This window comes from Marisediminicola sp. LYQ134, assembly GCF_046599635.1.
GTDB lineage: Bacteria > Actinomycetota > Actinomycetes > Actinomycetales > Microbacteriaceae > Marisediminicola.
In genome coordinates this window covers 169,755-225,107 of record NZ_JBKIWP010000001.1, presented here as the reverse complement: position 1 = coordinate 225,107, position 55,353 = coordinate 169,755, and the positions used below count along the sequence as shown (strand labels likewise).

Here is a 55,353-nt window from a genome sequence, read left to right as displayed (position 1 = left end):
CACATCGTGCGCGACGCGAGCGAGGTGCGTGAGGGCGATCCGCTCCTCCTCACCCTCTCCCGGGGCGCCGTCGAAGCCGCGGTCACGGCCGTGCAGCCCGCACCGGACGCGCCTCGATAGACTCCCCCCGTGGCTGAAACTCCCTCCTCCGACGTCGCCGACCTCACCTACGAGCAGGCCCGCGATGAACTCGTGGCCGTCGTGACCGAGCTCGAGCAGGGATCAGCGACCCTCGAGCAGTCACTCGCCCTCTGGGAACGCGGCGAGGCCCTCGCCACGCGATGCGAGCAGTGGCTCATCGGGGCCAAAGCCAGACTCGACGCCGCGCGCTCGACCGTCGCCGAGTAGTCGATGGCCAAGACCCCCCGCGTCGTCGCCGAACTGGGCCGACCCGAGACCCCCGAAGAGACGGCTGCGCGCAAAGCGGAGAACTCGCGCAAACACCGCGCCAATCAGACCGTCATCAACCTCGTGCTCGCCCTCGCCGCTTCGCTCGCGATCGTGCTCTTGCTCGTGCTCGTCGTCGTGCGCCCCGACCTCCCCGCCCGCGAGCCGGTCGACTACGGCGCGATCGCCGAACAGGCCCAACCAGCCGTCGACGAGCCGCTCGCCGACCCTGATCTCCCCGAGGGCTGGACCGCGAATTCGGCGACCATCGAGGCGACGCCCGACGTGACCGAGTGGTACATCGGCTTCATCACCCCGAGCACCGAGTTCATCGGGTTCCGCCAGGGCGTCGATGCCGACGCGACCTGGGTCTCCAATCAGGTCGACGACCGCAGCTCCACGGGCGAAGTTGAGCTCGGCGGCCTCGACTGGACCATCTTCGACTACCGCGAGCGGCGCGACGTCGGCAACCTCGCGTATTCCATGGTCGCGACATCCGGCGACAGCCGACTCGTGATCTATGGGAGCGCCGACGACACCGAGTTCGCGACCCTCGCGACGGCGCTCGCCGCCGACCTACCGACAGACGATGAGGAGGGCGACGCCCCGTGACCGACGACACCACGACCGAAGACACCACGACCGAAGACACGATGACCGGTGAGCACGAGGCGATCGTCGATCCCGTCGACCTGCCCGCGAAGGTGTGGCGCGAGATGCTGCGAGGCAACGAGCGGTTCGTCTCGGGCAACCCCCGCCACCCGCGGCAAGACGTCGAACGCCGCGAGGCGCTCGCGAGCGAGCAGCGACCGCGAGCCGCGCTCTTCGGGTGCAGCGACTCCCGGCTCGCCGCGGAGATCATCTTCGACAAGGGGATCGGCGACCTCTTCGTCGTGCGCAACGCCGGCCAGATCATCTCCGACAGCGTCGTGGGCTCGCTCGAATACGCCGTGGGTGTCTTGAAGGTTCCGCTCATCGTCGTGCTCGGCCACGATCGCTGCGGAGCAGTGCTCGCCGCGATCGACTCGCAAGGCAGCGAAGCCCCACCCCTGCCCCCGCACATCGACCATCTCATCTCGAAGATCGTTCCCGCGGTGCGTCGCGTCTCGGGGACTCCCGAGGGTGACGTCGACACGACGGCCGTCGACTCCCTCGAGGTCGGCAAGGAGCACTTGCGCAACACCATCGCCGAGCTGCTCGAGTCGTCGGAGTTGATCAGCGACGCGATCGCCGCCGGTACGCTGGCTGTCGTGGGGGCCAACTACCGGCTGCTCGAGGGGCGCGCGATCCCCGACACGACGGTCGGCTCCGTCGACCGAGGCTGACTCCGCGTCTAACGCTGGCCGTGACGCCGCATCCACTCCACCATCCCGCACCGCCGAGCGTGATCAGGCCCGGCACCGCACCGAACCGCAACGAACCGCATCGAAGAGAGAGCACAACGACGTGAGCGAAGCACCCGAGTTCCGTATCGAGCACGACACGATGGGCGAGGTGCGGGTTCCCGCCACCGCCCTCTACAGCGCTCAGACGCAGCGCGCCGTCGAGAACTTCCCGATCTCGGGCACGGGGCTCGAGTCCGCTCAGATCGTGGCCCTCGCCCGCATCAAGCGCGCCGCCGCCCTCGTCAACCGGGAGCTCGGAATCCTCGACGCCCCGATCGCCGACGCGATCGTCTCCGCGGCCGAGACCGTGATCGGGGGGCGACACCACGAGCACTTCCCCGTCGACACCTACCAGACCGGCAGCGGCACCTCCTCGAACATGAACATGAACGAGGTGCTCGCGACCCTCGCGACGACACACCTCGGTTCGACCGTGCACCCCAACGACCACGTCAATGCCTCGCAGTCGTCGAACGACGTCTTTCCGACGTCGGTGCACATCGCCGTGACGGGAGCGCTCCTGAGTGACCTCATCCCCGCGCTCGATCACCTCGCGACCGCGCTCGAGGCGAAGGCGGCTCTGTGGGTCGACGCCGTCAAGGCTGGCCGCACCCACCTCATGGACGCGACGCCCGTGACCCTCGGCCAGGAGTTCGCCGGATACGCGCGGCAGATCCGCCTCGGCATCGAGCGCGTGCAGAGCACGATCCCCCGCGTCGCCGAGGTCCCCCTCGGAGGCACGGCCGTGGGCACGGGCATCAACACTCCCGCGGGGTTCTCGGCGAAGGTCATCGCCGAGCTCGCCGACGACTCGGGACTGCCCATCACCGAGGCGCTTGACCACTTCGAAGCCCAGGGTGCGCGCGACGGCCTCGTCGAGGCATCCGGTGCGCTGCGCGTGATCGCTGTGAGCCTCACCAAGATCTGCAACGACCTGCGGTGGATGGGATCGGGCCCCAACACGGGACTCGGTGAGCTGCGCATCCCCGACCTGCAGCCGGGGTCGTCGATCATGCCGGGCAAGGTCAACCCGGTGGTTCCCGAAGCCGTGCTCATGGTCGCCGCGCGCGTGATCGGCAACGACGCGACGGTCGCGTGGGCCGGGGCATCCGGGTCGTTCGAGCTCAACGTCGCGATCCCCGTCATGGGAACCGCGCTGCTCGAGTCGGTGCGCTTGCTCTCGAACTCCACGCGGGTTCTCGCCGACAAGACCGTCGACGGACTCGAGGCCGACCTCGACCGCGCCCGCGCGCTCGCCGAGTCGTCGCCGTCGATCGTGACGCCGCTCAACCGCGCGATCGGCTACGAGGCTGCGGCCAAGGTCGCCAAGAACGCGGTGGCGAAGAGCATCACGGTGCGCGAGTCGGTCATCGACCTCGGTTTCGTCGAGCGCGGCGAGGTGACCCTCGAGCAGCTCGACAGTGCCCTCGACGTGCTGTCGATGACGCGCCCGCCCGCCGCGGGCTGACCCCCGGGCCGACATCGAGAAGGCCGATCAGGGCGAGCCGACGACCTCGATCGGTGTTCCGTCGAGCGACTGCAGCTCGCGATTGCCGAGAGGCGACGCGAGGTCGATGGGAATGAGGTATCCCCGCGACCGCTCGACGGACGGGTTCGAGTCGCAGTTCGAGACGTTGCCCTCGTTCGAGCCGTCGCCGGGGTCGGACTGACCGAAGAACGCACCGACCTGAACGGCCCCGTCGGCCCCGACCACCACGAGTTGCTGCGGGATGCACCGGTCGTCGCCGCGAACACGCACGACGAGGTCTGCGGTGTCGAGCGCGACGGTGCCGGGGATCGGCTCGACACCGATGAATCCCGGCTCGGTCGCTTGACCCGCGCTGCGGATCTTGCCCGCCTCGAACAGGTAGTCGGAGTTGGAGCCGGTGCGGTCGATCGACTGGAAACCGGTGATCGGCATCTCGACGAGGTCTTCCGGGGGCACGGCGATCGGCCGGAAGACGCGGTCGACGACGTAGGCGCGCGGTTGCATCCCCCACACCCTGTCGACGTCGGAGACAGCCCGATTGTCTTCTCGCGCGAAGTCGATCTGCCCCACCGCCGACGAGACGCCGACGGTCAGAAGGGCGAGCACCCCCACGAGCGACACGACGCGCGTGACCGAATAGGCCGCCGCGCCGGGCTCGGTGGCCCGAGGATCGCTCCTCGTCCACCCGACGAGGAGATACCACTGGCTGCGGGGTGACAGTGTTCCCCAGAGAAACAACACTCCGAGCAACCCTGCCGCCCAGATGAGGAGAGTGTTCACCCCTCGACTCTATGTCGTCTCCCTGACACCATCACCCCGCGAGGGGTCAGGCCAATTCGTTCGACTCGAGCATCTCGGTGACGAGAGCGGCGATGGCCGAACGCTCCGACCGCGTGAGGGTGATGTGGCCGAACAGCGAGTGACCCTTGAGGGTCTCGATGACCGAGGCGACCCCGTCGTGGCGACCGACCCTGAGGTTGTCGCGCTGGGCGACATCGTGCGTCAAGACGACCCGGGAGTTCTGTCCGATGCGGCTCAAGACGGTCAAGAGCACGTTGCGTTCGAGCGACTGGGCCTCGTCGACGATCACGAAGGCGTCGTGGAGCGAACGACCGCGGATGTGCGTGAGAGGAAGCACCTCGAGCAGCCCGCGCTCGATGACCTCGTCGAGCACGTTCGGCGAGACGACCGACCCGAGCGTGTCGAACACCGCTTGCGCCCACGGGTTCATCTTCTCCGCGGCATCGCCGGGGAGGAACCCGAGCTCCTGGCCCCCGACCGCGTAGAGCGGACGGAAGACCATGATCTTGCGGTGCTGCTGCTTCTCGAGCACCGCCTCGAGACCCGCGCACAGGGCGAGGGCCGACTTGCCGGTTCCCGCGCGGCCACCGAGCGACACGATCCCGATCTCCGGGTCGAGCAGCATGTCGATCGCGAGACGCTGCTCCGCCGATCGACCGTGCAATCCGAAGATGTCGCGGTCGCCGCGCACGAGGCGCATCTGCCCGCGGCCCGTGACGCGACCGAGGGCCGAGCCGCGATCGGAGTGGATGACGAGACCGGTGTTGACCGGGACATCCGCGACGAGCCGCGTGCTGATCTTCTCGTCTTCGTAGAGCTGGGCCATCTGCTCGGAGCTCAGGGTGATCTCGTCGGTGCCGACCCACCCGGAGTCGACGGCGAGTTCGGCGCGGTACTCCTCGGCCGCGAGACCGATCGATGCGGCCTTGACTCGAAGCGGCAGGTCTTTCGACACGACCGTGACCGCGAGCCCCTCGTTGGCGAGGTTGAGCGCGACCGCGAGGATGCGCGAGTCGTTGTCTCCGAGCTGCAGCCCCGAGGGGAGCACCGACATGTTGGAGTGGTTGAGCTCGACTCGCAGCGATCCGCCGTCTTCCCCTACGGCGATCGGAAAGTCGAGACGCTCGTGCAGCACGCGCAGCTCGTCGAGGTTGCGGAGGGCCTGCCTGGCGAAGTAACCGATCTCAGGGTCGTGGCGTTTCGATTCGAGTTCGGTGATCACGATCACGGGCAGGACCACCGCGTGTTCGGCGAATCGGAAGACCGCCTTCGGGTCGGACAACAACACCGAAGTGTCGAGGACATAGGTGCGTTCCGCTGTCTCGACGGATCCGTCTCGAGCGGAGACGGTCTTCTGAGTCGGCTGGTTCAACTGGGGCACGAGCACTCCATCCCCGAACGCTTCGCGCTCGGATACTGTCGCACAGACGGCCGTCGAACTTCGCGAAACGAACTTACGTGGCCGTCTCGATCAGGCGCCATACCTGATGTCTCGAAACTACGACCGTGCCGCGACCGCGAGCAATGCGACACGCGCCCTCACAGGTTACGGTCGCGTGAACGACTGTCACTCGGGCGTCGCCGCGTAGTCACCGAGAGCGTCGCGCACGAGGTCGAGGGTCACGGCCGACGTCGACGCGTGAGCACTCAATCGCACGGTTCCGCCGCGCGCCGTCGCTGTCACCCCGTGGTTGAAGAGCGCCGCGGTCAGCGCCGTGAGGCGGTGCTCCGGAGGCGCGAGAACGACGATGCCCGCGCGCTCGGTCGTGGCGCGCGGAGAGACCACCTCGAGACCGACCTCGTCGGCCGCATCGATGAGCTGCGAGACCCTCTCCGCGACCGCGGAGTTGATGGCCGCGACCCCGACGCGCGCGGTCAGCTCGAGGGACGTCGCGAGCGCGGCGGCCGCGAGAGGGTCGGGCATGCCCGTCATGAACGCGCCCGCTCCCCGACGCGGCGGCGGAGGGGCGTCCGCGACGGCGTCCGGTTCGAGCGCGCTCGCGTGCGCCGCGTCGAAACCGGAGAAGACGGGAACGAGGGTTTCGGCCGCCCGATCACTCAGCGCCATGAATCCGGTTCCCCACCCGGCGCGCAACCATTTCTGACCCCCCGAAACCACGATGTCGGCAACAGTCCAGGGGGCGTCGACGACGCCGAAACCCTGCACGGCGTCGACGATGAGCAACCGGTCGCCGACGATCTGCCGGATGCCCTCGAGATCGGCGAGGTATCCGGTGCGATAGTCCACGACACTCACGACGACCGCCCGGCAGTCGGGTGTGAGGATGTCGCGCAGCGCTCCCGGGGTGACGCGACCGTGAGCGGGGTCGAACCACAGCGGCGTCATCGCGGCGAGTGACTCCGACGCGCGCGCCGCGGCGGTCGTCGTGCTCGGGTACTCGCCTCGCGAGACGGCCACCTGACCGGTGAGCCCGAACATCGTGTGCATCATCCCCGAGGAGGTGCTCGGCTGGAAGACCACGTTGCCCCGCGAGAAGCCGGTGGCGTCGGCGACCGCCGACTCGAAACGATCCGTCGCGGCATACAGCGGGTCGATGGCCCCGAACCGAGCGCGGCCGACCACCTCGGACAGCTCCCGCCGCTCGTCGAGCACAGCCCGCCCCGGCGGACCGAGGCTCGCGAAATCGAGGTAGCCGTCGTCTTCGTCGAACTGCCGGATGACGTCGGCGAGCCCCTGGGGGTCGTGCCGCGTCACGCGCCGAACCGGCGGTGCCGCCGAGCGTAGTCGCGCACGGCGCGGAGGAAGTCGACCTCGCGGAGGTCGGGGCCGAGGGCCTCGACGAAGTAGAACTCGCTGTGGGCGCTCTGCCAGAGCATGAAGTCGCTCAACCGCTGCTCCCCCGACGTGCGGATGACGAGGTCGGGGTCGGGCTGGCCCCCCGTGTAAAGGTGGTCGCCGATGAGTTCGGGGGTGAGGATCTCGGCAAGTGTGTCGAGAGCGCCCCCACCGTTCTCGTGGGCCGTGACGATGCTGCGCATGGCATCCGCGATCTCCCGGCGACCGCCGTAGCCGACCGCGAGGTTGATGTGGAGGCCGGTGTTGTCGCGCGTGCGATCGGCGGCGAGGGTCAGCGCCGTCACGAGCGATGGCGGCAGTCCGTCGGTCGAGCCGACGTGCTGCACGCGCCAGTCGCGGAAGTGCGAGAGGTCGTCGGCGAGGGTCGCGATGATGTCGAAGAGCTCGTCGAGTTCCGCGGTGTGGCGGCCTGTGAGGTTGTCTGTCGACAGCAGATAGAGGGTCGCGACCTGCACGTCGAGGTCGTCGCACCACTCGAGGAACTCGCGGAACTTCGCCGCACCCGCGCGGTGACCGTGCGCCGCCGTTTCGAGCAGACGCTGTTTCGCCCATCGCCGGTTGCCGTCGAGGATCATCGCGATGTGTCGAGGCAGGGTCTGTCCGACGAGCCGACGCCTCAACCGGCGCTGGTAGAGCCGGTAGAGGATGCCGCGCCCCAGGGGCATTTCTCGACTGCTCACACGACAACGGTAGTCCACCCCGGCCCGCGCCGATCCGGTGCCCGAGGCGGCCGTCACGAGGGGGCGTCGCGAGGAGACGCCGCCTAAACTGGGGGGATGACGCGCCCTTCCGACGATCGTTTCTCTCGCGGCCGATCGGGCGACTCGCACGTGGATGCCGAACCGGCGAGCGACCTGCCCAATGTTCCCCTGCTCGACGACGCCCTCGACATCGCCGACCGCAAACCGACGTGGCGCGGCTGGATCCACGCGGGCACGTTCCCCCTCGCGATCGTGCTCGGCGCGGTGCTCATCATCGCTGCCGACGGCACCGCCGCCCGCATCAGTTCGAGCGTGTTCGTGGCCTCGTCACTCCTGCTCTTCGGCATCTCGGCGCTCTACCACCGCATCGACTGGAGCCCCGCGACGAAGCGTCTGCTCAAGCGGCTCGACCACGCCAACATCTTCCTGCTCATCGCGGGGTCGTACACCCCCATCACGGTGCTCGCCCTCGAACCCGCCAAATCGACGCTTCTGCTGTGGCTCGTGTGGAGTGGGGCGGGGCTCGGCATCCTCTTCCGCGTCTTCTGGATCGGTGCACCGCGATGGCTCTATGTGCCGCTCTATCTCCTGCTCGGCTACGCCGCGCTCGTGTTCATCGTCGACTTCTTCGATGCCAACGCGGCGATGATGACGTTCATCCTCGTCGGAGGCCTCTGCTACACCGTGGGCGCCGTGATCTACGCCCTCAAGCGACCCAACCCCGTGCCCGGCCACTTCGGGTTCCACGAGATCTTCCACTCGCTCACCCTCGCGGCCTTCCTATGCCACTGGGTCGGGATCTTTCTCGTCGCGACCGATCCGCCGACCTTCGGCTGAGTGGTCGGGCTCGGCATCGGGGTCCGAGCCGGCGGCGGCCTCCTCGGCGTCGAGCCTTTCGCTGATCTCCCCGCGATAGCGCGTGCGCCTCACGCGCCGCGTCATGTCGAGGATGAGGAGAACGGCGATAGCCGCGATCGCGAACATGACGAAGAAGCCGACCACTCCCGGGGTCACGGTGTTGGGGTCGAACTCTTCGGCGTCCTCCGCCGCGGTCGCGAGTGCCCACACGAGCGTCGAGCGCATCATCGGGTGCCTCCGACCAGCGCGTCATCGGCGTCCGCCGTGTCGATCCCGGCGAAGAAGTCGGTCTCGGGAACCGGTGACTCGACCGTCGACGCCGCGAGGAGGTAGTCCTCGAACGGCCAGACCTCCCGCTGCAGGTCGTTGGGCCAGAAGAAGAAGCGGCTGTCGGGAGCGACCTGGCTCGCGTGGGCGCGGAGTGCGTCGTCGCGGGTCTCGAAGAAGTCGCCGCACGGCACCTGGGTCGTCGCATCCGCCGGGCGCTCGTTGACCCTCTCGAGGAATTCGGCGAGCTGCGCGGTGCGCTCCGAGTCGGGCTCGAGCTCGACGAGCCGGTCGTGCATCGCGGTGATGCGCGGCGCGTTGAAGATGCGGTCGAAGTAGACCTTCGACACCGTCCACGCCGCCCCGGCCTCGGGGTACCGCTCGGCATCGGCAGCCGCGTCGATCGCGAACATCGCGACCTCGTGGGTGCGGATGTGGTCGGGGTGGGGGTAGCCCCCCGTCTCGTCGTAGGTGTGCACGACGTGCGGTCGCAAGCGACGGATGATCGCGACGAGCGGGGCCGCGGAGATCTCGAGTGGAATGGTTGCGAAGGAGTTCGCGGGCACCGGTTCGTCGTTCTCGGGGAGCCCCGAGTCGAGGTATCCGAGCCACACGTGATCGATTCCCATCGCGGCGCGCGCCTTCTCCATCTCGATGCGGCGCAGTCCCGCCATATCGCGGTCGGCCATCGCCTTCTCGACGAGCGCTTCGTTCTGGATGTCGCCCCGTTCGCCCCCCGTGCAACTGACCACGGTCACGTCGACGCCGAGGCTGCGGTAGTACGCGTACGTCGCAGCTCCCTTGCTCGACTCGTCGTCGGGATGGGCGTGTACCGCCAGCAGTCGCCGTGTCACGAAACTCCTAGAAAGAGGGCCTAATCTGTCGTCAAAGCCTATCCGCCGCGCGCGGAGCTTTCCTGCGAGAGGGAGCCGTATGAGCGAGACCGTCGACGACGTCCGCGTCGACGACGGACCCGCAGCCCCGGTCGCCCCGGCCCCGGGGATCGCCGAGCGCTACGGCCGAACCCCCGATCGCGCCCGTCGACGTCGCGTGTTCGGCTGGTCTGCCGCGATCGCCTTCGTCGCCGTTCTCGTGGCGTGGGTGTGGTGGGGCGGCCTGAGTGGCACGACATCCCAATTGCAGACCTTCGACACGGGGCACTCGGTCATCGACGAGACCGCCGTGAGCGTCACGTGGCAACTGACCGTGACGCCGGGTGAAGCCGTCTCGTGCGCGCTTCAGGCGCAGAACGAGGCGCACGGGATCGTCGGGTTCAAGATCGTCGACCTGCCGCCGTCGGAACTGCGCACGCGGTCGATCACCGAGGTCGTCGCGACGACGGAGTTGCCCGTGACCGGCTTGATCTACAGCTGCTGGCTGCCCTAAACTGATCGATCGCACCTCAGACCGGCCGATCAGCCGGTCTTTTTCATTCGTATCGCCTCCCCCGGAGGCCGATGTTCCGAGCCCGAGGAGTTCGTATGTCCACCGACTCGACAGAGACCTGGCTGACCCAGGAAGCCTTCGACCGCCGCACCGCAGAACTCGAACACCTCTCGGTCGAGGGGCGAGGCGACATCGCGAAGAAGATCGAGGCGGCGCGTGAAGAGGGCGACCTCAAGGAGAACGGCGGATACCACGCCGCGAAAGAGGAGCAGGGCAAGATCGAGGCGCGCATCCGCGTGCTGACCGAGCTCTTGCGCCACGCGAAGGTCGGCGACGCCCCCGAGAGCGACGGCGTCGTCGGTTCCGGCACGGTCGTGACAGCGACCATCCAGGGCGACGAGAGCGTCTTCCTCCTCGGCAGCCGCGAGATCGTCGACGCCGACACCGATCTCGACGTCTACTCCGAGGGCAGCCCGCTCGGCGAGGCCATCATCGGTCACCGCGTCGGCGACACCGTGACCTACGTGGCCCCGAACGGGCGAGAGATCACCGTCGCGATCTCGAAGGTCGAGCCCTACGTTCCCTGAGCCTGCTCAGTAGTCGACGCGCGGGTCGTAGCCCGCTTCGCGCAAGAGCTCGAGAACACTGCGCACGTGTTCCGGTCCGCGCGTCTCGACGCTCAGCTCGAGTTCGACCTCGCTGATGAGCGCGTTGCGCCCGTGCCGGGTGTGCAACACCTCGACGACGTTCGCATTGGCGTCGGAGACGAGTTCGGCGACCCTCTTGAGCTGACCGGGGCGGTCGGGCAGCATGAGGCGGAGCTTGAGGTAGCGTTCGGATGCCGCGAGACCGCGGGAGATCACGCGCTCCATGACGAGCGGGTCGATGTTCCCTCCGCTCAGCACGACGACGGTCGTGCCGAGGTCGAGCCCCCCGAGCTGACCCGTGAGGATCGCCGCGACGGCCACGGCCCCCGCCGGTTCGACGACGAGCTTCGCCCGCTCGAGAAGCACGAGCAGGGCACGCGCGGTGTCGTCATCCGTGACCGTGACGACGCGGTCGACCGTGGCCGCGACGATCTCGAAGTTGAGTGCGCCCGGTTTGCTCACGGCGATGCCGTCGGCGATCGTCGGCAGCATCGTGATCTCGGTGGGCTTTCCCGCGTCGAGCGACACCGGGTACGCCGCGGCACCCTCGACCTGCACGCCGATGATGCGCACCTCGCGACCGTCGCGCGCCGCACGCTGTTTGAGGGCGCTCGCGACACCGGAGATGAGCCCTCCCCCGCCGATCGGAACGATGACCGTGTCGATCTGGGGCACCTGGTCGAGCATCTCGAGCGCGAGGGTGCCCTGGCCCGCGACGACGTCGGGGTGGTCGAACGGGGGGATGAGAACAGCGCCGAAGGTCTCGGCGAACTCCGCCGCGGCACGCAACGGCTCGGCGACGGTGTGGCCGCGGAGCACGACGTCGGCGCCGTAGTTGCGCGTGGCCTGCAGTTTGGGAAGCGCGACCCCGACGGGCATGAAGATGGTCGCCTTGATGCCGAGCTCGCGCGCCGCGAAGGCGACGCCCTGAGCGTGGTTGCCCGCCGAGGCGGCGACCACTCCGCGCGCCTTCTCGTCGTCGGAGAGCTGCGCGAGTCGGTTGTAAGCGCCGCGGATCTTGTACGACCCGGTGCGCTGCAGGTTCTCGCACTTGAGGTAGACGGGCGACCCGAGCAGTTCGGCGAGAAAGCGCGAACTCTCCATGGGCGTGACGTCGGCGACCCGCGAGACGAGGTCGCGCGCCCTCTCGATCTCGGCGAGCGTCGGACCGGGCATCGGACGCGCCGGGTTCTCGACGGCGCGGTCGTCGCCTCGGGCGTTGTCGGTGAGGGTGGTGTCAGACATTGCGCACGACGTTACCCGCTTGCGCGAAGGAATCCGTGCGCCACGTGCCCTGCACCGTGTAGTTGACCATCACGTTGAGGGTCGCGATGACGGGCACGGCGAAGAGGGCGCCCGGGATGCCGGCGAGGAATCCGCCGGCACCGACCGCGAGAACGACGGCGAGCGGGTGGATCTTCACGGCGGCACCCATGACGAGAGGCTGCAAGACGTGGCCCTCGAGCTGCTGCACGAGCAGCACCCCCGCGAGCATGATGAGTGCGATGACCGGACCCTGGTAGACGAGCGCGACGAAGACCGCGATCGCGCCCGTGAGCACGGCGCCGACGATGGGGATGAACGCCCCGAGGAACACGGCGACCGCGATGGGGATCGCGAGAGGCACCTGCAGGATGAGCGCGACAGCCCCGATGCCGATCGCGTCGACAGCGGCGACGAAGATCTGCACCCGCACGAACGTCGTGAGGGTGAGCCATCCGGCCGCCCCCGAACCGGCGACCGCCGGCCGCGCCCGGCGGGGGAAGAGACGCACGACCCAGCGCCAGATTCCGGCGCCGTCGATGAGGAAGATGAGGGTCGCGAAGAGCACGAGCAGCAGCCCGATGAGCACGTGGCCCGCCGTCGCACCGATCGAGAGCGCGCCGCTCAGGAGAGCCTCACCCTCGGTCTGGATGGCCGCGACCGCGTCGCTCACATACCGATTGATGTCGGCTTGAGACAAGTGGAGGGGCGAGTCGCTGAGCCACGCGGCGAACTCCCGGTATGCCTCCACGCTGCGCGTCTGGAGCGACGGGAAGCCGTTGGTGATCTGCGTGACGACGAGCACGACGAGCCCCGTGATGATGGCGAGGATGCCGAGCTCCGCCACCGTGACCGCGAGCCACTTCGGCCAGCGATGGCGCTGCAGAAACGACACGAACGGCACGAGGAGGGCCGCGAGCAGGATCGCGATCATGAGCGGGATGACGATGAGGCGCAACTGGATGATCAGGAAGACGGCGATCGCTGCAACACCCGAGATCGCGAGGATGCGCCACGACCATGCGCCGGCGATCACCATGCCGGGCGGCACGAGTCCGTCGCGGGCATCTCCGGGACCGCTCGCGGGCGGCGCGGACTGCACGACGGAGGCAGTCTTGCTGCGCCGACCCAGTTTCATGGGGTCATTCTATGACCGGGCTCCCACCGAGACCGGGCGTCCGCTGAACTGCACGAACACGTGCTCTCCGGGCTCGGGACGGAGGGCGACCGCGTGCTGCACTGAGAGGAGCGAGCCATCCTCGAGCCCGACGATCGTGCGCCTGATCGACCCGAGAAAACTCGTGGAGACGACCGTCGCGGCGACCCCCGACGCCGCGAAGGCGACATCCTCGGGGCGTACGAGCGCGACGACCGGCCCGTCGGGCAGAGTCGACTCGACCACGGGGAGGGTGGCGCCGTAGAGCCGCACACCCGCGCGGGTCAGCTCACCGTCGAGTCGATTGCTCAGCCCCACGAAGTCGGCGACGAACGCGCTCGACGGAGCTGAGTAGAGCTCCTCCGGCGATCCGATCTGCTCGATGCGCCCACTCTTCATGACGGCCACCCGGTCCGCGATCGCGAGAGCCTCCTCCTGATCGTGCGTGACGAAGAGCGTCGTGATTCCGAGCTCGAGTTGGATGCGACGGATCTCCTCGCGCAACTGCACGCGAACCTTCGCATCGAGGGCAGACAGCGGTTCGTCGAGTAGAAGCACGCGGGGGCGCGTGACGAGTGCGCGAGCGAGGGCCACCCGCTGTTGCTGCCCACCCGACATCTGGTGGGCGAATCGCGAGCCGAAAGCTCCGAGCCCGACCATCTCGAGCGCCTCGGCCACTCTCGCCCGACGCTGCTCTGCCGGGACCTTGCGCATGCGCAAACCGAATTCCACGTTCTGCGCGGCCGTGAGATGCGGGAAGAGAGAGTACGCCTGGAAAACCATGCCGATGTCGCGGCGATTGGTGGGCACTCGCGCGACATCCGTTCCATCGATGCGTATCTCGCCGCTGTCGACGACATCGAGCCCCGCGAGCGCGCGCAACGCCGTGGTCTTGCCGCACCCCGACGGCCCGAGGAGCGCGACGAACTCCCCCTCGCGCAGATCGAGCGAGATGCCGTCGAGCGCACGAACACCGGAATAGGTCTTGACGACGTCGACGAGTTCGACGCTCGCACTCGTGTCGCCGCTCGATGCGGTTGTGGGCGTCGTCTCTGCCGCCGGTGTCGCGTGGTTGTCGAGAGTGGTCATGAGGTGCTCCGATCCGTGGGGGATGAAGGCGACCCGGCGCCGACGCGCCCGATCACGAGCAGAAGGATGAATGCGAACGCGAGGGCCAGCAGAGCGAAGATCACGGCCGTGAACGGGTCGGCCTTCGAGACGATGAGGAGGGCCGTCTGGAGGTTGACCCTGCTCAGCAGCGACGCGATCGTGAACTCCCCGAGCACCACCGCGATCGTGATGAACGCCGCTGCAAGCAGACCCCGCTTGAGACTCGGCACGATGATGCGAAGCATGACCGTGCCCCACCCTGCACCCGACGCACGCGCCGCCTCGCTCAGAGTCGCGACATCGATCGCGTCGAGATTGGTGCGCAGCGCGCGGTAGGCGAAGGGGAGGACGAGGATGCCGTAGGCGAGCGCGAGAGTCCACACACCACTTCCCGCGAGGCGCGAGATGACCCCGTAGAGCGGCGCGAGCCCGACGACGTGCACGATCGCGGGGATGGAGATCGGAAGCAGACACACGAACTCGAGAAGACGCTTGAGGCGCGGCATCCGCAGGTCGACGAGCACCATCGTGGGAGTCAGCAGCATGAGCACGAGCACCACCGTGACGATCGCGAGTGTCACCGAGTTGCCGAGGCCGACCCACACACCGCGGTAGCTGTTGTCGAGCTGGCCGGTGAAGAGAGCGGTCCAGCGATCGGCACTGTAGCCACCCTCGAGCCCCTTGCGGAGAGTGAACTCGATCATCGCGACGATCGGGATGGCGAAGACCACTCCGACGGCACCGAGGATGCCCCAGCGTGTGACTGCGCTGGGTGCCGGCGAGTGGGTGGTCACCGCTGCCACCTCGACGCTCGGCTCTGCAGGAGGGAGTACAGGGTCATGACGACGGCCATGACGACGATCATCCCGAGGGCGAGTGCCCCCGCGAGGTTCTCTCTCCCGAGAACCGTCTCGCTCGTGAGCGCCGCGCGGATCTGCAGCGGAACGATGCCCGACCCCTGACTCGTGAGGGCCGCGGCCGTGGCGAACGACGAGAACGCGTTGGCGAAGAGCAGCAGGAGACACCCGAAGAACGAGGGCGCGAGCACCGGAAAACCGACGCGCCACCAGAAGGTCGCGCGGGTTCCGCCGAGGGTCGCCGTGGCTTCGGACCAGCTCGGTTTGAGCGCCTCGAGCGCCGGGAGGAAGGTGATGACCATGAGAGGCACCTGGAAGTAGAGGTAGGGCAGAACGAGACCCGGAACCTCGTAGAGCCAGACGCCGTCGGCGAAGATGTCGATGCCGACGTCATCGCGCAGCACACTCGTGACGAACCCCTGGGTGCCGATCGTCGCCACGAAGGCGAACGCGAGCATGACGCCGCCGAACTGCGCGAGCACACCGCTCGCGGCATCGATCACGGAGCGGAGCATTCCGTCCACCCTCGTGCCGATCAGCGCGTAGCAGACGAGGGCCCCGACGACGGCGCCGACCACGGCGGTGAAGGCCGAGAGCCAGATCGAGTTCCAGAACGTCGTGAGGATCACGGGTTCAGCGAGAGCCTCGATGTTGGTGAGGCTCAGTGCGCCCTCGGCGTCGACGAACCCCGTCGCGAGGGCGATGATCGTCGGCACGGCGAGAAACAGCACGACGTAGGCGCCGAACGGCAGCAGCCCGAGGGTTCGGGCTGCTGCCGCAGGAGCCGTTCTACTGGACAGCGGATGCCCACTGCTCGCCGAGGAGCGTCGCGGCTGCGTCGCTCTGGTCGGCGGTCGGCACGACGGTCTCGTCAGGCAGCTCGGGAAGTGCCTCGAAGAGTTCGGTGTCGATCGTTCCGGCCTCGGCCATCGCGTCGGCACGCACGGGACGAGCTCCGCCCGCGAGCCACAGGTTCTGCGCCTCATCGCTGTAGAGGAACTCCTGCCAGAGCCTCGCCGCGGCGGGGTTCGGGGCATCGGCGTTGATCGCCTGGTTGTAGTAGCCCGCGTAGCCCGTTCCGGGGAAGACCACGACCTCCCAGTTGCGCTGGTCTTCGAGCTGGGTGCCGTAGCCGACGTTGAGGTAGTCCCAGTCGAATACGACCGGGGTCTCTCCCGAGGCGATCGTCGCGGGCGTCGGGTCGATCTTCACGAGGTTGCCCGCGTCGTTGAGTTCGCCGAAGAAGTCGATTCCCGTCGAGAAGTCGTCGACCGATCCGCCGGCCTGCACGGATGCGAGGCCGACGGCCGCGAAAGCCGAACCGGCTTGGGTCGGGTCGCCGTTGATGGCGACCTTGCCGCGGTACTCGGCGCCTAGCAGATCGTCGAGCGACTCGGGTGCCGGCACGGAATCGGGGTCGTAGCCCACCGACATGTATCCGCCGTAGTCACCGACCCACAGCCCGTTCTCCTCCTTGAGGGTCTCGGGGATGTCGTCCCAGGTCTGCACCTTGTACGGCGCGAAGTAGTCGGTGCTCGAGAGCGCGACCGCGAGCCCGAGGTCGAAGACGTCGGGAGCGGTGTCCTGGCCGGCGAGGTTCTCTGCCGCTTGGATCTCCTCCGCGCTCGAGGCGTCGGGGCTCGCCTCCGTGATGGTGATCTCCGGGTACTTCTCGGCGAAGAGGTCGAGTATCTCGCCGTAGTTCGCCCAGTCGCGCGGAAGCGCGATGACGTTGAGCGCTCCCTCGGCGATGGCCGCCTCTTCGAGTGCGGCGAGGTCGCCGAAAGCGGAGATGTCGGTCGCGGTCGCGGCGTCGACATCCGACTCTCCACCTTCGGCCGGGGTCGACGCACACCCGGTGAGGGCGATGGCGGCGGCGGCGAGAAGCGCTACGGGGGTAGCGCGGCGTCTCATGTTCATGGTTCCTCCTCGGCCGCCGGTAGCCCGCGCTGTGAGCGGGCAGAGGGTGACCGGGGGTGGCCTGATCGGAAGCTACGGATACCGGTTGAAATACGCCCGTCGTTCTGGTGAACGGCACGCGATGGCGGATTAACTCGAGTTGAACGAGTGTCGGATGTCGTCGATAGAGTCGCGGTGATGACTGACTCGATGTCTGCGGCATCCGCCCGACGCACGGCCCTCGCGGCCCAGGGTTTTGCGCGACCGCGCCCCGCGACGGTCGGAACACGGCAGCTCGCGAGCGCGATCGACCGGCTCGGGCTCGTGCAGCTCGACTCGGTGAACGTGTTCGAGCGAAGCCACTACCTGCCGCTCTTCGCTCGGCTCGGGGCGTTCGACCGGGCGTTGCTCGATCGGCTCACGTTCGCGAAGACTGCGCGCTACACCGAGTACTGGGCGCACGAAGCAGCGCTCATCCCCGTCGACACGTGGCCGCTGTTGCGCTGGAGGATGGACGACCGCCGCGCGAAAGACGACGCTGACGAGTCGTCGTGGTCGCGGGCGAACGGGCCGATGCTCGACTGGCTGCGCGCCGAGATCGCCGACAAGGGGCCGCTCACCGTGCGCGAGGTCGAGCACGACGCGACCGCGCGGCGCGGGCCGTGGTGGGGCTGGTCCGACGTCAAGATCGGCCTCGAGAAGCTGTTCGCGTGGGGAGAGCTCGTGAGCGCGGGGCGGTCACGCTTCGAGCGACGCTATGCGCTGCCCGAGCAAGCGCTGCCTCCCGCCGTGATCGCCGCTCGCGTCGATCGCGCCGACGCGCAGCGGGCCCTCGTCGAGCGGGGGGCACTCGCCCACGGCGTCGGCACGGCCGGCGACCTCGCCGACTACTTCCGGATGCCGGTCGCCGCGACACTCGCCGCCATCCGCGATCTCGTCGACGACGGCATCCTTCTGCCCACCGCCGTCGAAGGGTGGAAGGCCTCCGCCTGGCGACACCGCGACGCCCGCACCCCGCGCCGCGTCGACGCCGTCGCCCTTCTGTCACCGTTCGACCCCGTCGTGTGGGCGCGTCCGCGGGCCGAGCGGCTCTTCGACTTCCACTACCGCATCGAGATCTACACCCCCGCACCCCAGCGCAAGTTCGGCTACTACTCGCTGCCGCTGCTCGTCGACGACGACGTCGTGGGGCGCATCGACCTCAAGAGTGACCGCCAGAACGGGGTGCTGCTCGTGCAGTCGGCGTGGGTCGAAGAGGGCGCACCGGCCGACACGGCTGAGCGGGCAGTGCCGCGGTTGCTCGAGGCAGCCGCGTGGCAAGGGCTCGAGAGGGTCGAGGTCGTGGGGCGCGGGTCACTCGCGCCGGGGCTCGCGGGGGTGCTCGCGTCGAGCGGCGGCGCACGGTAGGTCGCACCTCGATAGTGTCGTGCCGTGACCGACGACGACCAGGACCTCCCCCGCGGGTGGATCGCTCTGCAGCCGCACCACTGGAGTCGGGCATGGCTCGGCTTCAATGCTCCAATGGCGGCGCTGGCCGTGGTGCAGATGCCTTTCGTTGTGTGGCACGGCGGTCGGGCCCTCGGGGGGAGCTATCTCCTCGTGTTCGCCCTCGTCATCCTCACCCTCGTGGTCGTCTTTCTCACCACGACGGTCATCATGAACCGGAGATGGCCGATCGCGGAGATCAACCTCGACACCTCGGAGCTGCGAGCAGGCAGCCGGGTTGTGGGCCTCGCCGACGTCGATCGCGCGATGCTCGCGGCGTGGTCGGTGAAAAAGGTGCGGGCGGTCAAGCTGCGTCTCACCGGAGCCGGGGCGCGGGCGGAGGTGACGGTGCGGAGCCGCCGCGGTGCGCTTCTCGACGACACCGCTACCCGGGTCCTCGCCGAAGCCCTCCGCCGCACTGCCGTCGAATTGCCGAAGGCGAAAGAAGACCCGACCGGCCGGTTCGCCCGCTACAACTTTCCGACGAACATCACGCGCGACGAGGCCGTCGCCATAGCGCTGAACCCTCCGACCGTCGACGACAGGCTGCCTATCCCGTCGTGAATGCGGATCGACGCCGCCTGTTGGCGCCAGCTGCTAGTCGCTAGCTGTTAGGTGCTACGAGATGTTCAGCAACCGCACCGTTCCGACGATAGTGACCGCGAAGAGGCTCGCGATTCCGACGACGAGCAGCGGCACCGCCGCGGCCGCGCCGAGCACGAGCAGCACGAGGCCGAGGAAGGCACACGCGACGGCGATTCCGAGCCAGACGGCCATCTCCTCGCCCCGTCGATAGAGGGTCTGCGCGTTCGACTCGGTCACCGGCGCCGGGTAGTTGAGGCGGTGCGGATGGGTCGACAGCACGGCGACGAGAAGCTGGAGCGCGAGCCAGACACCGAGCAGCACCCAGATCATCGACCGCGGCCCGCTGTTCGTGTCGACACCGCTCGTGTCGGGGCCGATCGTGTCGGGGCCGGACCCGCCGAAATGCACCGGCAGCTCGGCCGGCAACGACGGATACACCGCCGCGACGGCGACCGCGACGACGAGAACCGCGAGGCACCCCGCCCAGCGGAGACCGCGGATGGCGGGCGAGCTCGTGAACGAGCGTCGGGGTCGAGCGGCGGGGGCAGACATCCGCTCCATGCTCTCAAATGTGCTCGCGAGTCTCGACGTCGCGATCGCGGTCGCAAATGGTTCTTATGGCGGGCCGAAACAACCGTTTGCGACCGCGATGCGCGGTATTCGGCGCCCGGCGACGCCGATGCGCGGGTGCGTCACACCGGCAGTTCGTAGATGTGCGTCGGCACGCCCGAGGGTGTGGTGTCGTGCCTCGCGAACGTGAATCCGAGCTTCTGCGCGAGCCCGATCGATGCCGTGTTCTCCGGGTGGATGTTGGCGATCAGCCGCTCGAGCGCCGGCGACGCCCGCGCCCACTCGACCCATGCTGACGCGCCCTCGAAGGCCACCCCTCGGCCCTGCGCGTGACGGCCGAGAACATAGCCGAGCTCGACCTAGTTCCAGTTCGGCCAGAATCGCAGCCCGATGCGCCCCAAGAACTCGCCCGAGGTGCGGTCGACGACGGCGCTCTGGCCGTATCCCCGCTCCTGCCACTCCTCCGCGAACGACGCCGTCTGCAGACGAATCGTTTCGGGGGTGAGGCGGTCGCCGCCGACGTAGCGCGCCACATCCGGGTCGGAGTACAGGGTCGTCATCGCGGGGACATCTGCGATCGTGAGGGGGCGCAGCCGGAGCCGCTCGGTCGTGAGAGTGCGGGCGTCGAGCATGTGCCCAGCTTGCCGCGTCGTGGGCGGCCGCGGCGCACACGGCGCACGATCGCGGTCGCAAATGGCTGTCTCGGGCCATGTTGAACAGCGTTGTGCGACCGCGATGCGTGACGAGCGCAGAACCTCTCGGGCGTCAGAACCCGCGGCCGCTCTCGCGCAGGCGCTCGACACGCTGCTCGATGGGCGGGTGCGTGCTGAACATGCGGTCGATGATGCCCGGCTTGGTGGGGTCGGAGATCCACATGTGCGCCATGGTCGAGTTCTGGCGCTTCATCGGGCGGCCGTAGGCGGCGAGCTTCTCGAGTGCGCTCGCGAGGGCGTCGGGATGACGCGTCGTGAGGGCACCGGTCGCGTCGGCGAGGTACTCGCGCTGGCGGGAGACCGCCGACTGCACGACGCCCGCGACGAGGGGCGCGACGATGATGGCGACGAGACCGACGACGAGGAGGATCGGGTTGCCCCCGCTGTTGCGGTTGCCCCGGGAGAAGAACGTCATGCGCAGCAGGATGTCGGCGATGAGACCGACGGCTACGACGAGGCCGAAGACGATCGTCGTCACGCGGATGTCGTAGTTCTGCACGTGGCCCATCTCGTGGGCCATGACGCCCTCGAGTTCGGCGTCGTCCATGATGTCGAGCAGGCCCGTGGTCGCGGCGACGCTCGCGTGCTGCGGGTCGCGACCCGTGGCGAACGCGTTCGGTGCAGGGTCGTCGACGATGTAGACCTTCGGCATCGGGGTTCCCGTGGTGATCGAGAGGTTCTCGACGATGCGGTAGAGCCGCGGGTTGTCACTCTTCTCGATCTGCCGCGCACCGCTCATGACGACCGCTTGGCTGCCCGCCGCGAAGTACTGGATGATCGCGTAGATCGCTGCCCCCACGAGAACCGCGATCGTGACACCCCACGAGCCGCCCGCGAACAGGTAGCTCGCGACCCACCCGAGCACGCCGATGAGCACGACGAACAGCGCGATGATGAAGACGGTGTTGCGCTTGTTGGCGGCGATGGCGCGATACATTCAGTGCCCTCTGGTCGAGCTGCGGGCGGTGATCAGAACTGCACGCGCGGCGGCTCGGCGATCGCCGCGGCATCCGCGACCTCGAAGAACTCGCGCTCGGAGAAGCCGAGTCCGCGCACGAACAGGGTGTTCGGAAACTGCTTGATCTTGGTGTTGAGTTCGCGCACGCCGCCGTTGTAGAAGCGACGCGACGCCTGGATCTTGTCTTCGGTGTCGACGAGCTCGCCCTGGAGCTGGAGGAAGTTCTGGCTCGCCTGGAGCTGCGGGTAGGCCTCGGCCACGGCGAAGATGCTCTTGAGCGCGGACTGCATGTGGTTCTCAGCGACCGACGCGTCGGCGGGGCTGCCCGCCTGCAGGGTTTCGGCGCGAGCCTTCGTCACCGACTCGAAGACCCCCTTCTCGTGGGCGGCATAACCCTTGACCGCTTCGATGAGGTTCGGCAGCAGATCTGCCCGCCTCTTGAGCTGCACCGTGATGTCGCTCCACGCCTCGTCGACCCGCACGTTCAGGGTCACGAGACCGTTGTAGGTGGTCCACAGGTAGATGCCCGCGATCACGACGAGCAGAACGATGACGCCGACGACGATGAGGATTTCCATGGCGTCAGCATACTGACCGGGTCTCTCCAACTGCTGAAAACCTGTGCCCCGGCGCGGTTTACACGGGGGACACATGCGTGCGGTTGACTGGAGTCCGGCCTCACGGCCGGGAGCAGGAAGGCCGGAAAGCATGGACCTCAACACGATCCGGTCGGTTCGTCAGCCGCGCGAGAGACACGAACTCACGCTCGCCCCGGGAGAAGACTTCCTCGGCGGCGGGTCGTGGCTGTTCTCCGAACCGCAACTCGGGCTCACGGGCCTCGTCGACCTCACCTCCCTCGGCTGGCCACCGATCGAGGTCGACGACGACGTGTTGCGCATCGCCGCGACGTGCACGTTCACCGAGCTCGCCGCGGTCGAGGCGAGGGCAGGGTGGCGCGCGCATCCGCTGCTGCGCCAGTGCTGCACCGCACTTCTCGGATCGTTCAAGGTGTGGAACACGGCGACCGTCGGCGGCAACATCTGCCTCGCGCTCCCCGCCGGCCCGATGACCTCCCTCGCGTCCGCGCTCGACGCGACCGCCGTGATCTGGACCCCCGACGGCGGCGAGCGCCGCTCGCCCGTGCTCGACCTCGTCGTCGACGTGCAGACCACATCGCTCGAGCGGGGCGAACTGCTGAGGTCGATCGAGATCCCGATCGAGCGGATGCGGTCGGCGACCGCCTATCGCAAGATCGCGCTCTCGGCGCTCGGGCGCTCGGGCACCGTGGTGATCGCGCGGCTCGACGCCGACGGCACGTTCGCCGCGACCGTCTCGGGCGGGACGACCCGACCCGTGCAGGTGCGCTTCGACGCCGTGCCGGAGGCATCCGCTCTCGCGGCGGCGATCGAGCAGATCGACTGCTGGTACGACGACCTGCACGGTGCACCCGACTGGCGGCGCGCGATGAGCGTGCTGCTCGCCGAGGAGTGCCGGGTCGAACTGCTCGCGGGCTCGACTGCGGCGAGCGCCGCCACCCACAGTGAGGATCCCCGATGAAGTTCGATGTCAACGGCCGCGAACTCGACGTGACCCCGCGCCCCGGGCAGTGTCTGCGCACACTCCTGCGCGAGCACGAGCACTTCGAGGTGAAGAAGGGCTGCGATGCGGGCGACTGCGGCGCGTGCTCGGTGCTCGTCGACGGCGTGCCCCAGCACTCGTGCATCGTGCCCGCGGTGCGCATGGAGGGCAAGTCCATCACGACGGCAGCGGGCCTCGCACCCGAGGGCGAACTGCACCCCGTGCAGCAGGCGTTCGTCGACGCCGCCGCGTTCCAGTGCGGGTTCTGCACGCCGGGAATGGTCGTGACGGCGTCGACCCTGAGCGAGGAGCAGCTCACCGGCGACGACAGCGCCGACCTCCCCCGCCTCATGAAGGGCAACATCTGCCGGTGCACCGGATACCGCGCGATCGGCGACGCCCTGTGCGGCCGGGCCAACGTCGAGCGCACCCCCGGGCCGGTCTCCGTCGGGCTCTCGGTCGGCGCACCCGCGGGCCCCCGCATCGTGCGCGGCACCGAACCGTTCACCCTCGACTTCACGACCCCCGATCTGGCGCACCTCGCGATCGTGCAGAGCCCCCACGCTCACGCGCGCGTCGTCGCGATCGACACCGCCGCGGCATCCGCTCTCCCGGGCGTGCTCGCGGTGCTCACCCACGAGCACTCCCCCGACGTGCTCTTCTCGACCGGCCGCCATCAGAGCCGCAGCGACGACCCCGACGACACGCGCGTGCTCGACACGGTCGTGCGCTTTCGCGGGCAGCGCGTCGCCGCCGTCGTCGCCGAGAGCGCCGCGATCGCCGACGAGGCCTGCCGACTCGTGCGCGTGGACTACGAGGTGTTGCCGGCGAACTTCGACCCCGAGCTCGCGGATGTCGCGGGCACCCCGCTCGTGCACGGCGACAAGGTCGAGGGTTCCGGGATCGCCGATGCCGGCCGCAACCTCGTGGCCGAGGTGCACGGTGAGCTCGGCGACGTGGACGCCGCGATCGCCACGGCGGCGGCGACGGTCTCGGGCACGTGGCGCACCCAGCGGGTGTCGCACGTCGCGCTCGAAACCCACGCGACACGCGGGTGGATCGACGATGACGGGCGTCTCGTGCTGCGCTCGAGCTCGCAAGTGCCGTTCCTCGTGCGCGACGAGCTGTGCCACATCTTCGGGCTCGAGAAAGACCGGGTGCGCGTCGTCACGGCGCGCGTCGGCGGCGGGTTCGGCGGCAAGCAGGAGTTGCTCACCGAAGACATCGTGACGCTCGCGGTGCTCACGACGGGGCGGCCGGTGCAATACGAGTTCTCGCGCACCGACGAGTTCACGATCGCTCCCCCTCGGCATCCGATGCGCATCAGCGTGGCCCTCGCCGCCGACGCCGCGGGCATCCTCACGGCGATCGACGTCGACATGCTCGCCGACACCGGGGCATACGGCAACCACGGGCCCGGCGTGATGTACCACAGCTGCAACGAGTCGCTCAGCATCTACCGCTGCGCGAACAAGCGGGTCAACACGCGCTCGGTCTACACGAACAACCTGCCCTCGGGCGCCTTCCGCGGCTACGGGCTCGGGCAGATCATCTACGCGGTCGAGTCGGCGATGGACGACCTCGCGCGCGAGCTCGGCATCGACCGGTTCGAGTTGCGACGCCGCAACGTCGTCGTGCCCGGCGACCCTCTCGTCGTGACCAAGCAGGAGGACCACGACGACCTGCTCTACGGGAGCTACGGCCTCGACCAGTGCCTCGACCTCGCCGAGGAGGCACTCGCGCGCGGCAACGGAGTCGAGGCACCCGTCGGCGACACCTGGAGGGTCGGCACGGGCATGGCCGTCGCGATGATCGCGACACTCCCCCCGCGCGGACACTTCGCCGACGTCTCCGTGTCGGTCGACCGCGAGGGCACCTACACCGTCAACGTCGGCACGGCCGAGTTCGGCAACGGCACCACCACAGCCCACGTGCAACTGCTCGCGACCGCGATGTCGACGAGCCCCGACCGCATCCGGGTGAGGCAATCCGACACCGACGTCGTGCCCTACGACACCGGAGCGTTCGGGTCTGCGGGAACCGTCGTCGCGGGCAAAGCCGTGCTCGTCGCGGCGGGGGTGCTGCGGGCGCGGCTCGAGGCGGCCGCGACGTCGGGGGCGGATGCATCCGCTGTTCTCACGGCGCACGGTGTCACGATCGGCGGCGGAGGCACCGTGTCGTTCGGCGAGCTGCTCGGCGGTGACGAGTCGTGGTCGGCGACCGGAAGCGACGACGGCACACCGCGCTCGGTCGCCTTCAACGTGCACGCGTTCCGGGTCGCGGTCGACACCGCGACGGGTGAGGTGCGCATCCTGCAGTCCGTTCAGGCTGCGGACGCCGGGGTCGTCATCAACCCCGAGCAGTTGCGCGGCCAGATCGAGGGCGGCACCGCGCAGGCGATCGGCACGGCGCTCTTCGAAGAGATGCGCCTCGATGGCGAGGGCCGCGTGCTCAACCCCGAGATCCGCAACTACCACGTGCCGCAACTCGTCGACATCCCCGAGACGGAGGTCTCGTTCGCGTCGACCGTCGACTCGCTCGGTCCGGTCGGCGCGAAGTCGATGAGCGAAGCGCCGTACAACCCCGTGGCGCCGGCGCTCGCGAACGCCGTGACGGATGCGATCGGCGTGCGGCCGCACGAACTCCCGATGTCGCGCGACCGGGTGTGGCGGCTGCTGCACGGCGGCGCGTAGCGCGGGGCAGCGGCGCCGCAGGGCCGAGGCGCTGCAGGGCTGGGTTGCGTGTCGCATCGCGGTCGCGAATGGCGATCCCCCACGCGACATTCAGCCATATGCGACCGCGCGAGCGGACCGGGCGGTCTCGCGACCTCCGGGTCACGGCACGCACCAAGGGTCGGGTTGTCGCATCGCGGTCGCGAATGGCCGCTCAGCGCCCGCGATACCCGCAGAATGCGACCGCGCGAGGGCGTCAGGGCGTCAGGGCGTCAGGGTGTCAGGGCATCGCGGCCCGAGGCGCCCCTCCTAGCGACCCGCGTCAGCGTCGCGCGTGGATCGCCCCCGAGCGGGCGCGCAGCTCTGCGCCGCTCGCACCCGATCGCGCCGCGAGCACCTCGGCGAGGATCGACACGGCCGTCTCTTCGGGGGTGCTCGCACCGATGTCGAGCCCGATGGGTGAGTGCAGGCGGGAGAGGTCGTGGATGCCGCGGTCGGCGAGCGCCTCGACGCGCGCCGCGTGCGTGGCCCGGGAGCCCATCGCGCCGATGTAGGCGACGGGGCGCGCGAGGGCGCCGGCGATGAGGTCGACGTCGAACCTGTCGTCGTGGCTGAGGATGCAGACGACCGATCGCTCGTCGAGGTCGACGCGCGCGAGGTAGTCGGTCGGCCATTCGACGACGACCTCCGTCGCTGCGGGAAAGCGCGCGTGTGTCGCGAACGTCGACCGGGGGTCGCACACGGTGACGGCGAAACCGACGGCGGATGCCGCGGCACACAGCGCCACGGAGAACTCGACGGCCCCGAAGATGAGAAACGTCGCGGGGGTCTCGACGGCGTCGGTGAACACGGTGAGCCCGTCGCATCCGTCGGGGGAAGTCACGACCTCCCCGATGCGAGAGGGGTCACCCGAGGTCACGAGTGACACGCGCGCCGAGCGGCCTGCCGCCGCGTCACGCAGCGCCGCGATGATGGGGGCGCTCGCGGCATCCGCGGTCGATACGCGCACGGCGACGATCTCGATCCGGCCCCCGCACGCGAGCCCCACCGCGAACGCGGCGTCGTCGTCGAACCCGAACCCCGCGAACTCGGCGCGCCCCGTCGCGAGCACCCGGTCGCACATCTCGACGAGGGCGCCGTCGACGCAACCGCCCGAGATGCTTCCGGCCACAGCCCCGCTCGACGACACCGCCATCGACGACCCGACGGTGCGGGGGGCGCTCCCGGTGATGCTCACGGCGGTCGCGACGACAACCGCGTGACCGGCGTCGATCTCGCGCAGCACGCGATCGGCGATCTCGAACACGGCTGCCCCTCTCGAACCGGGGCCGACGCACCGGCCCGTCGTCACGAGCCTGACACATGACGCTGGTACCCATGGTGCATGCTCACCATCACCGGGGCCGACGCCATCGTCATCGACGAGAACACCGAGACGACGGGCGACCTCTCCCTCGTCGACGGTGTGGTCGCCGAGTTCGGGCGTGCCGACGTCGACATCTCCGACACACGCATCCCCGATTCCCCAACTCTCGACACCGAAACACTCGACGCCTCGGGCTGCATCGTCACCCCCGGCCTCGTCAACGCCCACCACCACCTGCTGCAGTCGGCGTTCCGCACCCTGCCGGGCACGCGCGGGGTGCCGATGGCCGACTGGCTTCCGACGATGGCCGCCGCCTACAGCGCCGCGGGCGTCGACCCCGAGCTGTGCCACGTCGCGGCGAGCGCGGGGCTCGCCGAGTCGCTGCTCTCGGGCGTGACGACCGTGGCCGACCATCACCTCACGTGGCCCGCCGGGTGCGACAGTGTGGGCATGGCGCGCGCGACCGCAGACGCGGCCCGCGCGCTCGGCGCCCGACTCGTGTTCGTGCGCGGGTCGGCGCGCGACGACCCCGAGGTGGCCGCGGCATCGGCCGAGGCGATCGCAGAGGCGCTCGTCGCCGGAGCCCGTGGCGGCGTGAGCGCCGACGGCATGCTGCAGTTCGCCGTGGGTCCGGCGGGCGTGCACAGCGATTCGGCCGAGACGTTCCGTCTGCTCGGCGAGGTCGCCGAACGCCACGGTCTCCGGCGCCGCACCCAGTCGAACGAGCAAGTGGATGTCGCGATCGCCCTCGAGCGCTTCGGTCGGCGCCCGCTCGACCTCCTCGCCGAGTGGGGGTGGCTCGCCCCCGACGTGACGCTCGCGCACCTGTGCGATGTGACTCCCGCGGAGATCGCGCGGGTCGCGGCATCCGGGGCCTCGGCGACTCACGCGCCCGGGTGCGATGTGCCGATGGGCTGGGGCATCGCCCCCGTGGCCGCACTGCGCGGGGCCGGCATCGCCGTGGGGCTCGGCACGAGCGGCGGCGGCAGCAATGACGCCGGTCACCTGCTCGCCGACGCGCGCCTGGCGATGCAGATCGCTGCGCTCGTCGGCCCTCCCCTCGCCGCACGCGAGGTGCTCGGCATGGCGACCGCGGGTTCGGCCGCGGGGCTCGGGCGACCGGAGCTCGGGCACCTGCGCCCGGGGGCCGCCGCCGATGTGTGCGTGTGGGATGTCTCGGGGGTCGCGGATGCCGGCATCGCCGACCCTGTGGCCGGGTTGCTGTGGGGCTCCCCCGGGCGCCGTCCCCGCCACGTCGTCGTGGGCGGGCGCGTGGTCGTGCGCGACGGCGTGCTCGTGTCGGGTGACGAGCGCGCGATCACGCGACGGATGCGCGAGCGCGTCGGCCGGTAGCCACGGCCGACCGAGACTGAAGCCCGCTACTCGCCGGAGTGGATGCTGAGCGTCTCGACGAGGAGCTGGTCGCCCACGGCGGAGACCCCGTCGACGCCGAGGGCCGTGTTCACGACCATGTTGCGTTCATCCATCGATCCGACGGAGCCCTGGAGGGCGATGCCGCCGCCCGCATAAACCACGCGCACGCGTGAGGTGTCGGTGCTCGGACAGTCGCCGATCGCCGCCGTCACCCGGCCGACCAGGTCGGCCTGAGGGTCGGTGGCACTCGAGGCGGTGCCCGAGATGTTGTTCGTGGCGTTGCTCACGGCATCGTTCATGGTCGAGCCCTCACATTCTGGTGGAAAGAGTCGGTGCGGCTGTCGAGAAGTCCGGTGCGGCACATCCTCCTCCCCTCGGGGCCTCCGAGGAAGAGTCGAGTGCACTAATTGTGAACGAACACCGTGCGAGGCCGTCCGAGGCACCCGGCCCGCCCGATCAGCGCTCCCACGAGGCGAATGCCGTCACGACGCTCTGCACGAGGGTCTCGAAGCTGCGGTCGAGGTCGAAGGGCATGCCGAACCCTCCGCCGGTCTCGAGCGCGACGAACCCGTGGAGTGTCGAGCGGAAGAACCGCGTCGCATCCACCGCGTCGGTGTCGCGCAGGTCGTAGCCTGCGAGCACCGTGAAGATGAGGTCGAGGAGCGCCGCCGACACCGCGAGTTCCTCGTCGCGATCGGCCGCCGGAATCCGCGTCGTGAGCGGGTACTGCCCGGGGTGCTCGAGCGCCCACCGCCGGTAGGCGTGCGCCATGCTGCGGATGGCATCGTCGCGCGCGAGCCCGACGGCCGACCGGGACATCGCCTCGACGAGACCCGTCTTCGCGAGAAGGGTCATGCCGAGCACGAGCCCGGGCATGCCGTCGACGTGTTTGTAGAGCGAGGGAACCCTCACCCCGAGGCTGTCGGCGACGGCCGCGAGGTTGAGCGTCTCGGTCGGGTTGGCGTCGAGCAGTTCTGCCGCCCTGCCGACCACGATCGCGGTGCTCAGCCCCGCCCTAGGCAACGGGAGCCACCCTCGCGAGAAACGGGAGCACCGCGGCGCTCGTGAGCTCGGATTGCTGCGAGTGCGGGTAGTGGCCCGCCTCGGGCACCATCACGACCTCGGCCTTCAGGGTGTCGCCGATCCAGCGCGCCTCGCCCGCCGGGTCGGAGAAGTCGGGGTCGCGCTCGCCCATGATGACGAGCGCGGGCGCGGTGACGGCGGCGAGTCGCGCTTCGGCGGGGTCGTGGTCGGTCTGCCTCGTCGTGAGCGAGAACGCCTTGCCGTATGCCGGCCGACGGATGCTCGCGACGACACGGGCTCGGTAGTCGTCGAAGTCTGCGGGCTTCCTGCCCGCGTAGAGCGTGGGCATGTAGGCCTTCCACGCCGTCGCGACCCACAGCGGGGCCATCATGGCGCGGAACACCGCGAGCATGAACGCGCTCGATTTCGGGTTGCGCACGAACGGACCCACGAGCGCGAGCCCGCTGACCCGATCGGGTTGTTCGGCGGCGACGATGACGGCGGCCCCCGCGGCGAGGGAGTTTGCGACGATCACGGCCGGGCGGCCGAGGTGCGCGAGGAGGGCACTGATGTCGCTCGCGGTCTCAGGGTCGCCGTACGACGAGAACGTCGTGTCGCTGTCGCCGTGACCGCGCAGGTCGGTCGTGACGACCGTGTAGCCGGCGGCGAGGAGTTCGGGGGTGAGGAACCGGTAGGTCGAGCGGAGGTCGCCCATTCCGGGAACGAGGATCACGAGGGGTCCCGAGCCCTGCGTGTCGTAGGCGATGCGGCCTTCGGACACGGACAGGTACTGCGTTGCGGGAGTCGAACCCGCCGGTGTTGTGGTCATGTGGCTAAGTTAGTTAGCCCGATCGCTAATGTCAATACCTCTACGACGCCCGGATGAACGGAATGGCGAGCCGGTTGGTGGAGACCTCCCGGTGGTGGGCCCGCACGAGGCCCCGGATGATCACGACGAGGTGCACGACGCACACGACCACGAAGAGGGTGATCGGGATGCCGAGAGGGTAGAAGCCCGACACGGGCTCGTCGCGCGTGAAGGCGAAGAGCAGCGCGAAGTGCCCTCCGACCGTCAAGACGGTCAGCAGGATGAGCGTGTAGCCCCAGTTGGCGGCCTGGCGCGCATTCTCGGCGGCGAGCGCCCCCTTCTTCTTCGCCGACGGGTAGATCGCGGCCATGACGATCCCCGCGGTGATCACCGAGAGGAACGGGATGCCGATGAACGCGAGGAAGCCGAGCCCGTAGTAGAGCGAGCCGGTCGGCGGCGGCGCGGGGTGAGGCGCGGACGGGGTGGGCTGCGCGGCCGACGGCGGGGTGGACTGCGCTGCGGACTGCGCGGAGGGATCAGGCTGAGAGATCGTCACGGTCCGAGTGTAGGGAGCCACCGCACGCGCGACTAGACGTAGCGCCGCGGAACCGTCCAGTGGCTGCCGAACTCGGCGTCGTACCGCGAGGGGGCGAACGGGCTCTCGCCCCCGGCCGGATAGCTCGTGAGTTCGCCGAACACGACCCGGTCGGGCAGGTCATAGAGGTCGACGCGAACGAAGTCGGTCTCGGCAGACAGGCGCCTCGCGACATCGAGCATCTCGCCGAGGCGGTCGGGTCGCGCCGGTGTCGGATCTGCCCACCGAGGCCCGCCGCTGAGGGGCACGTGGTTCCACTCGGGGTCGAAGAAGTCTTGAGTGCGCGAACCGAAGCGCGCGGCATCCACCTGGATGTAACGGCACCGACCGTGGAACATGAAGAACTTGAGGTCGGGCGGGATGCCGCCGTCGGAACCCTCGAGCAACTCTTCGACGATGACGCGCCGTGGCACTCGACCGTAGGCCCACTCGCGATTGGGCCCCTGCCCGTAGAGCTTGGTGAGCCACACCCGGGCGATGGCCGCGAGGTGACGCCGGTCGGCGGCGCCGGGCGCGACGTGCCGGTACACCCACCCCCACTCGGCTCGCGGAAGCTCGGCGCCTGCGGGTGCCGACGCAGACACGACGATCGCCGCCCCGCTGCCGTGCGTGGGTTTGACGACGAACGCGTCGGGCAGGTCGACGCTCTCGAGGGCGGCCGAGTCGTCGACGATCGCGTAGGCCCGCGGCAGATACGCGGCACCGACGCGCGACGCCACGTAGTCACGCACGGCCGCCTTGTCGGCGAACGTCACGATGAGTTCGCGCCGGTCGCGCAGCATCTTGTAGCGCACCTTCTCGGTGAAGGTGACCGGATGCCGCGTGCGCACGAGTCTCGCGAGGCGCACGAGTCGGCTCCGTTCCCGCACGACACGGGCACGGCGAACCAGGGCGGAGCGGGCCACGACCGCGGCGCTCAGAGGTCGAGAACGAGTCGCGGGCACGCCGCTCGGGAAACGCAGATCATCATCGTGTCTTGCCCGTCTTGCTCGTCGGGGGTGAGCACGGAGTCGCGATGCTCGATCTCGCCGTCGAGCACGGGGGTCTCGCACGTGCCGCACGTGCCGACCCGACACGACGACACCACGAGCACGCCCTGCTCTTCGACGACCTCGAGGATGGTGCGATCGAGCGGAACCTCGAGGGTCATCCCCGAGAGCGCGAGTTCGACCTCGAACGGCTCCTGCCACACGGGTTCGCCGAACTCCTTGGCCTCGAAGTGCTCGATGTGCAGTCTCGACGTCGGCCACTCGGCGCACGCGCTCTCGACAGCCTCGATGAGGCGCGTGGGGCCGCAGCAGTAGAGCACGGTGTCGGCGTCGAGGCCCGCGATGAAGGCCGCGAGGTCGAGGCGGGCCCCCTCGTCGCGGGCGTGCACCCGCACCCGGTCGCCGTATGCGGCGGTGAAATCATCCGCGAAGGCCATCGTCGAGCGTGATCGCCCGGCGAAATCGAGGGTGAAGTCGACACCCGAGGCCGCGGCCGCCGCGGCCATCGAGACGAACGGCGTCACGCCGATCCCGCCCGCGAGGAACGCGACGCGCGCCCCCGGCTTCGACTCGAAGGCGAAGTGGTTGCGCGGTCCGCGGATGCGCACGGGGCTGCCGACGGTGAGAGTGTCATGGATGACGGCGGAGCCACCCCGACCGTCGGTCTCGCGCAACACGGCGACGCGGTAGCGCGCCCGATCGGCGACATCGCCGCACAGGGAGTACTGCCGCACGATCGGGCCGTCGGGGGTCGGCAGCAACACGTCGATGTGCGAACCGGGGGTCCACGCCGGCAGGTCGCGGCCGTTGACCGCGACGAGATCGATCGCGACGATGTCGTTCGCGACCGTCGTCGTCGCCTCGACGACACAGTCGCGTTCGACGTCGCTGAAGAAACTCACTGCGCCTCCTCCATCTCGAGCGCGAGCGCCGGGTCCCAGACGCTGTCGAGGTCGCGCACCGCGAAGTGCTCTTTGACCACGAAGAGGCGGTAGGGCTCGCCGTCGGGCGAGAACCAGCGGTGCGGAGAGCCCCCCACGTAGTAGAGCGAGTCTTCGGGCGCGAGCTCGAAGGTGCCCTGGTCGGCGAGGTCGACGACACAGCGCCCCGAGATCACGTGCAGGAACTCGTCTTCGTCGTGCTGGTGATATTCGCCCGGGTCGGCGTTGCTCGCGGTGAAGAGCATGGGGTGGAAGCGGCGATCGCCCTGAACGAGGAGCCTCGCGTGACCCAGGCTGTATGGCCCCGTGTCTCCCTCGCCCGCGCGCACGAGCGTGGGGGTCGAAGCGACGAGGCCGCGAGCGAGGTCTGCGGCACCCGAGAGCAACTCGAGCTGGCTGCTGCCGAGCGCCCGCGCGATCTTCTCGAGCGACACCATGCTCGGCCTCGTGAGACCGCGCTCGAGCTGGGAGAGGAACGGGTGCGAGAGGTCGGCGAGCGCCGCGAGCTGCACGAGGGTGAGCTGGCGCGAGCGCCGCATCGCCCGGATGTGCTGCCCCAGGAGATGCTCGTGGCTGGGCGACTCGGTGTCCATGGCCTCTGACTATAGGGGGCGGAATCCGGGCCCCGGTGCACGGTGGCGCGAGCATCACCGCACTGCCGGGAGGGAGCTCCCGCCAATTAACGAGGCGGGAATGATCGCGACACACGACCGAAACGAGGCGTGCGTAAATTCGCCGATGTTGAGGCCATCAACATTTTGCACCGCCCGCCCCCGGCGAGGAGATTCGTGATTCTTCCACTCCCCCTCACGCTCTTGCGAGGAGCGACGCTGCCCGACGGGCGCGTCGTCGACGTCGAGATCGAGGCCGACACCGTGACGGCGATTCTGCCCGCGGGTGACGCCGCGCCGACATCCGCCGAGCTCGACCTCACCGGATTCGTGCTGCTCACGGCGACCGCCGACCCGCACTCCCACCTCGACAAGGCCCGCTCGTGGGACGCCATCCGACCCCCGATGGGCGACCTGCTCTCGGCCATCAACTCGTGGCGCGACTACACGGCCACGATGACCGAAGCGGATGTCGCCGGCCGAGCCCGCGCACAAGTGCTCGCGATGCTCCGCCAGGGCACCACCGCGATCCGCTCCCACGTCGACGTGCTGCGTGGAGCCGACCCGCTCCTGTGCGCCCGCGCCCTCGTGAGCGTGCGGAACGAGCTCGCCGACCTCGTCGACCTCGAACTCGTCGTGCTCGCCGGCCCCGAGACCCCCGACGTCCACGTCGAGGCGGCCCTCGACCTCGGGCTCGACCTCGTGGGCGGTGCACCGCATCTCGCCGACGACCCGAGCGCCGACCTCCGCCGCCTCCTCGCGATCGCCGAGCGCCGCGGGTCGGGGGTCGACCTCCACACCGACGAGTCGCTCGACGGCGCCGTGACCCTCGGCGAGTTCGCGGCGATCGTGCGGGGCTGGACCCAGAACGTCTCCGCCGGCCACTGCGTGCGGCTCGGCACCCTCCTCCCGGCCGAGCGCGACGCCGTGATCGCCGAGGTGGTCGCGTCGCGCATCGGAATCATCGCGAACCCCATCACCAACCTCTACCTCCAGGGCTGGGACCACGACTCCTCGGTGCCGCGCGGTCTCACAGCCGTGCGCGAGCTCCTCGACGCGGGGGCCCGATTCGCGGCCGGCGCAGACAACGTGCGCGACCCGTTCAACCCGCTCGGTCGCAGCGACGCCCTCGAAACCGCCATGCTCCTCGTCGCCGCGGGCCACCTCACGATCGACGAAGCGGTGACGGCGGTGAGCGACGGAGCGCGCGAGGTCATGGGCCTGCCCGTGGCGGGGGCGACCGTCGGCGCGAAAGCCGAGTTCCTCGCGGTGCGCGGAACGAGCCTCGCGGATGTCGTCGCCGACGCTCCCGCCGACCGCCACGTCATCCACGCCGGGCGCCTCGTCGCCACCACGACCGTCACGAGTCGAGTCGCCGCCGCGGCCTCCCTCGTATCGCAGACCACCGCCCCCGTGTCGGAGAGATGAGCAGCATGTCCATCGCACCAAGCATCGACCGCCCCAAGACGTCGACCGAACCGCTCCTCGACTTCTCGAACGTCGCCATGAGGTTTCCGAACGGCACCGTCGCCCTCTCGGGTGTCGACCTCACGGTCGGTCGCGGTGAGTTCGTCACCGTCGTCGGGCCGAGCGGATGCGGCAAGAGCACCCTCCTCCGCATCGCGTCGGGCCTCGAGACGGCGAGCGAGGGCGAGGCGATCCTCCGCACCAAGCGTGTCGGCTACGTGTTCCAAGACGCGACGCTCCTCCCCTGGCGCACCGTGCAGCAGAACGTCGAGCTGCTCGCCGAACTCAACAAACAACCGAAGAAGCAGCGGGCCGCGAGCGCGAAGGCGGCCATCGACCTCGTCGGGCTCGCGGGCTTCGAGAAGAACCTCCCGAAGGAGCTCTCGGGCGGCATGAAGATGCGCACGTCGCTCGCGCGATCATTCACCCTCGACCCCGAACTCTTCCTCTTCGACGAACCCTTCGGGGCTCTCGACGAGATCACGCGCGAACGCCTCGGCGACGAACTGCTCCGCATCTTCGCCGAGCAGCAGTTCGCCGGGCTCTTCATCACCCACTCCGTGGCCGAAGCGGTGTACCTCTCCACGAGGGTCGTGGTCATGAGCGGTCGGCCGGGAAAGATCGTCGACACGTTCGAGGTTCCCTTTCCGAACCCTCGCGACCCCGACATCCGCTTCACCCCGGAGTTCGCCGCCCTCTGCGGCGAAGTCTCGCACGCACTGAGAGAAGGTCACTCGTGAGCACAGCAGTGAAATCCGCGGTGTCGAACACCCAGCCCGCGACCGTGAGCGTGGGGGCGAGATCGAGCAGCCTGGCCAAGCGCGTGGGGCCGCCACTCATCGTCTTCGTGCTCATCATGGTCGGCTGGTACATCGTCGCGAGCTACCTCGAGAGTGTGAACCGGTCGTTCCTGCTGCCGCTGCCGCACCGCATCGTGACGGAGTCGTTCTTTCCGACGAACGGGGCGGAAGGCATCGCCCCCGACCTCCTCCGCGCCCTCGCGCTGTCGACCCAGGTCGCTCTCGTCGGGCTCGCGATCTCGATCGTCATCGGAATCGTCTGGGCCGTGCTCATGTCGCAAGCCCGCTGGGTCGAGCGGTCGCTCTTCCCCTACGCCGTCATCCTCCAGTGCATCCCGATCCTCGCCCTCGTTCCCCTCATCGGTGTCACGATCGGCTACAGCTTCGAAGCCCGCATCCTCGTGTGCATTCTCATCTCGCTCTTCCCGATGGTCTCCAACACCCTGTTCGGGTTGCAGTCGGTCGACCGCAGCCAGCGCGAACTCTTCAAACTGCAGAGCGCGAGCCGCTTCACGGTGCTCACCAAACTGCAGTTTCCGAACGCCATGCCCGCGATCTTCGCCGGGATGCGCATCTCGGCGGGGCTCTCGGTCATCGGGGCGATCGTCGGCGACACGTTCTTCCGTCGCGGACAACCCGGTCTCGGCAACCTCATCAGCGTCTACGCCTCGCGCGTGCAGACCGAGGAGCTCTACGCCTCGGTCATCACGGCGGCGCTCCTCGGCGTCGTGATCTTCCTCGTCTTCGGGCTCATCGGCAAACTCGCCGTCGGCCGCTGGTACGAACAGACCACCTAGACCCTCCCTCCCCGCTCCACTCCCCGCCGCAGCATCCGCCTCACCCCGCCCACTCAAGGAGAACCATGCACACACCAGTCCGTCGCACCATCGCGGCCGTCGGCGCTCTCGCCGCCGTCGTCGCCCTCGCCGGTTGCGCATCAGGAGAGGAGGAGGCCGCTCCCCGAGACGACATGGAGATCGGCGCCATCGACCTCTCGGAGAACTGCCCCTCGACCGTCGTCATCCAGACAGACTGGAACCCCGAGTCGGAGCACGGCACGCTCTACGAGCTGCTCGGCGAGGACTACACCGTCGACGCAGACCTCAAGTCGGTCTCGGGGCCGCTCATGGCGAGCGGTGAGTACACCGGTGTCGACGTGGAGATCCGCTCCGGCGGGCCGGCGATCGGCTTCCAGACCGTCGCCGCCCAGATGTATCAGGACACCGACATCACGATCGGATACGCCGGCACCGACGGACAGGTGCAGCAATCGGCCGACCTCCCCACCAAAGCCTTCATCGCCCCGCTCGACATCAACCCGCAGATGATCATGTGGGACCCGGAGACCTACCCCGGTGTCAGCTCGATCGCCGAACTCGGCGAAGAGCTCGGCGACAACGTCGTGCGCTACTTCGACGGCGCCGCCTACATGGAGTACCTCATCGCCGACGGCCAGCTGTCGCGCGAGCAGGTCGACGGCTCGTACGACGGCACCCCGGCGAACTTCGTCGCCGCCGCGGGCGCCGACGGTCAGCAGGGCTTCGCGAGCGCAGAACCGTTCGTCTACGAGAACGAGGTCGAGAGCTGGAACAAGCCCGTCGAGTTCGAACTCATCCACGACGCCGGGTGGACCGCTTACGCCGGCGCCCTCTCGGTGCGCAGTGCCGAGTTCGAAGAGCTCAGCCCGTGCCTCGCCGACATCACGCCGGTGTTCCAGCAGGCGACCGTCGACTTCTACACCGAGCCGGCCGCCGCGACCGAGGTCATCCTCGACCTCGTCGAGCAGTACGACACGGGGTGGGTCTACTCCCAGGAGGTCGCCGACTTCTCGGTGCAGCAGCAGGTCGACCTCGGTCTCGTCGGCAACGCCGACAACGAGACCGTCGGTGACTTCGACCTCGACCGCGTTCAGGGCATCCTCGACACGATGAGCCCCATCGCGACCGACCTCGGCACCCCGCCGGCCGACGGACTCTCCGTCGACGACCTCGTGACCAACGAGTTCATCGACGACTCCATCGGAATGCCGTAACGGCACGGAAGCCACGATCATGACGACACCCCCGGTGACCTCGACCTCCGCCCGCCTCGCGGGCGCGCGGGCCGTCGTCACCGGGGGTGCTCGCGGCATCGGGGCGCACATCGCCGAGAGGTTGAGCGCCGACGGTGCCGACGTGGCGATCCTCGACAGACTCACCGAACGAGGCGAACCCACCGCCGAGCGCATCGGCGGCCGGTTCATCGACGTCGACCTCCTGCATCCGCTCTCGACGATCGCCGCCATGAAGACGGCCATCGCGCACCTCGGCGGCATCGACATCCTCGTCAACAACGCGGGCATCCTGCGCCTCACGCCCCTGCTCGACATCTCGGTCGAAGAGTGGGATCACGTGTTCGACATCAACACGCGGCCCATGCTCGTGACGACCCAGATCGCCGCACGATCGATGATCTCGGCGGGCACCGCGGGCACGATCATCAACATCGCGAGCATGGCGGGCAAGAGCGGCGGTGCGGGGCAAGCGCACTACGCCGCGTCGAAAGCCGCCGTCATCGCCCTCACGCGCGTGTCGGCGCTCGAGCTCGGCGAACACGACATCACCGTCAATTGCGTGTGCCCCGGATACATCCTCACCGAGATGGGCGCGGCCACGAGAACGGATGCCGACGTCGAACGCTGGTCGTCGTTCTCCCCGCTCGGGCGGCTCGGCACCCCCGCCGACGTCTCGGGGGTCGTGGCTTTCCTCGCGTCGAGCGACTCCGACTATCTCACCGGTCACGCGATCGACGTCTCCGGCGGCATGGCCGCCCAGTGACCGAGCCGCTCGCCGCGACACCGCGCCTCTCTCCCCCGCTCCTCTCCACCCAGACCACAACCACCCTCTGCTGTAAGGAATCCGCATGACGGTCGAAGACCTCCACACCGAACTCGTCGAGCTACTCGGGCCTCGCGGCGCGACGGTCGAGATGCGCGCGCGCGAGAAGGCATCCGTCGACGGAGCCAAGATGTCGCCGATCATCACCGAGCTGCTCCCCCTCGGTCTCGCCGACATCGTGGCCTTCCCGACGAGCGCCGAGCAGGTCGCCGAGGTCGTCGCGGCCGCCGTGCGCCACGGCGTGGGCATCACCCCGCGCGGCAAGGGCACCGGCAACTACGGTCAGGGGATCCCCCTTCAGGGCGGCCTCGTGCTCGACCTCTCGAAGGCGCGCGCGATCGTGGAGGTCGGCGACGGCACCATCACGGCCGAGGCGGGCGCCCCGATGATCGCGCTCGAGCAAGCCGCACGCGAGAGCGGACAGGAGTTGTGGATGTATCCGTCCACAGCCCAGTCGAGCCTCGGCGGTTTTCTCTCCGGAGGCTCCGGAGGCACCGGCTCGATCCTGCACGGCGCCAACCACCAGGGATTCGTCGTCGCGCTCGACGTGGTGTTCGGCGGCCCGGAACCGGAACTCGTGCACGTCGAGGGAGACGAAGCCCAGAAGTTCGTGCACAACTACGGCACCGCGGGCATCATCGCGCGCGCGACCGTGCGACTCGACCCCGTGCAGGACTGGGTCGCGTTCTACGCGAGCTTCGACGACTTCTCGGGTGTGCTCGCGACCATCCGCGAGGTCGGCGGCGTGCACCCGACACCGCGACTCGTGTCGGGCGACCTTGCCGAGATCGCCGCGACCCTGCCCGCCGACCCGGCGATCCCCGAGGGCCGCGCGAGCCTCCGCGCGATTCTCGAGAGGTCGACCCTCGACGCCGCCCGCGGACTCGTCGAGGCCGCGGGAGGGGTCGTCGAAGAGGTGCGTGAGGGGCCGACGGCGTGCGTGCGATTGAGCACCCTCTCGTACAACCACCCGATCGAGTGGTTGCAGAAGAGCGCGCCCGGCACCTACTTCCACCTCGAGGTCGGCGGACACGCGCTCGTCGACCGGATCGACGAGGTGCACGCGGTCTACCGCGGCGGGATGCTGCACATCGAATCCCAGCACCGCGGCCCCATCGGCATGCTCGCGGGTGTCTATGAGAGCCCCGAGCAGGTCTACGCGGGCATCGACGCCCTCCGCGAGCTCGGTGTCGGCGTGCACAGCCCGCACCAGTGGTTCGTCGACTTCGAGGTCGAGCGCACCCTCGCGACCGCGCGCGAGACCGACCCCCTCGGGTTGCTCAACCCCGGAAAGCTCGTCGCCGAGGTGACCGCTCCCGGCGCCGGCAAGGTCGCGTCGGGCGAGAGCGCGCCGCGCGCGACCTCGTCGGGAACCCTCGTGCCCGAGTCCGTGTCGAGCGCGTCGTGACGGGCACCGCGTCGCGGCGCCTCGACGAACTCTCGGGCACCGCCGTGACCGAGCGCCTCACCGAGGACTCGATCATCGTGCTCCCCACGGGAGCGATCGAGCATCACGGGCCGCATCTGCCGCTCTCGACCGACGCTCTGCTCGCGGGTGCACTCGCGGGCGCCGCCGTCGATCGGGCCGCCGACGCGGGCCTCGACATCTGGATCCTGCCCACCCTCACCTACACGAAGTCCGACGAGCACCACTGGGCTCCCGGCACGGTGTGGTTGAACTGGGACACCCTCATGGCGACGCTCGTCGACATCGGCAGGTCGATCGCCGCGACCCCCGCCCGCACCCTCGTCTTCATGAACGGGCACGGCGGAAACGGCGCTCTCCTGCAAGTGGCCAATCGCGAGCTGCACCGGCGTTTCGGCCTCAAGACCTTCACGATGCCCGCGGGCATCCAGCGCGCGGGCGCCGGCGGTGACGCGGGAGCGGATGAGGCGGGGCTCGGAATCCACGCCGGCCACGGCGAGACCTCCCTCGTGCTCCACGTGCGCCCCGACCTCGTCGACATGACGCGCGCCGAACGCAACGTGCCCGAGCACATCGGGGCGATGGAGTTCATCGGGTTCAACAACAAGCCCGTGTCGTTCGGTTGGCTCAGCAACGATTTCGGGGCGAGCGGCGTCATCGGCGACCCGACGGCCGCGACGGCGGAGGCGGGTGCCGCGCTCTTCGAGGAATCGGTCGCCCGTTCGGTCGACGCCCTCCTCGAGATCTCCCGGTTCACGTTCGAGGTGCCGCCCTCGGGGCCGACACCGTGACCGATCAGCCGGCGGCCGCGACCGCGGCCGACGACACCCTGCACGCCGACCCTCACGAGATCGCCCGGCACTGGCTGCCGGGCAACGAGCACCCCGATCGCCCGCAGATCACCCTCGTGACGAACGGGCTCGACGGCTACCCGACCGGGCGCACAGTGTTGCTCTCCGAAGTGACCGACACGGGCTTCGCATTCCACACCGACGCGCGCTCGCGCAAAGCCCTCGAGATCGAGGCGGATGCCCGCGTCTGCATCGTCATCGTCTGGCCCGACTTCTACCGGCAGCTCGTCATCCACGGCGAAGCCCGTCGGCAATCCGAGGAGCGCATCGCCGCGGCATATCACCGTCGATCGCCCTACCTCAAGCAGCTCGCGTGGGTAAACGACGCCGACTACGCGCGATTGCCCTACGACGAGAGGGTCGCGCGATGGAGTGACGCGGCTGCGACGCATCCGGAGGGCCCCGTCGAGCCGTCACCGACATGGGTCGGGTTCGACGTCGTGCCCGCGCGCTACCTCTTCTGGGAGTCCTCGCCCGTAACGGCGAGCCGCCGCACGGAGTTCCGGCGCAATGGATCGGGTGCTGACGCGCCCGTTTCGTGGGCGGTCGATCACCTGCCAGGCTGAACGGGTGTCCCGCCCGATCATCCGCGTCTCCGCGGCCCTCATCGTCGACGAGTTCGGCCGCGTGCTGCTCGTGCGCAAACACGGCACCACGATGTTCATGCAACCGGGGGGCAAACCCGAGCCGGGAGAGTCGGCCGCGGATGCCCTCGCTCGCGAGCTGCTCGAAGAGGTCGGGTTGCGCGTCGACCCCGCCGACCTCGACTTCATCGGCAGTTTCGAGGCAGACGCCGCCAACGAGCGGGGGCACGCTCTCGTCGCCGAGATGTTCGCGGTGCGGGTGAGCGCGCCCGTGATCGTGACGGCGGCCGCCGAGATCGCGGAGCTGCGCTGGTTCGCCGTCGACGAGCTCGGGGGGCCGACGATCGCCCCGCTCACGAGAGACACCGCCCCCGCGCTCGTGCGGCGGGGCGCCTGAGTCAGGAGCGCAGCGCGCTCCCGACCTCGGCGAGCGCGTCGGCGAACCGCAGCTCGCCGCCCGCGCCACCCCCACCCGAGAGGTTGACACCCGCGACCCCGTCGACGTCGAGCAATCGACGGCTCAGCTCGATCGCGGCCGAGATGCCCGCCGCCGTCGGAGAATCGGCGGCGAAGATGCCGTCGAGGTAGCCGGGCGGCAGCACGAGAGACGGAAAACTCGCGAGGAGCGCGGCGCTCTCGACGTCGACGACGATCGGAACGCACGCGATGAAACGCAGCCCGCTGCCGAGGGCCCGGGCCTCGGCGATGAACGCGCGCACCGGCTCGACTCCCCCGGCGTGGTTGACGAAGCAGACCTCCGCGCCCGCCCGCTCCTTCTCTCGCAGCCGCTCCGCGCGACGGTCCATCGGGGGCGTCGCGGGCGACTCCCCCACCGAGACGAGGTGCCCGGCCGCCCGGGCGACGGCCGCGAGGCGGGTCGAGTCGAGGTCGAACACGGGGCGCGCGTCGGGTCTCGACCCCGTCGCCGTGTGGTCTCCCGTCACGCAGTGCACGCCCGAGACTCCGACGTGGGCGAGGCCGGCCAGCTCGCCCTCGAGGGCGACCCTGTTGCGATCGCGGCAGTTGAGCCCCGTCCAGACCTCGAGGCCCGCGGCGCGGATGAGCTGCGCGCGGTAGGTGGGCGAGAACTGCACGCGTGAGCGTGCGGAATCGCCGGCGAGCACCGCATCCGTCGACCCCGCGAGGATGTCTGCGCACTCGCGGATCGAGTCGGCGGCGAGTGCCCGCGCCGGAAAGTCACCCACGACCACCCGCCCCGACCCCAGGAGCGCGCGCATCCGGTCGGCGGGAGTGTGCGGGATGGGCGACGCGTCGTTCGCGGGTGGGCCTGCCGACGCGGGGTCGAAGAGAGGACCGAGGGCGGGGTCGAGCGCGCGGTTCGATGCCGGCCGCTCACGCGACCAGCGCACGGTGGCGACGTCGAGGAACACGCACGCGTGCTCGGCGACCTCGCACCGACCGTCGCCCTCGACCCCGCCGCACGGGCCGAACTCCATCGACTTGGGGCACTCGGGTGCTCGCACGATCTCGGTCTCGGGTGGCACGACATCCCCTCTCGACCGGTGTGCACGGCACGCTACCCCCGGTGTGTTTCGACGGTGTGACCAGCCCGGGTACGACCGGCTCGGGTGCGACCGGCTCACTGCCGCACGCTGACAAACCCCCGAGCGTGACCAAACTCCGGCCACCGGGGTGCCGAACCCCCCACGCCCCGCCACAGCGGCGAGCGCACGAAGGAGAAGACGATGACCGAGATCACCGCGCACCACGGACTGTTTAAAGACACCAACCTCCACGTCGACGACACCGGAGGGTCGGGTCGCCCCGTCGTCCTCATCCACGGCTGGCCGCTCTCGGGCGAATCGTGGTCGGAGCAGGTGACGGCCTTCACCGCCGCGGGACACCGCGTGATCACTTACGACCGCCGCGGCTTCGGGCGCAGCGACAAGCCCAAGACCGGCTACAGCTACGACACGCTCACCGAAGACCTCCACACTCTCCTCACCGAGCTCGACCTCACCGACGTCACGCTCGTCGGGTTCTCGATGGGTGGCGGCGAGGTGGCGCGCCACTTCACCAAGTACGGCGACGAGCGCATCCGCAGCGTCGTGTTCGCCTCCGCCGTTCCGCCGTACCTCATGACGACCGACGACAACCCCGAGGGACCCCTTTCGCCGAGCGCCGCCGAAGAGATGACGGCGCAGCTCACCGCGAGCGAGGAATCGTTCTACGAGCAGTTCACGACCGATTTCTTCTCCGTCGACGGTGAGCTCAAGGTGACCGAGCGGCAGCGTCAGGATGCCCTCGACCTCGCGTTGCAGTCGAGCAAGGTCGCGGCGCTCGCGTGCATGGCGGCGTTCGGGTCGACCGACTTCCGCGACGACCTGCCCCGGGTCACCGTTCCCACGCTCGTGATCCACGGCGACGGTGACGGCACCGTGCCGTTCGAGGGCTCGGGAGCGCGCACGCACGCCGCGATCGCGCACAGCGAGCTCGTCGTCATCCCCGGGGCACCGCACGGCGTCAACGTGAGCCACGCCGAGGAGTGGAATCGCGCCGTGCTCGAGTTCCTCGCGAAGTAGTCACGTGAGGCGCGGAACCGCTCGTTCCGCGCCCGCACCACCGCATCGCGGTCGCATAGTGTTCCTCTCCTCCGGGGTGAGCAACGATGTGCGACCGCGATGTCGCGTTGGGGCGCGTTCTCGGGCTCGACGTTCGGCGCGGGGATCGTCATTTCGGCGCTCGCGCGATAAAAGTCATGTCGTAATCGGGCGAACACGCCTACAGTGGGCACATCGCCGTGACCCCCGCGATCCTTTCGCGGCGCGCCCGCGGGAGGCATCGTCAGCGAGGCTCACCAAAGGACGCTCGAATGCCAGGACCACTGCGCACCCTCCGTTCCACCATCTACCGGTCGACGCGATTCGCGCACGTCGCCGAATTCATCTTCCGGCGGAACGACGCGTCGGAAGACGTCTACCCCGACGACCCGCCGCGCGGCCTCGTCGACGGACCCGACCCCGACCGGGTCGTCTTCATCGGCGAGCCAGGCGAGATCAGCCTCGGTGTGCGCTCCCACGAGCTCTCGCTGCCCGCGTTCTTCGCGCGCCATCTGGCGACCGTCACCTCGCGAGGGGTGTCGTGGTCGATCAGCCCGCTGCCGGGGTCGCGCATCGCCGAGGGACCGGGTGTCGTCGAGGGGCTCACGAACGACCTCGCGAAAGCCGACGCGGTCGTCATCCTCGCCGGCATCTCCGACACCCTCCGGATCATGGCAGCGACGACGTGGGAGAGGCACCTCCGGGCGACCCTCGCGGCGTTGCGCGAGCGGCTGCCCGTCACCGCGCAGATCGTGATCTCCGACATCCCGCCGCTCGACAACGCGGGCAGCATGTCGAAGGCTGCTCGAGTCGCTGCCGGCCACCACAGCAGGCTCCTCAACCGGCACACGCGACTCGTCGCCGCAGAGTTCCACGGGGTCACGGTCATGCTCTTCCCTCGCGAACTCACCGAGTCGGTGTGGCGGCCCGAAGGCGTCGAACAGCGATTCACCTTCACCTACCGCGTGTGGGGAAACCACCTCGCCGATGCCCTTCCGATCGACGCGAGTGTCATCGCCGGCTCCGGCTCCGACCCGGCACCCTCCGCTCCCCGCCCCCGCACCACCACCGCCGGCCCGAGACACGCCAGCACCTCCCTCGCGGAGTCGAGCAATGCCAGTCCGAGCGATACCAGTCAGAGCCGCGTGAGCCAGACACACGTGAGCCAGAGCCGCGCCCGCGCGAGGGACGAGGGCGGCGCGACCGCATCGACGCGCTGACAGTTCGGCGATAATGGCTCCATCCCACCCCGGAAGGACGTCATGTCTGCGCCCCTCGATCTGCTCGTCCACGCGACATCCGCCCTCGTCGACGGGGTGTTCCGCCCGGCGACGATCTCCGTGCGCGACGGGGTCATCGTCGACGTGGAACCCCTCCACGACGGCACGGGCGAGTGGATCGACGCGGCCGAGATCGTGACCCTCGACGCCGACACCGTGCTCGTGCCCGGGCTCGTCGACAGCCACGTGCACGTGAACGAACCGGGCCGCACCGAGTGGGAGGGCTTCGCGAGCGCCACGCGCGCCGCGGCATCCGGCGGTGTCACGACGATCGTCGACATGCCGCTCAACAGCATCCCGGCGACGGTCGACGTCGACGCCCTCGACACGAAGCAGGATGTCGCGAGACCCCAGTCGTTCGTCGACGTCGGTTTCTGGGGCGGGGCGATCCCGGCCAGTCTCGGCTCGCTCGCGCCACTCCACGATCGCGGGGTCTTCGGCTTCAAAGCCTTCCTCGCCCCGTCGGGTGTCGACGAGTTTCCTCACCTCGACAGTGCGGGCCTCGACGAGGCCCTGGCCGAGGTGGCCGCGCTCGGTTCGGTGCTCATCGTGCACGCGGAAGACCCCGACGAGCTCGCGAGGCACGAGAAGCACGGGGGGCGCGACTACCGGGCTTTCGAGGCCTCCCGCCCCGACTCCGTCGAGACGGTCGCGATCGATCGCGTCATCGCGGGCGTGCGCCGCACCGGCGCGCGCGCCCACATCCTGCACCTGTCGAGCGCGGCCGCCCTCCCCGCCCTCGCCGCCGCACGCGCCGACGGCCTCCCGATCACCGTCGAGACGTGCCCCCACTACCTGTGCCTCACCGCCGAGGAGATCCCCGACGGCGCGACCCAGTTCAAGTGCTGCCCTCCCATTCGCGACAGCGCCAATCGCGATGCCCTCTGGCAGGGTCTCACCGACGGCGTCATCGACATCATCGTCTCCGATCACTCCCCGAGCACGCGCGAACTCAAGTTCGCGCACGATGGCGACTTCGGCGTCGCGTGGGGCGGAATCGCGGGGCTCCAGGTCGGGCTCACGGCGGTGTGGGCCGAGGCGCACCGGCGCGGCATCTCGCTCGAGAGCGTCGTGGAGTGGATGTCTCGCGGCCCCGCCGACTTCCTCGGTCTCCCCGCGAAGGGTCGCATCGCGGTCGGCGCCGATGCCGACCTGTCGGTGTTCGTGCCGACGTGGGCGTCGACCGTCGACGCGACCCGGCTCGAGCACAAGAACGCCGTCTCGGCGTTCGACGGCGCCGGTGTGCTCGGCCGCGTCGACGACGTGTGGTTGCGCGGTCGCCGCATCGACATCGACGGGCTCCCCTCCGGAGCACTCCTCGAGCGCCCCGCATCCTGACGAGCGGCGAAACACGGCGGTCACATGCGGGTGTCAGAATCCCGCTATGGCGATAGTCCTCGGGTCACATCAGTACGGCAAAGCCGAATCCCGCCTCGTGCGGTTCCGTCGCGACAGCGCACGGCACGAGATCCAGGATCTCAACGTGAGCACGAGTCTGCGCGGCAGCTTCGCAGAAGCACACCTCTACGGCGACCAGTCGCAAGTGCTCCCGACCGACACCCAGAAGAACACCGCGTACGCCTACGCCAAGTCGGTCGGCATCGAGTCGATCGAGACTTTCGGTCTCGCCCTCGCGCGCCACTTCGTCGACGACATCGACCCGGTCACGGGAGCGCGCATCGAGATCGAGCAGTACGGCTGGACTCGCGCCGTCGTCGACGGAGCCGAGCACGACCACACCTGGGTGCGTGCCGGCGAGGAGGTGCGCACCGCCGCGATCACGGTCGACGGCACGGGAGACGACCGCCACGTGCACGTCGTCGGCGGCCTCAAAGACCTCGTGCTGCTCAAGTCGACGGGCTCCGAGTTCCGCGACTTCCTCGTCGACGAGTACACGACCCTGCCGGCGACCTCGGATCGCGTGCTCGCGACCTCCCTCGTGGCGCGGTGGCGCTTCGAGACCCTCGACGTCGAGTGGGACGCCGTGTATGCGAGCGTCAAGCGCATCCTCGTGGCGCAGTTCGCGACCCTGCAGTCGCTCGCGCTGCAGCAGACCCTGTGGCACATGGGCAAGGCCGTGCTCGCCGCCCACCCCGAGATCGCGGAGATCCGGTTCTCCGCCCCCAACAAGCACCACTTCCTCGCCGACCTCTCGCCGTTCGGGCTCGAGAACAGCGGTGAGGTCTTCCACGCCGCCGACCGACCGTACGGCCTCATCCAGGCGAACATCACGCGCGACGATGCGAGCGATCCGGGATCAGCGTGGGACGCCGGAGCGGGCCTCGCGTGAGTGCTGCGGATGCCGCGGGACCGACCCTCGCGCAGACGGACGAGCGCTGGCTCGCCCACGCCGTGACCCTCGCGACCGAGAACGTCGCCGCGGGAGGCGGCCCCTTCGGCGCGGTCATCGTGCGCGACGGCGAGCTTCTCGCGATCGGCCAGAACCGGGTGACGCGCGACCTCGACCCGACGGCGCACGCCGAGGTGCAGGCCATCCGTGCGGCGTGCCAGGCCGCGGGAGACTTCTCTCTCGCCGGAGCGACGCTCTACACCTCGTGCGAGCCGTGCCCGCTGTGCGTCTCGGCGTCGCTGTGGGCGCGACTCGATCGCGTCGTGTTCGCCGCGGACCGCCACGATGCGGCGCGAGGCGGCTTCGACGACCTCGAGTTCTACGAGCTGTTCGCGCGCGACCGGGCGACGTGGCCGACCGCGATCGAGTCGCTCAGGCTGCCGGAGTCGGCCGCGCCGTTCGACGCGTGGCTCGGCAAGGGCGACCGCACCGACTACTGACGCGGCCTCCCGGGGGCGCCTACGACCCGCGGTAGCTGCTGAACGCGAACGGGCTCAGCAGGAGGGGCACGTGGTAGTGCTCGTCGCCGCCGACCTCGAACTCGAGGGTCACCTCGGGAAAGAACCCCGCTTGGCCGGTCGAGGCGAAGTAGCTCCCGGTGTCGAAGATGAGGCGGTGCCTGCCCGGTTCGAGAGCGTCGGGTCCGAGCGTCGACACGCGGCCGTCGGCATCCGTCGCGGCGATGGCGAGGGGCACCCACGTGCCGTCGCTGCGCCATGAGAGCGCCACGGGCACCCCCACAGCGGGGCGGCCGAGGGCGGTGTCGAGAACGTGGGTGGTGACGTGGCTCACTGGGGATCTCCGTAGGTTTTTTCGAGGCGGATGAGGGCGATGTCGCGGAGTTCGGTGCCGACGAGGGCGAGCTCCGAACGCTCGTCGAGGTCGAGGCGGCGCTCGAGTTCTTCGAGGATCTCGCGCTTCGACCTGCCGGCGGCGCGGATGAGGAAGATGCGCCCGAAGCGGTCTTCGTAGCGACGGTTGCCTTCGGCGATGGCCGCGGCGAGCACCTCGTCGTCGGTCGCGCTGCTCGACGCCGCACCGAGGGAAGCCTGTTCCGTGCGGGAGAACGCCGCCGCCGCGCCGTCACCGGTGGGGCGTTCGCCGATGCGCGGATGGTGCGCCATCGCCTCGTCGATCTCCGATTCGCTCAGCGGCGTCGCGGCGCTTGCGGCGACACCCAACAGTTCGTCGAGGTCGGCGAACGGAGCAGACGCGGCGACCTCGTCGACCCACCGCGCGACCCCGAGTGCGGCCTCCAGGTCGCCCCGGAGGGCGGCTTCCGTCTCACCGATCACGCGCATCGACCTCCCGTCGGTGCCGCTTTCCGGCACCGGTCGCTATAACTGTAATGATGACCTCCGATGTCCCGACCGACGCGCCGCCGCGCCCGACACAGTCTCCCGCGCAGCCCGGCTGGGTGCTCGGCGCCGTGCTCGCGGCGGGAGCCGGGCGCCGATTCGGCGGGCCCAAAGCCCTCGCGCGCGACTCCGACGGTGTGCCATGGGTACACCTCGCCGCGACCGCGCACCTCGCGGGTGGCATCCCCCGCGTCGTCGTGGTGCTCGGAGCCGAATCCGACGCGGTGCGCGAGTTGCTGCCCCACGACCCGCGCATCACAGCGCTGATCGCGCACGACTGGTGGCGGGGCCAGTCCGCGTCGCTCGCCGCCGCACTCCGAGCCGCCGAGGCGACGGATGCCTCCGCCATCCTCGTGACACTCGTCGACCTTCCCGGCCTGCCGCCGAGTTCCGTCGTGAGGCTCCTCGAGACCGCGGTGCGCGCGGGGCTCCACCGCGCCCTCGCGCAAGCGACGTTCGACCGTCGCCCCGGGCATCCGGTGGTCATCGGGCGCGAGCACTGGACGGCGCTCGTCGCGAGTCTCGACGGCGACTCGGGTGCGCGCGACTACGTGCGGGCGCACGACGCGCGGTTCGTGGAATGCGGCGACCTCGGCGACGGCACGGACGTCGACACCCGCGACGACGTCACTCCAGCGCCGCATCGAGCGCCGCACTGAGCGCCTCACTGAGCGCCTCCCAAGGGAGCGTCGCGCAGCCCGCGCGCAGCGGGAGACGCCCGATGCCCGCGAACGCGACGGCGTCGCCGAGACGCTCGTCGTAGCGCAGGGCGTCTCCGGGGTCGAGCGGGTCGAACGCGGGGTCGACGTCGCGGTCGCGCACGAGCTCCCCGAACGACACGGCGAGCGCGGCGAGTTCGGCGCGCGACCGGCCGGAGGCGAGCGCCGCGAGTGCCGACGCCGACGCCATCGACACCGTGCATCCGCGACCGCGCCACGTGACGTCGGCGATCGTGACGTCGGCGATCGTCCCGTCGACCGTGCCGCCCGCGCCACCCGCGCCACCCGCGCCACCCGTCAGCGTCACTGCCATACGCACTTCGTCTCCGCAACTCGGGCTGCGGAGCACGGGGGTGTCTGCCGCGACCTCTCCCGCACCGTGCCGCACCCGATCGAGCTCGACGATGAGGGCTTCGCGCGGGTCGGTCATCGCGCGGCGAGCTCCCGCACGGTGCCTTCGAACGCGTCGAGGGCGGCGGCGACATCCTCGACCGTGACCGCCTCGTCGGGGTGGTGGCTCACTCCCCCGGCGCAGCGCACGAAGAGCATCGCGAAGTCGGTGAGGGCCGAGACCGCGACACCGTCGTGGCCCGCGCGACTGTAGAGCGCCATCGGCGCGTCGTCGCCCGTGCTGCGGATGCCCGCGGCGATCGCATCGCGCAAGTGCGGGGCGCACTGCGCGGCGTCGGCGCGGTAGATCTCGATGGCGTCGAACTCGAGCGACCGCCGCGCGCAGATGTCGGCAGCGGCCTCCTGAATGCGCTGGCAGCACTCGTCGCGCACTGCATCGTGCTCGGCTCTCACATCGAGGCTGAAGTCCACTCGGCCGGGGATGACGTTGACTCCCCCGGGGTAGGCCTGCAGTTTGCCGACGGTTCCGATCGTGTCGAGCTCTTTCGAGATCGTCTCGACCGCGATCACGAGTTCGCTCGCGCCGACGAGCGCGTCGCGACGGCGGTCGTAGGGCGTTCCGCCGGCGTGACCCGCGTGGCCGGTCATCGTGAGCGAGAAGCGTCGCGCTCCCGCGATCGACGTGACGACCCCGAGGGCGCGGTCCGCGTCTTCGAGGTGCGGCCCCTGTTCGATGTGCGCCTCGAGGTAGCCCACGAGTTGCTCGGGCCGGCGGAACGCGCTCGGGAGCCGCGCCGGGTCGAGCCCGAAGTCCTGAAAGGCCTCGAAGAGCGAGATGCCGTCGCTGTCGCGCAGCTCCCACCACGCGTCGTCCCAAGTTCCCGCGAGCGCCCGGCTGCCGAGAAGAGCCGTGCCGAAGCGTGTGCCCTCCTCGTCGCTGAACGCGACGACCTCGAGGGCGAAGGGCAGAGCGGATGCGTGCGGCCGAACCCTCGAGGCCACCTCGATCGCGAGCAGCACTCCGAGCATGCCGTCGTAGCGTCCCGCGTCGGGCACCGTGTCGATGTGCGAGCCGAGGAGGAGGGCGGGCAGCCCGTCGACGCGGCCCTCGATCCTGCCGCACTGGTTGCCCGCGGCATCCTGCCACGTGGTGAGTCCCGCCTCGCGCATCCAGCCCTCGACGACGTCGTTCGCCGCCCGATGTTCGGGCGAGAGGTGCACGCGCTCGAGGCGCTCGGGTGTGACGGTGATGGTCGCGAGTTCGTCGCAGCGCGCCATGATGCGCTCCGCGGCGGCCGCGAGAGGGAGCGTCGTCACACGGCCCCCGAGGAAGCGTCGGCATAGAAGTCGAGTGCGGCGCCGACGCCGCCGCCCGGCGTCACCGACACTCCGCCCGTGCGCAGCACTTGCTCGAGCACGGCGAGGGTCGTGAGCACCGTGTCACGGCGGGCGTTGTAGCCCATGGTCCCGATGCGCCAGATGCGGCCGTGGAGCGGACCGAACGACGTGCCGATCTCGATGCCGTAGTCGGTGAGCATGCCGGCGCGGGCGGCGTCGCCGTCGATCCCGTCGGGGATCTCCACCCCCACGACGTTGTTCATGCGATGGGTCTGGTCGCCGAAGAGGGTGAGGCCGAGACCGACGAGCCCCTCGACCATGGCCGTTCCGTGCACGCGGTGACGCTCGACCGCGGCATCCATTCCCTCGTCGACGAGCAGCCGCGCACACTCGCGCGCCCCGTAGAGCATCGTGGTCGCCTCGGTGTGGTGGTTGAGACGCTTCTCGCCCCAGTAGTCCATGATCATCGCGAGGTCGAAGTAGTTGGATCGGATCGGGTGGGCGCTCACCGGATCACCGGCGGTGCGGATGCCGGCTTCGACGCTCTTGCGCGCCGTGACGACCTCGACGGCACGCGGCGAGAGCGTGATCGGGGCACTGCCCGACGGGCCGGCAAGACACTTCTGCAGACCGGCGGTCACCGCGTCGAGACCCCACGCGTCGGTGCGGAACTCGTTTCCGGCGAGCGACGCCGTGACGTCGGTGTAGAAGAGCACCCCGTGTTCGGCGCAGATCGCGCCGAGCTCGTCGAGGGGCTGGGCCATCGTCGTCGAGGTGTCGCCGTGCACCACGGCGAGGAGCTTGGGCTTCACCTCGCGGATGGCGGCCTCGATCTGTTCCGGCGCGAACACGGTGCCCCACTCGGCTTCGAGCACGTGCACGTCGGCCCCGCAGCGCTCCGCGATCTCGCGCAGCAGATGACCGAACCGCCCGAAGATGGGCACGAGCACCCGGTCGCCCGGCTCGATGAGCGACACGAGGGCCGCCTCGATGCCGGCGCGCGAGGTGCCGTCGACGAGAAACGTCGCATCGTTGTCGGTGTCGAAAACGGTGCGGTAGAGCCCCATGGTCTCGGTCATGTACGCCGTCATCGCGGGGTCGTACTGGCCGACGAGCTGGGCGGACATCGCGCGCAGCACACGGGGGTCGGCGTTGATCGGGCCGGGCCCCATGAGCACGCGGGCGGGCGGGTCGATCTGCGCGCTCGTCATGGCTCGCTCCTCAGCTGTCGGAATGAGCCGATTCTAGAGCGGCCGTATTCCAGCGATGTTTCGCGCGCCGGCCGCGCGCTCACCACCTGTCGATAAGCTGACTCTCGTGAGAGCAGCCGTCCAGCACGCATACACGCGGCTCCTCGTCACGCTGTCGCTGACGGTCGTCGTCCTCGCTCTCGCGGGCGAACCCCAGGTCGCCGCCCTCGCGCTCGGTGGAGCCGCCGCGATCATGATCGCGGGAGTCGTGCGTCACGCCGCCCTCACTCTCGTGACGACCGAGCGGATGCGCGGCATCGGTGGTCGCTCGCGCGAACACCGTCAGGTTCTCAGCCGTATGCCCGCGCCGCAGCATCCCGACACCGTCGGTCGTGCTCGCCCTCGAGCTCCCGGAGCGATGGCCTCGGTCGCCTGACCCCTCTTCCCGCGTGTGATTCGCGCGGGTCGGTGACGGGTGGGTGGCCAGATGCCATCCCATCCGATCCGACTCGAGGACACCGTGAACTTCTACACCTTTCCGCCCATCGCGGCGGCGCTCGACGCCGCCCACTCCGCCGTCTCGGCTTTCGCCGACTTCCTCTCCCCCGTCGCCGGGGCGCACGCGACTGCGATCGCGATCATCCTCGCGGCCGTGCTCATCCGCACCCTGCTCATCCCCGTGGGAATCTCCACGGCGCGGGCCGATGCCGATCGGCGTCGCCTCGCCCCGCAGTTGCAGAGACTGCGCGAGCGCTACCGCAAGAACCCCGAGTTGCTGCAGCGCAAGACCATGGAGCTCTACTCGGCCGAGAAGGTGTCGCCGCTCGCGGGGTGTCTTCCCCTGCTCGTGCAAGCACCCATCGTGAGCGTCGTCTACGGACTCTTCATCTCGCCCGAGATCAACGGCCACCCCAACCTGCTGCTCGGCGCACCCCTCCTCGGGGCACCGCTCGGCTCGTCGTTGCCCGTGCTCGTGGCGGCGGGCGCGTGGCCAGACATCCTCGTGGTCGTCGCCCTCCTCGTGATCATCGCCGTCGTGGCGTGGCTCACCAGGCGGGTGTCGATGCGGTGGCAAGCGCAAGCAGTCGCTGCCGCGCCAGCCCCGTCCGGAGCGACAGCCCAGCCCGCCGTACCGGGGATGCCCGCCGGCACCCTCGCCTTTCTCAGCTGGTTGCCGTTTCTCACCGTCGTCTTCGCGGCCATCGTTCCGCTCGCCGCGACCCTCTACCTCGCGGTCACGACGTCCTGGAGTCTCGCGGAGCGGGTGCTGCTACGCCGCCGGTTCGATAGGCTCGCGGCAGCGCACCCCTAGCGGGCGAGGTCGGCGAGTTCGCGAGCGAACTCGAGCAGGTCGAGGTCGCTGCTTCGGGGCCCGACGACACACACCCCGACGGGGCCGGACTCGGTTTCGACGAGGGGCATCGACACCGCGGGAGCACCCAGGATGCCCGCGACACACGTGAGGCGCAGGGTGCCCGCTCGCGTCACCTCGTTCTCGTCCGGGGTCGCGCTCGCGAGCGGCGCGGCCGACGACGCCGAAGGCAGCACGAGGGTGCGGCCCGCGAGGCGCTCGTCGAGTTCGGCTCGGTAGCTGGCCACGTCGTCGCGGCCCCGCACCTCGTCAGCACTCGAGAACCGGGATGCCCACGCGAATCGCGCCGAGATCTCCGCGCCGAGAGCGCGGGGGTGGTCGGCGATCCAGGCCCCGTGGGTGCGCCACGCCTCGATGCCCTGCACCGTGCGGAACGCCTCGAACATGCCGTCGACGTCGGGCACGTCGATCTCGTCGACGGTGATGCCAGCAGCCGTCCAGGCGTCGATCACGGCCGCGACGCCCGCCCTCGACGCGGGATCGGCGAGCGCGAGCAGCGCGGGAGACACCGCGAGGGTGCGCGAGACGCGCGGCGCGGATGTCGCTTCCCGCGCCGCGACATCGCCGAGCGTCGCGCGCGCCGCGAGCATGAGAGTCTCGAGGTCGCGCGTGAGCCACCCGACCGTGTCGAACGACTCCGCGAGGGGGAGCAGTCCTGAGCGGTCGATCGCTCCGTGGGTCGTGCGGATCCCCCACAGGCCCGAGTACGACGCCGGAACCCTGAGGGAACCCCCCGTGTCCGTTCCGAGCCCGATGTCGGCGTGCCCGAGCGCGACGGCCGACGCGGGTCCGTTAGACGAGCCCCCGGGGATTCCGCCGACGACGGCGGGGTTGGGCGGAGTGCCGTAGTGGGGGTTGCGGCCCGCGATGCTGTAGGCGAACTCGTCGGTCTGCGCGATGCCCGAGACATCCGCTCCCGCTTCGAGAAGCGCGACGACGGCGGGAGCGGTCCCGCTCTCGACCGCCGCGCCGTCGAGGTAGGCGGGAACACCCGCGCCGATCGGATGCCCGGCCACGGCGAAGAGGTCTTTCACGGCGACGCGGAGCCGTGCGAGCGACCCCGTGGCCGACCCGCGCACGAGCGGTGTTCCGACGGTGCGCCACACGCGCCGGTCGATCGCGGGTGCGGGGGCGGTCACGTGCGCGACCGCGATGGCCCACCCCGACTCGCTCCTGCGCCACAGCTGGGTCTGCTGCCCCCGACCGCCGCCGTGCGCCTCCGAGACCGTCACGACGACGGCGCTCTCGGGGGTGAGCGTGCGCACGTGGGTCTCGACGATGCTCCGTGCCGGAGTTCCCCCGCGCGAGCGCCGGAAGCCGGCGATGCGCTCGTGCCCGACGAGCAGACCGGATGCGTCTCCACGCAGGGTCTCGGAACCGGGTTCGAAGAAGGCGTCGAGGCGTGCGACGTCATCGGCCATGAGAGCGGCCTCGTAGGCGCGCACGGCGTCCATCAAACCGTGCGGCGCGGTCGAGATTCCCGTGTCTGCGGTCATTTCGTCAGCCTCCGAAATCGCTCTTGCGGATGCGCGCGTGCG

At 69.6% G+C, this 55,353-nt stretch carries 61 protein-coding genes and 1 pseudogene (2 of these 62 running past the window's edge); 30 read left to right on the top strand and 32 right to left on the bottom strand.

Annotated elements, in window-relative coordinates; all coding sequences use genetic code 11:
* The 5 genes from xseA to ACLHIH_RS01070 all read left to right on the top strand — a co-directional run.
* Nucleotides 1-120, top strand: partial view of an exodeoxyribonuclease VII large subunit gene (gene xseA / locus ACLHIH_RS01090; protein WP_411314872.1) — the 3' end only. It extends 1,119 nt beyond the left edge of the window; 120 of the gene's 1,239 nt are visible here — the last part of the coding sequence; its start codon lies off the left edge, out of view; its stop codon occupies nt 118-120.
* A gap of 9 nt (nt 121-129) precedes the next feature.
* Entirely contained in the window at nt 130-348 is a 219-nt protein-coding gene (locus ACLHIH_RS01085; protein WP_411314871.1) for an exodeoxyribonuclease VII small subunit, read from the top strand.
* Between the two features lie 3 nt (nt 349-351).
* A complete protein-coding gene (locus tag ACLHIH_RS01080) occupies nt 352-999 on the top strand; it encodes a DUF4245 domain-containing protein (RefSeq protein WP_411314870.1) in 648 nt (215 codons plus the stop codon).
* Nucleotides 1,000-1,040: 41 nt separating this feature from the next.
* Nucleotides 1,041-1,712: a carbonic anhydrase gene (locus ACLHIH_RS01075; protein WP_411316278.1), complete on the top strand. Its 672-nt coding sequence runs from the start codon at nt 1,041-1,043 to the stop codon at nt 1,710-1,712.
* A gap of 121 nt (nt 1,713-1,833) precedes the next feature.
* The gene (locus tag ACLHIH_RS01070; RefSeq protein ID WP_411314869.1) at nt 1,834-3,240 is read left to right on the top strand and encodes a class II fumarate hydratase; all 1,407 of its coding nucleotides are present in this window, start codon (nt 1,834-1,836) and stop codon (nt 3,238-3,240) included.
* A gap of 27 nt (nt 3,241-3,267) precedes the next feature.
* Here the strand turns inward: ACLHIH_RS01070 and ACLHIH_RS01065 are convergent, their stop codons facing one another.
* The 4 genes from ACLHIH_RS01065 to ACLHIH_RS01050 form a co-directional block, all read right to left on the bottom strand.
* Entirely contained in the window at nt 3,268-4,041 is a 774-nt protein-coding gene (locus ACLHIH_RS01065; RefSeq protein ID WP_411314868.1) for a hypothetical protein, read from the bottom strand.
* A gap of 46 nt (nt 4,042-4,087) precedes the next feature.
* The gene (locus ACLHIH_RS01060; protein ID WP_411316277.1) at nt 4,088-5,434 is read right to left on the bottom strand and encodes a PhoH family protein; all 1,347 of its coding nucleotides are present in this window, start codon (nt 5,432-5,434) and stop codon (nt 4,088-4,090) included.
* Between the two features lie 195 nt (nt 5,435-5,629).
* Nucleotides 5,630-6,778 carry an aminotransferase class V-fold PLP-dependent enzyme gene (locus ACLHIH_RS01055; RefSeq protein WP_411314867.1) on the bottom strand — a complete coding sequence of 383 codons (1,149 nt, stop codon included), beginning with the start codon at nt 6,776-6,778 and terminating at the stop codon, nt 5,630-5,632.
* Nucleotides 6,775-7,545: an isoprenyl transferase gene (locus ACLHIH_RS01050; protein WP_411316276.1), complete on the bottom strand. Its 771-nt coding sequence runs from the start codon at nt 7,543-7,545 to the stop codon at nt 6,775-6,777. The genes ACLHIH_RS01055 and ACLHIH_RS01050 overlap by 4 nt, the downstream gene beginning before the upstream one ends.
* A gap of 111 nt (nt 7,546-7,656) precedes the next feature.
* Here ACLHIH_RS01050 and trhA point away from each other — a divergent pair, with 111 nt between their 5' ends.
* Nucleotides 7,657-8,418, top strand: coding sequence for a PAQR family membrane homeostasis protein TrhA (trhA, locus tag ACLHIH_RS01045; RefSeq protein WP_411314866.1), 762 nt, complete (start codon nt 7,657-7,659; stop codon nt 8,416-8,418).
* Here the strand turns inward: trhA and ACLHIH_RS01040 are convergent.
* Both ACLHIH_RS01040 and mca read right to left on the bottom strand, forming a co-directional pair.
* A complete protein-coding gene (locus tag ACLHIH_RS01040) occupies nt 8,362-8,667 on the bottom strand; it encodes a hypothetical protein (protein ID WP_411314865.1) in 306 nt (101 codons plus the stop codon). The two genes, trhA and ACLHIH_RS01040, sit on opposite strands and share 57 nt — an antisense overlap.
* Nucleotides 8,664-9,560 (bottom strand): mycothiol conjugate amidase Mca, encoded by an 897-nt coding sequence (gene mca, locus ACLHIH_RS01035; RefSeq protein WP_411314864.1) that lies wholly within the window; start codon nt 9,558-9,560, stop codon nt 8,664-8,666. The genes ACLHIH_RS01040 and mca overlap by 4 nt, the downstream gene beginning before the upstream one ends.
* 79 nt (nt 9,561-9,639) lie before the next feature.
* On the opposite strand from mca, the gene ACLHIH_RS01030 reads away from it, so the two are divergent.
* Nucleotides 9,640-10,092 carry a DUF4307 domain-containing protein gene (locus ACLHIH_RS01030; RefSeq protein ID WP_411314863.1) on the top strand — a complete coding sequence of 151 codons (453 nt, stop codon included), beginning with the start codon at nt 9,640-9,642 and terminating at the stop codon, nt 10,090-10,092.
* A gap of 95 nt (nt 10,093-10,187) precedes the next feature.
* Complete coding sequence (gene greA / locus ACLHIH_RS01025) at nt 10,188-10,679, top strand: transcription elongation factor GreA (RefSeq protein ID WP_411314862.1); 492 nt, start codon at nt 10,188-10,190, stop codon at nt 10,677-10,679.
* Between the two features lie 6 nt (nt 10,680-10,685).
* Here the strand turns inward: greA and ilvA are convergent, their stop codons facing one another.
* The 6 genes from ilvA to ACLHIH_RS00995 all read right to left on the bottom strand — a co-directional run bounded on the left by ilvA (nt 10,686) and on the right by ACLHIH_RS00995 (nt 17,045).
* A complete protein-coding gene (gene ilvA, locus ACLHIH_RS01020) occupies nt 10,686-11,915 on the bottom strand; it encodes a threonine ammonia-lyase (RefSeq protein ID WP_411316275.1) in 1,230 nt (409 codons plus the stop codon).
* A gap of 61 nt (nt 11,916-11,976) precedes the next feature.
* A complete protein-coding gene (locus ACLHIH_RS01015) occupies nt 11,977-13,140 on the bottom strand; it encodes an AI-2E family transporter (protein WP_411314861.1) in 1,164 nt (387 codons plus the stop codon).
* 9 nt (nt 13,141-13,149) lie between these two features.
* Entirely contained in the window at nt 13,150-14,247 is a 1,098-nt protein-coding gene (locus tag ACLHIH_RS01010; RefSeq protein WP_411314860.1) for an ABC transporter ATP-binding protein, read from the bottom strand.
* A complete protein-coding gene (locus ACLHIH_RS01005) occupies nt 14,244-15,062 on the bottom strand; it encodes an ABC transporter permease subunit (protein ID WP_411314859.1) in 819 nt (272 codons plus the stop codon). The genes ACLHIH_RS01010 and ACLHIH_RS01005 overlap by 4 nt, the downstream gene beginning before the upstream one ends.
* Complete coding sequence (locus ACLHIH_RS01000; protein WP_411316274.1) at nt 15,059-15,925, bottom strand: ABC transporter permease; 867 nt, start codon at nt 15,923-15,925, stop codon at nt 15,059-15,061. The genes ACLHIH_RS01005 and ACLHIH_RS01000 overlap by 4 nt, the downstream gene beginning before the upstream one ends.
* On the bottom strand, nt 15,915-17,045 hold the full coding sequence (locus ACLHIH_RS00995) for an ABC transporter substrate-binding protein (protein WP_411314858.1): 1,131 nt from the start codon (nt 17,043-17,045) through the stop codon (nt 15,915-15,917). Before ACLHIH_RS00995 ends, ACLHIH_RS01000 begins: the two co-directional genes overlap by 11 nt.
* Before the next feature lie 177 nt (nt 17,046-17,222).
* Between ACLHIH_RS00995 and ACLHIH_RS00990 the strand changes: the two genes are divergently transcribed.
* Together ACLHIH_RS00990 and ACLHIH_RS00985 are read left to right on the top strand one after the other, a co-directional pair.
* Nucleotides 17,223-18,431 carry a winged helix-turn-helix domain-containing protein gene (locus tag ACLHIH_RS00990; protein ID WP_411314857.1) on the top strand — a complete coding sequence of 403 codons (1,209 nt, stop codon included), beginning with the start codon at nt 17,223-17,225 and terminating at the stop codon, nt 18,429-18,431.
* 24 nt (nt 18,432-18,455) lie between these two features.
* The gene (locus ACLHIH_RS00985) at nt 18,456-19,073 is read left to right on the top strand and encodes a hypothetical protein (RefSeq protein ID WP_411314856.1); all 618 of its coding nucleotides are present in this window, start codon (nt 18,456-18,458) and stop codon (nt 19,071-19,073) included.
* 54 nt (nt 19,074-19,127) lie between these two features.
* Here the strand turns inward: ACLHIH_RS00985 and ACLHIH_RS00980 are convergent, their stop codons facing one another.
* From ACLHIH_RS00980 to ACLHIH_RS00965, 4 genes and pseudogenes are all read right to left on the bottom strand, one after another.
* Complete coding sequence (locus ACLHIH_RS00980) at nt 19,128-19,646, bottom strand: DUF1648 domain-containing protein (protein WP_411314855.1); 519 nt, start codon at nt 19,644-19,646, stop codon at nt 19,128-19,130.
* Between the two features lie 140 nt (nt 19,647-19,786).
* Nucleotides 19,787-20,296, bottom strand: a pseudogene (locus tag ACLHIH_RS00975) (GNAT family N-acetyltransferase).
* 133 nt (nt 20,297-20,429) lie between these two features.
* Entirely contained in the window at nt 20,430-21,314 is an 885-nt protein-coding gene (locus ACLHIH_RS00970) for a M48 family metalloprotease (RefSeq protein WP_411314854.1), read from the bottom strand.
* A 32-nt stretch (nt 21,315-21,346) separates the two neighbouring features.
* Entirely contained in the window at nt 21,347-21,913 is a 567-nt protein-coding gene (locus ACLHIH_RS00965) for a LemA family protein (protein ID WP_411314853.1), read from the bottom strand.
* A 130-nt stretch (nt 21,914-22,043) separates the two neighbouring features.
* Between ACLHIH_RS00965 and ACLHIH_RS00960 the strand changes: the two genes are divergently transcribed.
* Nucleotides 22,044-22,892 (top strand): FAD binding domain-containing protein, encoded by an 849-nt coding sequence (locus ACLHIH_RS00960; protein ID WP_411314852.1) that lies wholly within the window; start codon nt 22,044-22,046, stop codon nt 22,890-22,892.
* Nucleotides 22,889-25,606 (top strand): molybdopterin-dependent oxidoreductase, encoded by a 2,718-nt coding sequence (locus ACLHIH_RS00955; RefSeq protein WP_411314851.1) that lies wholly within the window; start codon nt 22,889-22,891, stop codon nt 25,604-25,606. Before ACLHIH_RS00960 ends, ACLHIH_RS00955 begins: the two co-directional genes overlap by 4 nt.
* A gap of 301 nt (nt 25,607-25,907) precedes the next feature.
* Here the strand turns inward: ACLHIH_RS00955 and ACLHIH_RS00950 are convergent, their stop codons facing one another.
* Nucleotides 25,908-26,891: an XdhC family protein gene (locus tag ACLHIH_RS00950; protein ID WP_411314850.1), complete on the bottom strand. Its 984-nt coding sequence runs from the start codon at nt 26,889-26,891 to the stop codon at nt 25,908-25,910.
* 78 nt (nt 26,892-26,969) lie between these two features.
* On the opposite strand from ACLHIH_RS00950, the gene ACLHIH_RS00945 reads away from it, so the two are divergent.
* The gene (locus ACLHIH_RS00945) at nt 26,970-28,304 is read left to right on the top strand and encodes an amidohydrolase family protein (RefSeq protein ID WP_411314849.1); all 1,335 of its coding nucleotides are present in this window, start codon (nt 26,970-26,972) and stop codon (nt 28,302-28,304) included.
* A gap of 26 nt (nt 28,305-28,330) precedes the next feature.
* Here ACLHIH_RS00945 and ACLHIH_RS00940 read toward each other — a convergent pair whose 3' ends face one another.
* The 7 genes from ACLHIH_RS00940 to ACLHIH_RS00910 form a co-directional block, all read right to left on the bottom strand.
* The gene (locus ACLHIH_RS00940) at nt 28,331-28,624 is read right to left on the bottom strand and encodes a BON domain-containing protein (protein ID WP_411314848.1); all 294 of its coding nucleotides are present in this window, start codon (nt 28,622-28,624) and stop codon (nt 28,331-28,333) included.
* Between the two features lie 157 nt (nt 28,625-28,781).
* Nucleotides 28,782-29,348, bottom strand: coding sequence for a TetR-like C-terminal domain-containing protein (locus ACLHIH_RS00935; protein ID WP_411314847.1), 567 nt, complete (start codon nt 29,346-29,348; stop codon nt 28,782-28,784).
* A complete protein-coding gene (locus ACLHIH_RS00930; RefSeq protein WP_411314846.1) occupies nt 29,341-30,177 on the bottom strand; it encodes an alpha/beta fold hydrolase in 837 nt (278 codons plus the stop codon). Before ACLHIH_RS00930 ends, ACLHIH_RS00935 begins: the two co-directional genes overlap by 8 nt.
* A gap of 40 nt (nt 30,178-30,217) precedes the next feature.
* Entirely contained in the window at nt 30,218-30,712 is a 495-nt protein-coding gene (locus tag ACLHIH_RS00925) for a DUF4870 domain-containing protein (protein ID WP_411314845.1), read from the bottom strand.
* A 32-nt stretch (nt 30,713-30,744) separates the two neighbouring features.
* A complete protein-coding gene (locus tag ACLHIH_RS00920) occupies nt 30,745-31,599 on the bottom strand; it encodes an ATP-grasp fold amidoligase family protein (protein ID WP_411314844.1) in 855 nt (284 codons plus the stop codon).
* A gap of 68 nt (nt 31,600-31,667) precedes the next feature.
* Nucleotides 31,668-32,642: a PDR/VanB family oxidoreductase gene (locus ACLHIH_RS00915; protein ID WP_411314843.1), complete on the bottom strand. Its 975-nt coding sequence runs from the start codon at nt 32,640-32,642 to the stop codon at nt 31,668-31,670.
* The gene (locus ACLHIH_RS00910) at nt 32,639-33,274 is read right to left on the bottom strand and encodes a helix-turn-helix domain-containing protein (RefSeq protein ID WP_411314842.1); all 636 of its coding nucleotides are present in this window, start codon (nt 33,272-33,274) and stop codon (nt 32,639-32,641) included. The genes ACLHIH_RS00915 and ACLHIH_RS00910 overlap by 4 nt, the downstream gene beginning before the upstream one ends.
* A gap of 195 nt (nt 33,275-33,469) precedes the next feature.
* Between ACLHIH_RS00910 and ACLHIH_RS00905 the strand changes: the two genes are divergently transcribed.
* The 9 genes from ACLHIH_RS00905 to ACLHIH_RS00865 all read left to right on the top strand — a co-directional run bounded on the left by ACLHIH_RS00905 (nt 33,470) and on the right by ACLHIH_RS00865 (nt 41,693).
* A complete protein-coding gene (locus tag ACLHIH_RS00905; protein ID WP_411314841.1) occupies nt 33,470-34,720 on the top strand; it encodes an amidohydrolase family protein in 1,251 nt (416 codons plus the stop codon).
* A gap of 5 nt (nt 34,721-34,725) precedes the next feature.
* Nucleotides 34,726-35,499: an ABC transporter ATP-binding protein gene (locus tag ACLHIH_RS00900; RefSeq protein ID WP_411314840.1), complete on the top strand. Its 774-nt coding sequence runs from the start codon at nt 34,726-34,728 to the stop codon at nt 35,497-35,499.
* Nucleotides 35,496-36,356, top strand: coding sequence for an ABC transporter permease (locus ACLHIH_RS00895; RefSeq protein WP_411314839.1), 861 nt, complete (start codon nt 35,496-35,498; stop codon nt 36,354-36,356). The genes ACLHIH_RS00900 and ACLHIH_RS00895 overlap by 4 nt, the downstream gene beginning before the upstream one ends.
* 65 nt (nt 36,357-36,421) lie before the next feature.
* Complete coding sequence (locus ACLHIH_RS00890) at nt 36,422-37,591, top strand: ABC transporter substrate-binding protein (protein ID WP_411314838.1); 1,170 nt, start codon at nt 36,422-36,424, stop codon at nt 37,589-37,591.
* Nucleotides 37,592-37,610: 19 nt separating this feature from the next.
* Nucleotides 37,611-38,375, top strand: coding sequence for an SDR family NAD(P)-dependent oxidoreductase (locus ACLHIH_RS00885; protein WP_411314837.1), 765 nt, complete (start codon nt 37,611-37,613; stop codon nt 38,373-38,375).
* A gap of 85 nt (nt 38,376-38,460) precedes the next feature.
* Nucleotides 38,461-39,843 (top strand): FAD-binding oxidoreductase, encoded by a 1,383-nt coding sequence (locus ACLHIH_RS00880; RefSeq protein ID WP_411314836.1) that lies wholly within the window; start codon nt 38,461-38,463, stop codon nt 39,841-39,843.
* On the top strand, nt 39,840-40,652 hold the full coding sequence (locus tag ACLHIH_RS00875; protein ID WP_411314835.1) for a creatininase family protein: 813 nt from the start codon (nt 39,840-39,842) through the stop codon (nt 40,650-40,652). The genes ACLHIH_RS00880 and ACLHIH_RS00875 overlap by 4 nt, the downstream gene beginning before the upstream one ends.
* The gene (locus ACLHIH_RS00870; RefSeq protein WP_411314834.1) at nt 40,649-41,278 is read left to right on the top strand and encodes a pyridoxamine 5'-phosphate oxidase family protein; all 630 of its coding nucleotides are present in this window, start codon (nt 40,649-40,651) and stop codon (nt 41,276-41,278) included. Before ACLHIH_RS00875 ends, ACLHIH_RS00870 begins: the two co-directional genes overlap by 4 nt.
* A gap of 4 nt (nt 41,279-41,282) precedes the next feature.
* Nucleotides 41,283-41,693, top strand: coding sequence for an NUDIX hydrolase (locus ACLHIH_RS00865; protein WP_411314833.1), 411 nt, complete (start codon nt 41,283-41,285; stop codon nt 41,691-41,693).
* Between the two features lies 1 nt (nt 41,694).
* Here ACLHIH_RS00865 and ACLHIH_RS00860 read toward each other — a convergent pair whose 3' ends face one another.
* Nucleotides 41,695-42,801, bottom strand: coding sequence for a methylenetetrahydrofolate reductase C-terminal domain-containing protein (locus ACLHIH_RS00860; RefSeq protein WP_411314832.1), 1,107 nt, complete (start codon nt 42,799-42,801; stop codon nt 41,695-41,697).
* 201 nt (nt 42,802-43,002) lie between these two features.
* Between ACLHIH_RS00860 and ACLHIH_RS00855 the strand changes: the two genes are divergently transcribed.
* The 5 genes from ACLHIH_RS00855 to ACLHIH_RS00835 all read left to right on the top strand — a co-directional run bounded on the left by ACLHIH_RS00855 (nt 43,003) and on the right by ACLHIH_RS00835 (nt 47,927).
* Nucleotides 43,003-43,839 (top strand): alpha/beta fold hydrolase, encoded by an 837-nt coding sequence (locus ACLHIH_RS00855; protein WP_411314831.1) that lies wholly within the window; start codon nt 43,003-43,005, stop codon nt 43,837-43,839.
* A gap of 290 nt (nt 43,840-44,129) precedes the next feature.
* Entirely contained in the window at nt 44,130-45,077 is a 948-nt protein-coding gene (locus ACLHIH_RS00850; RefSeq protein ID WP_411314830.1) for a hypothetical protein, read from the top strand.
* A gap of 42 nt (nt 45,078-45,119) precedes the next feature.
* Nucleotides 45,120-46,475, top strand: coding sequence for an allantoinase AllB (allB, locus tag ACLHIH_RS00845; RefSeq protein WP_411314829.1), 1,356 nt, complete (start codon nt 45,120-45,122; stop codon nt 46,473-46,475).
* 46 nt (nt 46,476-46,521) lie between these two features.
* Complete coding sequence (gene pucL, locus ACLHIH_RS00840; protein WP_411314828.1) at nt 46,522-47,427, top strand: factor-independent urate hydroxylase; 906 nt, start codon at nt 46,522-46,524, stop codon at nt 47,425-47,427.
* Complete coding sequence (locus ACLHIH_RS00835; RefSeq protein ID WP_411314827.1) at nt 47,424-47,927, top strand: nucleoside deaminase; 504 nt, start codon at nt 47,424-47,426, stop codon at nt 47,925-47,927. The genes pucL and ACLHIH_RS00835 overlap by 4 nt, the downstream gene beginning before the upstream one ends.
* Nucleotides 47,928-47,946: 19 nt before the next feature.
* Here ACLHIH_RS00835 and uraH read toward each other — a convergent pair whose 3' ends face one another.
* Together uraH and uraD are read right to left on the bottom strand one after the other, a co-directional pair.
* Nucleotides 47,947-48,279, bottom strand: coding sequence for a hydroxyisourate hydrolase (gene uraH / locus ACLHIH_RS00830; RefSeq protein WP_411314826.1), 333 nt, complete (start codon nt 48,277-48,279; stop codon nt 47,947-47,949).
* Nucleotides 48,276-48,782 (bottom strand): 2-oxo-4-hydroxy-4-carboxy-5-ureidoimidazoline decarboxylase, encoded by a 507-nt coding sequence (uraD, locus tag ACLHIH_RS00825; protein WP_411314825.1) that lies wholly within the window; start codon nt 48,780-48,782, stop codon nt 48,276-48,278. The genes uraH and uraD overlap by 4 nt, the downstream gene beginning before the upstream one ends.
* Before the next feature lie 56 nt (nt 48,783-48,838).
* Between uraD and ACLHIH_RS00820 the strand changes: the two genes are divergently transcribed.
* Nucleotides 48,839-49,504: an NTP transferase domain-containing protein gene (locus ACLHIH_RS00820; RefSeq protein WP_411314824.1), complete on the top strand. Its 666-nt coding sequence runs from the start codon at nt 48,839-48,841 to the stop codon at nt 49,502-49,504.
* Here ACLHIH_RS00820 and ACLHIH_RS00815 read toward each other — a convergent pair.
* The 3 genes from ACLHIH_RS00815 to ACLHIH_RS00805 are packed head-to-tail and all read right to left on the bottom strand — an operon-like array spanning nt 49,473 to nt 52,464.
* On the bottom strand, nt 49,473-49,994 hold the full coding sequence (locus ACLHIH_RS00815; protein ID WP_411314823.1) for a FeS cluster assembly protein: 522 nt from the start codon (nt 49,992-49,994) through the stop codon (nt 49,473-49,475). The genes ACLHIH_RS00820 and ACLHIH_RS00815 overlap by 32 nt on opposite strands.
* Nucleotides 49,991-51,232, bottom strand: a complete 1,242-nt coding sequence (locus ACLHIH_RS00810; protein ID WP_411314822.1) for an allantoate amidohydrolase — start codon at nt 51,230-51,232, stop codon at nt 49,991-49,993. The genes ACLHIH_RS00815 and ACLHIH_RS00810 overlap by 4 nt, the downstream gene beginning before the upstream one ends.
* Complete coding sequence (locus ACLHIH_RS00805; protein WP_411314821.1) at nt 51,229-52,464, bottom strand: pyridoxal-phosphate-dependent aminotransferase family protein; 1,236 nt, start codon at nt 52,462-52,464, stop codon at nt 51,229-51,231. The genes ACLHIH_RS00810 and ACLHIH_RS00805 overlap by 4 nt, the downstream gene beginning before the upstream one ends.
* A gap of 106 nt (nt 52,465-52,570) precedes the next feature.
* Between ACLHIH_RS00805 and ACLHIH_RS00800 the strand changes: the two genes are divergently transcribed.
* On the top strand, nt 52,571-52,879 hold the full coding sequence (locus tag ACLHIH_RS00800) for a hypothetical protein (RefSeq protein WP_411314820.1): 309 nt from the start codon (nt 52,571-52,573) through the stop codon (nt 52,877-52,879).
* A 51-nt stretch (nt 52,880-52,930) separates the two neighbouring features.
* Nucleotides 52,931-53,755 carry a YidC/Oxa1 family membrane protein insertase gene (locus ACLHIH_RS00795; RefSeq protein WP_411314819.1) on the top strand — a complete coding sequence of 275 codons (825 nt, stop codon included), beginning with the start codon at nt 52,931-52,933 and terminating at the stop codon, nt 53,753-53,755.
* Here the strand turns inward: ACLHIH_RS00795 and ACLHIH_RS00790 are convergent.
* The gene (locus ACLHIH_RS00790) at nt 53,752-55,311 is read right to left on the bottom strand and encodes an AtzH-like domain-containing protein (RefSeq protein ID WP_411314818.1); all 1,560 of its coding nucleotides are present in this window, start codon (nt 55,309-55,311) and stop codon (nt 53,752-53,754) included. The two genes, ACLHIH_RS00795 and ACLHIH_RS00790, sit on opposite strands and share 4 nt — an antisense overlap.
* A gap of 4 nt (nt 55,312-55,315) precedes the next feature.
* A protein-coding gene (locus ACLHIH_RS00785) for an acetamidase/formamidase family protein (protein ID WP_411314817.1) crosses the window boundary here: on the bottom strand, nt 55,316-55,353 show its 3' end. 1,072 nt of this gene lie beyond the right edge of the window; the window shows 38 of its 1,110 coding nt (coding positions 1,073-1,110); the start codon falls outside the window, past its right edge; its stop codon occupies nt 55,316-55,318.

What these genes read in the sequence shown, in the direction of transcription:
- ACLHIH_RS01080 (WP_411314870.1), top strand. Translation starts at nt 352, where the DNA reads ATGGCCAAGACCCCCCGCGTCGTCGCCGAACTGGGCCGACCCGAGACC.
- ACLHIH_RS01075 (WP_411316278.1), top strand. Translation starts at nt 1,041, where the DNA reads ATGACCGGTGAGCACGAGGCGATCGTCGATCCCGTCGACCTGCCCGCG.
- ACLHIH_RS01050 (WP_411316276.1), bottom strand. Translation starts at nt 7,545, where the DNA reads ATGCCCCTGGGGCGCGGCATCCTCTACCGGCTCTACCAGCGCCGGTTG.
- trhA (WP_411314866.1), top strand. Translation starts at nt 7,657, where the DNA reads ATGACGCGCCCTTCCGACGATCGTTTCTCTCGCGGCCGATCGGGCGAC.
- ACLHIH_RS01040 (WP_411314865.1), bottom strand. Translation starts at nt 8,667, where the DNA reads ATGATGCGCTCGACGCTCGTGTGGGCACTCGCGACCGCGGCGGAGGAC.
- ACLHIH_RS01030 (WP_411314863.1), top strand. Translation starts at nt 9,640, where the DNA reads ATGAGCGAGACCGTCGACGACGTCCGCGTCGACGACGGACCCGCAGCC.
- greA (WP_411314862.1), top strand. Translation starts at nt 10,188, where the DNA reads ATGTCCACCGACTCGACAGAGACCTGGCTGACCCAGGAAGCCTTCGAC.
- ilvA (WP_411316275.1), bottom strand. Translation starts at nt 11,915, where the DNA reads ATGCCCGGTCCGACGCTCGCCGAGATCGAGAGGGCGCGCGACCTCGTC.
- ACLHIH_RS01015 (WP_411314861.1), bottom strand. Translation starts at nt 13,140, where the DNA reads ATGAAACTGGGTCGGCGCAGCAAGACTGCCTCCGTCGTGCAGTCCGCG.
- ACLHIH_RS01010 (WP_411314860.1), bottom strand. Translation starts at nt 14,247, where the DNA reads ATGACCACTCTCGACAACCACGCGACACCGGCGGCAGAGACGACGCCC.
- ACLHIH_RS00995 (WP_411314858.1), bottom strand. Translation starts at nt 17,045, where the DNA reads ATGAACATGAGACGCCGCGCTACCCCCGTAGCGCTTCTCGCCGCCGCC.
- ACLHIH_RS00990 (WP_411314857.1), top strand. Translation starts at nt 17,223, where the DNA reads ATGACTGACTCGATGTCTGCGGCATCCGCCCGACGCACGGCCCTCGCG.
- ACLHIH_RS00980 (WP_411314855.1), bottom strand. Translation starts at nt 19,646, where the DNA reads ATGTCTGCCCCCGCCGCTCGACCCCGACGCTCGTTCACGAGCTCGCCC.
- ACLHIH_RS00970 (WP_411314854.1), bottom strand. Translation starts at nt 21,314, where the DNA reads ATGTATCGCGCCATCGCCGCCAACAAGCGCAACACCGTCTTCATCATC.
- ACLHIH_RS00965 (WP_411314853.1), bottom strand. Translation starts at nt 21,913, where the DNA reads ATGGAAATCCTCATCGTCGTCGGCGTCATCGTTCTGCTCGTCGTGATC.
- ACLHIH_RS00960 (WP_411314852.1), top strand. Translation starts at nt 22,044, where the DNA reads ATGGACCTCAACACGATCCGGTCGGTTCGTCAGCCGCGCGAGAGACAC.
- ACLHIH_RS00955 (WP_411314851.1), top strand. Translation starts at nt 22,889, where the DNA reads ATGAAGTTCGATGTCAACGGCCGCGAACTCGACGTGACCCCGCGCCCC.
- ACLHIH_RS00945 (WP_411314849.1), top strand. Translation starts at nt 26,970, where the DNA reads ATGCTCACCATCACCGGGGCCGACGCCATCGTCATCGACGAGAACACC.
- ACLHIH_RS00940 (WP_411314848.1), bottom strand. Translation starts at nt 28,624, where the DNA reads ATGAACGATGCCGTGAGCAACGCCACGAACAACATCTCGGGCACCGCC.
- ACLHIH_RS00930 (WP_411314846.1), bottom strand. Translation starts at nt 30,177, where the DNA reads ATGACCACAACACCGGCGGGTTCGACTCCCGCAACGCAGTACCTGTCC.
- ACLHIH_RS00910 (WP_411314842.1), bottom strand. Translation starts at nt 33,274, where the DNA reads ATGGACACCGAGTCGCCCAGCCACGAGCATCTCCTGGGGCAGCACATC.
- ACLHIH_RS00900 (WP_411314840.1), top strand. Translation starts at nt 34,726, where the DNA reads ATGTCCATCGCACCAAGCATCGACCGCCCCAAGACGTCGACCGAACCG.
- ACLHIH_RS00890 (WP_411314838.1), top strand. Translation starts at nt 36,422, where the DNA reads ATGCACACACCAGTCCGTCGCACCATCGCGGCCGTCGGCGCTCTCGCC.
- ACLHIH_RS00885 (WP_411314837.1), top strand. Translation starts at nt 37,611, where the DNA reads ATGACGACACCCCCGGTGACCTCGACCTCCGCCCGCCTCGCGGGCGCG.
- ACLHIH_RS00880 (WP_411314836.1), top strand. Translation starts at nt 38,461, where the DNA reads ATGACGGTCGAAGACCTCCACACCGAACTCGTCGAGCTACTCGGGCCT.
- ACLHIH_RS00855 (WP_411314831.1), top strand. Translation starts at nt 43,003, where the DNA reads ATGACCGAGATCACCGCGCACCACGGACTGTTTAAAGACACCAACCTC.
- ACLHIH_RS00850 (WP_411314830.1), top strand. Translation starts at nt 44,130, where the DNA reads ATGCCAGGACCACTGCGCACCCTCCGTTCCACCATCTACCGGTCGACG.
- allB (WP_411314829.1), top strand. Translation starts at nt 45,120, where the DNA reads ATGTCTGCGCCCCTCGATCTGCTCGTCCACGCGACATCCGCCCTCGTC.
- pucL (WP_411314828.1), top strand. Translation starts at nt 46,522, where the DNA reads ATGGCGATAGTCCTCGGGTCACATCAGTACGGCAAAGCCGAATCCCGC.
- ACLHIH_RS00820 (WP_411314824.1), top strand. Translation starts at nt 48,839, where the DNA reads ATGACCTCCGATGTCCCGACCGACGCGCCGCCGCGCCCGACACAGTCT.
- ACLHIH_RS00815 (WP_411314823.1), bottom strand. Translation starts at nt 49,994, where the DNA reads ATGACCGACCCGCGCGAAGCCCTCATCGTCGAGCTCGATCGGGTGCGG.
- ACLHIH_RS00805 (WP_411314821.1), bottom strand. Translation starts at nt 52,464, where the DNA reads ATGACGAGCGCGCAGATCGACCCGCCCGCCCGCGTGCTCATGGGGCCC.
- ACLHIH_RS00795 (WP_411314819.1), top strand. Translation starts at nt 52,931, where the DNA reads ATGCCATCCCATCCGATCCGACTCGAGGACACCGTGAACTTCTACACC.
- ACLHIH_RS00790 (WP_411314818.1), bottom strand. Translation starts at nt 55,311, where the DNA reads ATGACCGCAGACACGGGAATCTCGACCGCGCCGCACGGTTTGATGGAC.